This window comes from Actinoallomurus sp. CA-150999 (assembly GCF_050942425.1).
In the GTDB taxonomy this organism is placed as follows: domain Bacteria; phylum Actinomycetota; class Actinomycetes; order Streptosporangiales; family Streptosporangiaceae; genus Actinoallomurus.
On sequence record NZ_CP192063.1, the window covers coordinates 8,102,277 to 8,159,314 of the forward strand.

Genomic DNA, 57,038 nt, shown 5'->3' on the forward strand with positions numbered 1-57,038 from the left:
CCTGCCGCTGCGCCGAGGCCGGGTCACAGGTAGTGGCCCAGGCGTTCGTCGCGGTCGGTGGGGGCGTCGGTCTCCGGGAGGTCCTCCGGGCGGAGGAGCCGGATCTCGTCGCGGTCCGTGACCCCCTGGCCGGTGATGCGCTGCGCCTGCAGGGCGATCGCCCGGTCGAGGAGGTTGCGCATGAGCCGGGCGTTGCCGAACGACTCGCCGCGGGCCGCCGTGCGCAGCCGGCGGCGTACGGCGTCGAGCACGCCCTCGGCCACCTGGAAGCCCGCGTCGGCCGCCATCACCTCGAAGATCGCGACGAGCTCGTCGTCGGTGTAGTCCGGGAACCGCAGGACGGTCGGGAACCGTGAGGCCAGGCCCGGGTTGAACTCCAGGAACCGCAGCATCGGCCCTTCGTACCCGGCGACGATGACGACGATGTCGGCGCGGTGCTCCTCCATCAGCTTGAGCAGCTCGGCGATCGCCTCGTGGCCGTAGTCGCGGCCCGAGTCGGCGGGGGTCAGGGCGTATGCCTCGTCGATGAACAGCACGCCGCCCATGGCCCGCTCCATCGCCGCGCGGACCTTCGGCGCGGTCTGCCCGACGTACTCGCCGACGAGGTCGGGGCGGGACACCTCGACCAGGTGCCCGGACGACAGGAGTCCCAGCTTGGCGTACACGGCGGCCAGGAGGCGGGCCATCGTGGTCTTGGCCGTTCCCGGGTTGCCGGTGAAGACCATGTGCCGGGTGGGCGAGGCGATCGGGATGCCGGCGTCGCGGCGGAGCTGCTCGGCCTTGGCCTCCGCGACGAGCAGGCGCACCTCCTGCTTGACGGCGTCCAGGCCGATGAGCCGCTCGATCTCGGCGAGCGGGTCGCCCGGCAGGTCGATGTGCCCACCGGCGGCCAGCGTGCCGGGGATGTCCTCGGCGAAGATCTCGTCGAGGGACTCGTCGTCGGTGAGCACCCCGTCGTCGAGGACGCGCCGGGACTGCATGGCGACGGCGCGGTCCAGCAGGTTGATCATCAGGCGGGCGTTCCCGGCGGCCCGGTCGCGGGCCCCGGCGTGGACGAGGTCGCGGACCTTGTCGAGCACGCCCTCGCGCAGCGCGAAGCCCGCGTCGGCGGCCTTCGCCTGGAAGATCTCGATGAGCTCGTCCTCGGTGAGGTCGGGGAACCGCAGCTGCTTGGGGAAGAACGCCGCCAGCTCCGAGTCGGCCTTGAGCAGGCCGTTCATCGGGCCCTCGGGGCCGCACAGGACGACGATGAGGTCCTCCGGGTGGGACTGCACGGCGGCCAGCAGGACGTCGATCGCCTCCCGGTTGCGCGGCGACTCGCCCGGCATGAGGTTGTGCGCGTCGTTGATGGCCAGGACGCCGCCGTGCGCCCGCTCGACCGCGCGGCGGACGCGGGGGCCGCTCTCGCTGACGTACTCGCCGACGAGGTCGGAGCGGTCGACCTCGACCAGGTGTCCCGAGGACAGCACGCCGAGGTCGGCGTAGATCCGGCCGAGGATCCGCGCGACCTTGGACTTGCCGGTGCCGGAGCTGCCGGCGAAGACCAGGTGCCGCGGCCGGCCGGCGACCGGCATGCCCGCCTCGCGGCGCATCCGGGCCGCCTCCGCCTCGGCGACGAGGAGGCGAACCTCGTTCTTCACCGACTTCAGGCCCACGCACGAGTCCAGCTCGGCCATCGGGTCGGCGTCGGCCGCGCCGCCGGGGATCACCCGCTGCGGCAGGTCCGCGACGGCGACCTCCGTCTCCCCGCGCGCGGTGACCGCGGCCACGCACTGCTCGGCGAGGTACTCCACGAGGCGCGCGCCGCGCAGGTTCAGCAGCGGCGGGGTGCGGGAGAGCAGGAGCCCGGCGGTGGCGGCGGTCTCCCGCGCGGCGGTCAGGCCGCGCCGGGCGACGGCGCGCCGGAACAGCTCGATGTAGTCGTCCTCGCCGAACTCACGCGTGCGGGCGACCCGGAAGTGCTGGTGCAGCGCCGGGTTCGCGTCGAAGATCCGCCCGTCGCCGCCGGTCCGGCACGCCGCGACGACGTGGAGCTTCTGGTGGCGTTCGAGGACGCGGCGCAGCTCCTCGGCGAACGCGGTGCCGCAGTGCTCCAGGGCGAGGATGCGGTCCAGCCCCTCGATGACGAGCAGCCGTCCCTCGAGGCACTCGCGGACGCGGGCGAGGAGGTAGAGGATCGTGTCGCTGACGTGGAGGTTGGCGAACACCTGGTCGGAGACCCAGATGGCCTCGCGGACGTCCCCGCGCTCGGTGAGTCGCTGCTCGATCAGGCGGACGGCCGTGCCCTTCCCCGTCGCCTCCGGCCCGCTGAACAGGACGCGAACCGGTCGCGGGGACGTGCCGGTGCGCAGGACGTCGGACAGCGCGGTGGCCAGTTCGGGCTGGCCGACGAGGTCGGCGCCGATCTCCTCCGTCACCTGGGTGGCGCGCGCCTCCTCCGCGGGCGCCGTGCCGGCGAACGCGGCGGTGAGCGGGTTGACGACCGTACGGGCGCGGAACAGGCGGCGCAGGTCCGTCTGGAACCCGCGGACCGGCAGCCGGCTCTTGGGGCTGACCGCGCTGTCGGGCAGCCCCTGCGCGCACCCGGTGATCCGCAGGGCCATGTCCAGCCAGGCCCGGCAGGCGTCCGCCTCTCCCGCGACCAGGCCGCGGGCCAGCCAGGAGCGCACCTCCGCCTGCCACGACTCGGCACGGAAGCCCTCGCGCAGGTGCTGGAAGCGCTCCTGCACGCTCTCGTAGCGCTCGACCCCGACGGCGAAGGCGAGGTCGGCGGGCGCGGCGGCCGCGTCGGCCTGCAGCAGCAGCCGGGCCAGCGCGGTGACGAGGGGATCCCCGCCGGGCGCCGCCGCGAGCAGGCGCTCGTGCGCGGCGATCCAGCCGGAGCACGCCCACGCGAGGTACGCCGTGGGGCCCGCCAGCTCGGGCAGCACGGACAGGGTGTCGTCCGACAGGTCGGACGCCCACGCCCGTTCCAGCTCGCCGTGCGGCGTCGTCAGGTCGCGCGCCCGCAGCTCGGGGTCCTCCGCGTGCCGGTCGAAGATCGCGATCAGGGCCCGGCGGCGCTCGTCCAGCGGCGTGATGCCGGCGAACACGTCGAGGGACTCGCGGGCGAGGGCGAACATCGTCTCCCGCAGCTCGACGTCGTCGCCGGCGTTCTCCACCAGCCACAGGCCGGGCGGGCGCAACCGCCCGCCCTGGCTGAACCAGGCGATCGGGTCGCGCACCGGCGACTCGGGCTTGGCCAGGAACTGCGCCAGCAGCTCGTAGTCGACGTCGCCGCGGGAACCCGCGCGGATCGCCGACGCGCCCAGCAGGAAGGTCAGCAGCGACCACAGCTCCGCGCCCGCCGCAGAGGTGTTCTGGGCGTAGAAGTCGCTGAGCCCGCCGGTGAGCGCCCTGGCGCGCTCGTCGGCGTCGAACGCGCGGGCGCGCTCGCGCACCTCGTCGTACAACCCGTCGGGCACACGCCAGGGGCCGTGCGCGTACACGTCGAGGACGGGCTCTTCCGTCAGCAGCGGTTCGAGGTGTTCCGGTAGGCGTGGGGGGCTCACGACGTAGACCTTACGACCCGCCGGAGGGAGGTCGCAGCCATCGGCAGGCCCTGTCGCGTCGGCGTTTCCTTCCCGGAGCGGCTCCTACCAGGCCGGTGTCACCGGTGGGCGGCCTCTACCGACGGCGGGTGGCCCCTGCCGGATCGGCGTTCTCCGACCAGGACGGCGGCCGGTCAGCGTTTCCAGCCGGGGCGGCCGGAGGGGCCGGGGTCGCGGTGCTCCGCCGCGATGCGCAGCGGACCGGCGGGGCGCCCCGGCTGCTCAGGTCCTGTCGGCTCCGCCTCGGCGGGCAGGGGCAGGGGCAGGGTGAAGCCGATCTCCGCGGGCCGACGCTCGAGCGCTTCGAGGTCCTCGACCGGGACCAGCGCCGCGAGCGGCCTGCCGTGCCGGGTCAGGACGATCCGCTCGCCGGTGTACCCGACACGGTTGACGAGCTCCGCGAGTTCGGCCCGGGCCTGCGTCACTGGGACCTCTCGTGTCATACGCCGATTCTATCATTCTGTACGTTCTTGCTATTCTGTACAGAACTCGCCGGGGCGTGGGCGGAAGCGCACCGGTGAACATGGCCACGCGTGGCGGGCACGCGTGGCAGCGAGGAGGCGCAGATGGACTTTCCGACATTCGAACCGCGCGCCCGGGTCACCGAGCTGCCCAAGGACGTTCATTCCGAGCAGCTCTTCCAGCGGCTGCTCGGGCAGCGCATCGTCTTCATCGGCTCGGAGATCGACGACGACCTGGCCAACCGCGTGTGCTCTCAGCTCCTGCTCCTCGCCGCCGAGGACGGAGAGCGCGACATCAAGGTCTTCATCAACTCGCCGGGCGGGTCGATGGACGCGATGTTCGCCATGTACGACGTGATGAAGTACCTGCCGAACGACGTCTCGACGGTCGCCCTCGGCATGGCCGCCTCGGCCGGGCAGTTCCTGCTCACCGCGGGTGCCCACGGCAAGCGCTACGCCCTGCGGAACACGCGGATCATGATGCACCAGCCGTCCGGCGGCATCCGGGGCACGGCCTCCGACATCCGCATCCAGGCGGAACAGAGCGTGCACATGAAACACCGGTTCCTGCAGCTGATCGCCGAGCACACCGGGCGGCCGTACGAGCAGATCGAGCACGACGCCGACCGCGACCGCTACTTCAGCGCCGAGGAGGCCCGCGACTACGGCCTCATCGACCACGTCGTCACCAGCGCGCTCGAGGCCGGAGGTGTCGCCCCGTGACCGCTCCCCTGTTCGATGCCGTGACCGGTCCGGTGGCCGGCTCCCTGTTCGCACCCGTGACCGGGCGGTACGTCCTGCCGTCCTACGTCGAGCGCACCTCGTACGGGATGAAGGAGAGCAACCCGTACAACAAGCTGTTCGAGGAGCGGATCGTCTTCCTCGGCGCGCCCGTCGACGACACCCTCGCCAACGACGTCATCGCGCAGCTGATCGCCCTGGAGGGCATGGACCCGGACCGGGTCATCAGCCTCTACATCAACTCGCCCGGCGGCTCCCTCACGGCCATGACGGCGATCTACGACACGATGCAGTTCATCAAGCCGGAGGTCGAGACGACCTGCATCGGGCAGGCCGCCTCGGCCGCCGCCGTGCTGCTCGCCGCCGGAGCCACCGGCAAGCGCGCCGCACTGCCGCACTCGCGCATCCTCATCCACCAGCCGAGCACCGAGGGCGGGTACGGCCAGACCAGCGACATGGAGATCCAGGCCAGGGAGATCATCCGGCTGCGCGAGCAGATGGAGACCATCCTGGCCCGGCACTCCGGCCGCCCGATCGAGCAGGTCCGCGCCGACATCGAGCGGGACCGCTACCTCACCGCGCAGGAGGCCCGGGAGTACGGCCTGATCGACGAGATCATCACCAGCCGCAAGCCCGGTTGACGCGCCCCGGCGACGGACTCCCGCCCTCCCCGATCCGGCGGGGAGGGCGAGGAGGCCGCGCAGGCGTCCGGCTCGCCCGAGGAGCCGCGCTGGCGTCCCGGGAACGCGCTGACCTGCGGGTTGGGAAGCAGACCCGTACAGTGCTCGCCGATCTTGTTCGGTTTCGAGGGGGTCGGCCTCCGACAGAGCGGTAGGCTCCGGGGCCGTGTCAGACCGACCGGACGACCCCGCAGGTGACCGGGACATCGAGGTTCAGCGGCTCCGGCGGCTGTTCCGGTTCTTCGCGGCCACGCAGTGCCGTGGCCGTTCCCCGGTGTACGAGGCGCTGAGCGAGGGCATCGCCGGCGACGACGGGCTGCTGGACCTGCTCATGTCCACGCCCGGCGAGCAACGGCGGCCCAGCCTGCTGTTCGCTGCGGTGAACCTGCTCCTGGCCTCGGATCCCGGTTCGGCGCCGGCCGAGTACTACCCGGTCCACGGCGGCCGACGACCGATCGACGACGGGCTCGTGCCGGCCTTCGCCGCGTTCTGCGCCGGGCACCGTGACGAGCTCGGCCGGCTGCTGCGCAACAGGTCCACGCAGACCAACGAGATCCGCCGCTGCGTGGCTCTTCGCCTGGGCCTCGATCACGTGTCCCGGCGCCGGCCGGGACCGCTCGCCCTGGTCGAGGTCGGTGCCAGTGCGGGCCTGAACCTGCTCCTGGACCGCTACCGCTATCGCGTCGGCGGCCAGGAGACACCCTCGGTCGCGGCCTCGCCGGTGACGATCGCCTGTGAGGTACGCGGCGGCAGCACCTCCGCAGGCCAGATCTTCGGGCCGGTCCCGGAGATCACCTCCCGGCTGGGCATCGACCGGCATCCGGTCGACCTGGCCGATCCCGATGCCCGCGCCTGGCTGGAGGCGTTCATCTGGCCCGAGCACACCGACGACCTCGCGGTCCTGCGCGGTGCCATCGACCTCGCCGTCTCGACCGCGGACGTGACCGTCGTCCCGGGCGACGCGATCACCGACACGGCGCGGCTGATCGGCGAGTTGCCGGGGCGTGAACCCGTCGTGGTCTTCACCGCCACGCTGCTCAGCTACCTCAGCGCCGACGCCAGGGCGGCCTTCGCCGCTCAGCTCCGGCAAGCCGCCGCGCACCGGCCGGTGGCGTGGATCTTCGCGGAGGCCCCCGGCCTCGTCGCGACCGCCGACCCCGGCCTGGCCGCGCTGGCGGGCCCGGTGGCCCGGCACAACGCGCTGTTCCTCGTCGGGGCCGGCCTGCTCGGCCCCGGGCACCGCGACGACGCCCTGCTCGCCATGGCCGACCCGTACCTGCGCTGGATCGCCCCGGCCCGGGACGAGGCCGACGACTTCCAGTGGCTGTTGGCGAACGCGGACGCCGACTGACGGTGTCGCGACGAACATGACGTGGTGATCACGGCGCCCGGCACTACCTACGTACCCCCGGACAGGTACGTATGCGGGTAGATCGGTCCTAACTGGGGGCCTGCTCGCGGAGGCACGATCCAATCATCGGTGTGAATCAGATCGATGGTGGTGTTCGAAGTGATCTCCAGCAGGACGCAGACGGCCCTCGCGGGCGTCACCGGCTCCAGCCGGCCGGCGGGGGCCCTGGCGGGCGCCCTGCGCATCGGCTTCCGGCCGATCGCCGACCGCCTGCCGGAGCGTTACGCCCTGTCCCTGCTGCGCGCCGCGCTCGACACCGGCGCCCGCCTGCTGCGTCCCGACCCGACCGTGACCATCGTCGAGCTGGACGACCTGGCGGACGAGTCGAACGGTCTGCTCCCCGGAGAATGGGTCCTCCCGGCCGAGCCCGGGGACGGCGCCATCCTGTACCTGCACGGCGGAGGGTTCGCCTCCGGCTCGCCGAGCACCCACCGCGCGATCACCGGCCGGCTCGCGGCCGACACCGGACTGCCCGTCCTGGTGCCCGACTACCGCCTCGCCCCCGAGCACCCGTTCCCCGCCGCCTTCGAGGACGGCCTCGACGCCTACCGGTGGCTGCTCGACCAGGGCATCCCGGCCTCCAAGATCGTCGTCGTGGGCGACTCCTCCGGTGGTCACCTGGCCGCGGCCGTCGTCGGCGAGGCATCCCGCCTCGGCCTGCCGTCCCCGGCCGGCGTCGTGCTGTTCTCGCCCTGGGTGGACCTCACCTGTGAGCTGTCGGCGCTGGGCGACCGGGAATGCCGTGACCCCTTCATCAGCCCCGAACTGGCCCAGCACTTCAGCCGGCTCTACGTCGGCGACGAGGACTGGTCGGACCCGCGCCTGTCCCTGCTCGATCTCGCCGGTCTCGACCTGCCGCCGTTCCTCGTGCAGGTCGGCGGCATCGAGGCGCTGCGCGCCGAGGCGGAGCATCTGGTCGAGGCCCTCACCGACGCCGGCGCCTCCTGCGAGCTTCAGGTCTGGCCGGGCCAGATGCACGTCTTCCAGTTCTTCAACCGCCTGTTCCCCGAGGCCGGGGCGGCGATGACCGAGGCGGCCGCGTTCGTGCGCTCCCACGTCGAGGCCGCCGAGGACGAGGCTCTGGACGAGCTCGCCGAGGCCGTCGACGAGATCTTCGAAGAGGTCCTGGACGAGGCAGCCTGACGGCACGGGCGGCTGACCGGTTACGACCGCTGTACGGCCGGCTTCAGCACCTCCTCGCACCACTGCCGGAAGCCCGTGGGGGTGCTGTTCTCCGGGGTACGCGGCTCGGCGTTGTAGGCGCCCCGATCGATCGCGGCGGCCATGTCGGCCATTCCCCGGGCCCATGCCTCGCTCGCCCCATTCCGCAGGAGTGTGGCCTGGTACGCCCCGGCGGGGACCTGCTGGAAGCGAATCGGCCGGTCCAGCACCTCCGACATGATCTTCGCCATGTCGTCAGGGGACAGATCCTCCGGCCCGAGTACCGGCACGCCGTCCTGCCCGGTCCAGGAGTCGTCGAGCAGCAGTTCGGCCGCGACGTCCGCGATGTCGCGGGTCGCGCACGTCGGGATCCGGCGATCTCCGGAGATCGCGAGGAAGAAGACGCCCTGGCTCTTGATCGGCTCGACCTGGTGAAGCATGTTCTCCATGAAGCCCGGCATCCGCAGGGCCCGGTAGCTCACGCCCGTCGCCTCGATCAGGTCGTCCATGGCCAGTGCCGCCGACAGGTGCCCGGCGTTCTTCACCACACCGCGGCCCAGGGTCGAGACGCCGACGACTCGCCGGATGCCACGGCTCGTCACGGCCTCGCACAACGGCCGGGTGAAACTCAGGGTGTGTCGTTCGACGCTGTCGGCGCGCGGGTCGGGGGGCACGACCCAGAACACGCTGTCAGCCCCGGCGAACGCCTCGGTGAGGACGCCGAGGTCGTTGTGCGACCCCGGCACCACCTCGACGCGTTCACGCACCCGCGGAGAGAGGCGGGAGGGATCGCGGGCGATCACACGGATCGTCTCTTCCGTGTCCAGGATGTTGTCGAGGACCTGCCGGCCGATCTGGCCGGTGGGCGTGGTGACGACGATCATCAGACCTCCAGGAGAAGTGGGCATTCGCATCCGGGTCCGGCGCGCTGGGCGACGAGGGCCGGCGAACGGCACTGAGCAGTCAATCCGGCCGGGGCACGAACCTGAAGGACCGATCCGATCACCATTGATACCCTGCGAGTATGAATGACCTGGAGGCGCGGGAGCTCCGGTACTTCGTCGCGGTCGCGGAAGAGCTCCACTTCGGACGCGCGGCCCAGCGGCTGGGCATGACACAGCCCCCGCTGTCCCGCGCGATCCGGGAGCTGGAACGCCGGCTGGACGTGCGGCTGCTCGAGCGCACCACTCGTCAGGTGACGCTGACGGCGGCCGGGGAGGTCCTCCTGCGGGACGCCCGGACCGCGCTCGACGCGATCACCGCGGCCGGCCGGCGGGCCCGGAACGCCGGCCGGCCCGCCCCGCTGCTGCGACTCGCGCTCAAGGCCGACAACGACGCCGGGCTGCTGCCGCGGATCCTCTCCACCTATCAGCGCGAGGAAGCGGCGCCGGCGGTGGAACTGGTGCTCGGCGGACGGGGCGAACAGGCACAGGCGCTGCGCGACGGACGAGCCGACGTCGCGCTGCTGGTCAGCCCCTTCGACGACCGCGGGCTGGACGTCGAGCCGCTACTGACCCAACCCCGCCTGGCCGTCCTCGCGGCGACCGACCCGCTCGCCGCCCGGTCGTCTCTGCGGCTGGCCGACCTGGCCGGCCGAAGGCTCCCCGACGGAACACCCGTCGGCGAGGACGGGCCCGCACGCCCGTACGACGCCGTCGACCGTACGCGGCCCCAGACGGCACGGCCCCAGGCGGCACGGCCCGAGCTCGTGGCCGGGACCCAGCAACCGGTCTCGGACCTGACCCAGATCTTCAGGCTGATTGAACTGGGCGGCGTCGTCTGCTTTCTCCCCACCTGGGTGACGCGTCGTTATCCGCTGCCCGGCATCGTCTACCGGCCGGTCAGCGATCTCCAGCCCGCCACACTGGCCGTCGCCTGGCCCCAGGACGCGCGCTCACCGGCGATCGCCGCCTTCGTCCGCGCGGCCGCGTCGGTGGTGGCCACCGACGCGGAACGAAGCACCGCAGGAGCCGGGCGATAAGCAGATGAAGCACGACCGTGGCGGCGTTTACGGTTGGACGATGCGTACGCTGACCACCGAGCGGCTCACCCTGCCGCCTTGGGACCCTCGCTTCGAGCAGGACCTCTGCCGGCTCAGTGCCGATCCGCGGATCACCCGTTATCTGGGGGACGGCCGGCCGTGGGACCGCGAGCGCGCCATCACCCGGCATGGCGCGATCCTGGAACACTGGCGGGAACACGGCTTCGGCTGGCGCGGCATCGTCCTCAACGACGCCGACGACGAGTCGGTCATCGGCGTCGCCGCCCTCAACCGTCTCCCCCAGCCCCTACCCGGTGTGGACGAGCCCGCGATCGAGATCGGCTGGTGGGTCGACCCACGCCACTGGGGCCGGGGCATCGCCACCGAAGCGGCGACCGCCATCCGCGACGAGGCGTTCACCGACCACGGCGCCGCGCGACTGGCCGCGCGCTACCAGCCCGCCAACCACGGCTCCGGCAACATCATGCGCAAGATCGGCATGCGCCACCACGACGACATCATCGGCCCGTATGACGAAGACGTACGCGTCTATGTCCTCGAACGCGCGGACTGGACTCCGGGCCCGCCTACTCGCTTTTGACCGCTTACGGCCGGGCCGGGCGATCGGTTTTGATCGCCTATTGACGAATGTGATCATCCCGCTCATAGTCCAGGCGTGAGCCTCCTCCGCCGCATGCGCCTCGCCCGAAACCCTGTTCCCCGCCCGGGTCGGCGGGCCGGACCGCGATCCAAGCCGGTCAGAACCGGCGTCGCGCTGGCCTCACTGGCCGGCCTCGTCGTGGCCGGTTCGCCGCCCGCGACCGCCGCTGCGGCCGGAGGGCGGGCCGACCGGCAGGCGGTGCGGTCGGGCGACGCCCGCTTCGAAGTGCTCTCCCCGACGTTGATCCGGATGGAGTACGCGGGCGACGGTGTGTTCACCGACGCCGCGACGTTCAACGCGGTCGGGCGGGACGGCTTCGGCCGGACGCCGTACCGCAAGAAGGTCGCGGGCGGCTGGTTGACCATCGACACCGGCAAGCTGACCCTGCGGTACAAGGTCGGCTCCGGGCCCTTCACCGCGGACAACGTGTCCGTGCGCCTGCGGACCGGGGCGCAGACGGTGACCGCGCATCCGACCTTCCGCGGGCCGGTCGACTGCGCCGCCGCGACGCTCTGCGAGGCGGAACAGGGCCTGCTCGAGGGCGGGGTGTCCGTCGCCTCGGACCACACCGGGTACACCGGCACGGGGTTCGCCGCCGGGTTCCAGGACGCCGGCGGCTCGCTCACCTACCCCCTCGACATGCCGGCCGCCGGCACCTATGACCTGCGGCTGCGGTACGCCAACAGCGTGGGCGGGGACGGGAAGAACACGACCCGTACGCTCAGCGCCGCGATCGACGGCGGCGCGGCGACGACGCTCACGATGCCGACCACCGCGGACTGGAACACCTGGGGATTCGTCTCCGTCCCGGCCGTGAAGCTCTCCGCCGGACGGCACACGCTCGTCGTCTCGCGGGGCGCGAACGACTCGGGCAACGTGAACATCGACAGCCTGGCGCTCACGGCGCCCGGCGCGACGTACCCGTCGCCGGCATCGGTTCCGTGCGACTACGGGATCGTGTGCGAGGCCGAGGCGGGCACGCTCGGCGGTGGCGCGACGCGTGCCGCCGACCACAACGGCCACTCCGGTGACGCCTTCGTCGCCGGACTGGAGCGGGCCGGCGCGTCCGACACGATCGCGATGCGGAACGTCCCCGCCGACGGGCCGTACGCGCTGCAGATCCGGTACGCCAACGGCTCCGGAACGCCGCGAACGGTCTCGACGGCGGTGAACGGCGGCACGGCCGCGACGACGTCCCTGCCGCCGACGGCCGATTGGGACACCTGGTCGACGGCCACCGTCCCGGTGACCCTGACCAAGGGCTCCGACACGATCGCGATCGGCTGCCCGACGGCGGACAGCTGTCACGTCAACCTCGACACCGTCGCCGTCACCTCGGCCGGGTCGCCGGTGCTGCCGGTGCACAGCCCGCTCGGCGGGTACCGGCGCAGCCTCGACGGCGTGGACGGTGGCGCACTGACCACACCCGGCCTGCTGTACCGCGACGGGTGGTACCTGCTCGACGACACCTCATCCGCGATGTTCGACACGGCGACCCGGACGGTGCACGCGCGGCCCGGCCACGGCGGCAAGCCGTACCAGGACGGCTACCTCTTCGGGTACGGCCAGGACTACAAGCGTGGGCTCGCCGACCTCAAGACGCTGACCGGGCCGTCGATGCTGCTCCCCCGGTGGGCGTACGGCGTGTGGTTCTCGGAGTACTACGACTTCACCGCCGCCGACTACCAGAACACCATCCTGCCGAAGTTCCGCTCCGACGGCGTCCCGCTCGACGTCCTCGTCACCGACACGGACTTCAAGTGGCCCAGCACCTGGAACGGCTGGCAGATCGACAAGCGCAAGTTCCCCGACGCGGCGGCGTTCTTCGCCTGGGAGCACGCGCAGGGACTGCACGGCACGCTGAACATCCACCCGAGCATCATGAGCGGCGACCCGAGTTTCGCGCAGGCGCAGGCCACGGCCAAGGGGAAGCTGGCGGCCACCGGCTGCAACGCGCCTACGGGACAGACCTGCCACACGTTCGACTGGGGCGACCCCGACCAGCTCGCGGCCTACTTCGAGCTGCACCAGCGCATGGAGCGGGAGGGCGTGGACTTCTGGTGGCTGGACTGGTGCTGTGAGGGCTCCCGGGTCTCGACGCCCGGCGTGACGCCCGACGCGTGGATCAACCTGCAGTACGCCGCCGACACCGCGAAGAACGTCGGGCGCGGGTTCGCCTTCTCCCGGGCGTACGGGTCCCTGCAGGCCGGCGGCTACAGCGGCCAGGCGGCGGTGCCGACCGGGCCCTGGGCGGACAAGCGCACCACGCTGCACTTCACCGGCGACACCACCTCGGACTGGCAGACGCTGCGGTTCGAGGCCGGGTACACGCAGGGCGAGTCGGCCGCCACCGGCCTGTCGGCGATCAGCCATGACATCGGCGGGCACAACGGCGGGCCCAAGCTCGCCGACGACCTCTACGTACGGTGGGTGCAGTTGGCGGCGTTCCAGCCGATCCTGCGGCTGCACAGCAACCACGGCGACCGGCTGCCGTGGCAGTACGGCGAGCAGGCTCGCGTCGCGGCGGAGCGGTTCCTCAACCTCCGCGAGAACCTGGTCCCGTACACCTACACGCTGGCCAAGGAGGCGGCGGACACCGGTGTGCCGGCCGCCCGGGCCACGTACCTGGAGTACCCCGGCGAGCAGGGCGCCTACGACGCGGCGGGCCGGGAGTACCTCTACGGCCCGGACGTGCTGGTGGCCCCGGCGGCCTCGCCCGGCGCGACCGCGACGACGTCGGTGTGGTTCCCGCCCGGCCAGTGGACCGACTACTTCACCGGGAAGACCTACAGCGGCCCCGCCACCCGGGACGTCACGACCGACTGGAACTCGATGCCGGTCTTCGTCAAGGCGGGCGGGATCCTCCCGACGCGTACCGACGATGTGACCAACGACGTGCAGAACCCGCTGAGCAAGGTCACGGTGAACGTCGCCGGAGGCGCCGACGGCTCGTTCGCGCTGTACGAGGACGACGGACGGTCGGCCGGCTCCCATCCCTCGGCCACGACGACGCTCCGGTACACCGAGAACGGCGGCGGGCACGTCCTGCGCATCGGCCCGGCGCGCGGCCGGTTCCCCGGGCAGGTGGCGCAGCGGCAGTGGACGGTCGTCTTCTCCGCCGCGGACCGGCCGGCGGCCGTACGGATCGACGGAGTACAGGCACCGGAGGGGAGCTGGTCGTACGACGACGCCCGCCGCAGGCTGACGGTCGCCGTCCCCGCCCGGCCGGTCGGGGCCGCGACGACGGTCGACTTCCGCTGACCCGGTGCCGCGGCCGAGGACCCTGTCTCGCCCCTGTCAACCCAACGGCCGGATCCGGCAATACATCGGATGTATCAGCCGGTAGGCGGGCCAAACAGGAGAGGCAAAGGTTTTCAGCGATTGACCCATTGGATCTCTGCTGTTTGTGTGGCATCAGCGTGAAGGAGATGACATGGGTAGATCATTCAGCCGCCGCGGCATCGTCACCGCGGGCGCGGCGGGCCTGGCCGGTGCCGCACTCCCCCTGATGGCCGAGGGAACCGCCGCCGCGAGTCCCGCCGTGCCGCCGATCGACCCCTTCGGGCCGAGCCGGGTCTTCGACGTCCGGCGATTCGGCGCCAAGGGCGACGGTGTCACGATCGACAGCCCCGCGATCAACCGGGCGATCGACGCGGCGGCCAAGGCCGACCACAGGGACGGCGGACCGGGGGGCACCGTCTACCTGCCCCCCGGCACCTATGCCAGCTACTCGATCCGATTGAAGAGCAACGTCGCGCTGTACATCGCGCACGGGGCGACGCTGCTCGCCGCGGCCCCGACGGCCACCCAGGGCTACGACCCGGCCGAGCCCGGCGCGGGCAACCCCTACCAGGACTACGGCCACAGCCACTGGCACAACAGCCTGATCTGGGGCGAAGGCCTGACGAACGTCACGATCTTCGGCCCCGGCGTGATCGACGGGAAGGGGCTGGTGAGCGGAGGCAGCAAGGAGTCCCAGCCGCTGCAGGGCAACAAGGCGATCGCCCTGAGGCTGTGCCGGAACGTCCTCATCCAGGACGTCACCATGCTGAACGGCGGCCATTTCTGCATCCTGCCGACCGGCGTGGACAACTTCCGGATCGACGGCCTGGTCATCGACACCAACCGCGACGGCATCGACATCGACTGCTGCAAGAACGTCCGGATCTCGAACACCATGGTCAACTCACCCAACGACGACGCGATCGTGCTCAAGAGCTCCTACGCGCTCAACCAGGTCCGGGACACCGAGAACGTCACCATCGACAACTGCCTCGTGAGCGGCTTCGACCTCGGCACGCTGTACGACGGGACGTACAAGAGGGGAAAGTTCGGGCGCACCGGCCGCATCAAGTGCGGCACGGAGGCGAACGGCGGTTTCAAGAACATCGCCATCTCCAACGTGGTGTTCGACAACTGCCGCGGGCTGGCGCTGGAGACCGTCGACGGCGGGCACCTCGAGGACATCACGGTCAGCAACATCACGATGCGCGACGTGCAGATGCCGTTCTTCCTCCGGCTGGGCTCCCGCATGCGCGGGCCGTCCGATCTCCAGATCGGCACGCTACGGCGGGTCAGCATCAGCAATGTCACCGTCACCGGCGCCGACCCCCACTATCCGTCCACGATCGCCGGCATCCCCGGACATCCCATCGAGGACGTGCGGATCAGCGACGTCCGCCACCTGATGGTCGGCGGCCTCACCCCCGGGGACGCGGTCCAGAACCCGCCCGAGTTGGAGAACGCCTACCCCGAGCCCTCCATGTTCGGCACGCTGCCGGCGTTCGGCTTCTTCATCCGGCACGCCGATCAGGTGAGCATCGAGAACGTCGACGTCAGGTATCAGCAGCAGGACACCCGGCCGGCGATCGTGCTGCGGGACGTCAAGCGCGCCGACTTCCACCACGACAAGATCGACAAGGCGCCGGACACGCCGACCTTCGTGCTCGACTCCGTCGACGACTTCACCGTGACGACCAGCCGCCCGGTGGCCGATGTCCACCTCGACCACGTCGACCACAAGGAACTGTGACCTCGCGTCATACGGCCGGGCGGGCCGCCGTCGACCCGCCCGGCCTACGCGCTCAGGCGACGGCGCGGAGCCGGGCGTCGAGCGCGTCGAGGTCGGGGACGAACCAGATGTGGTCGGCCTGGTTCGACTCGTGGACCAGCGCGCGCAGGGCCGAACTCCCCGCCAGATGCCGGGAGATGTCGCCGACGACGGCCAGGCGCAGCCGGTAGGTCACGAACTTCTGCATGACCTCGCCGGCGAAGCGGCTGCCCAGCGAGAAGAAGTGCTCGTCCAGCCGGCTCGCGGGCACGGCCACCATCTCGGCGCCCAGAAACGCCGCGCCGATGAGGTCCAGCGCATCCTCCGTGGTGGCGATGGACGGCCCTGCCGGGTCGCACAGAAGCACCTGCACTCCGGCCCGCTCCTGGATCACGTCAGCCACCGTCGGCCTCCCTCGCGAACAGGCCGCTCTCGGCGTCGAGCACGGAATCGAGCAACTGAAGCACGTCGGCGGTGACGGCCGCGCCTCCCAGTATCACGATCTTCATGCGGTTCCGCTCCTCGTCGTGGACGGCCTGGACACGCAAGGGGTGCGCGGGGTCAGGGGCGGTGTTCGTGCCGGCCAGGACGAGCGTGCTCAGCCGGTCGGCCGTGGCCCGGTCGACGCCGTCGATCTGCACGATGCTCGACACCTCCACGTGGGGGACGCCGGCGGGCCGGTCCGCCGCCGCCTGCGGCCGCCCGACCAGCGCGTCGAGGTCCGCACGGGCGATGCGGTACTGCTTACCGATGCGCACGGCCTTGAGCCGTCCGGTGCGGATGTAGCCGCGCACGGTGCGCACATGCAGCCCAAGCCGGTCGGCCACCTGCTCAACCGAGTACATTTCTTCCGTCATCGTTCCCTATCTTAGAGGAAAATAGGGAACGATGCGGCCCATCGGCCCGCTCGGCAGTGGACGCCGCCGTGCCCCGGTGCCAGGGCTCGTGTCACTCCTCCCGGGGGAGGCCGGTGGCTCGTACGGGGGAGGTGCCGGGGACGGGGCGGGCGGGATCGTGGATCGCATGGCCCGACCCCGTGACGCAGGAGTGCGCGATGTCCCGACCGAACCGAAAATTGAAGATCAAGCTGGCGCTGGTCGCCGCGCTCACGGCCCTGATCGCGGGAGCGATGCTGGCCACCGGATCGGGCGAGCCCGGGCACGCCGCTACGGACCGGACCGTCGGGAGCGTGCGATGACCGCCGTCGAGGTGCCGGTCGACGCCGAGCCGCGGACCAGAGGCAGGGTGCCGCGGTGGGCCGACTGGGCCGCGCAGGCGACGATGTGGTGCGCGCTTCCGTCGGGGATCTGGCGGATCCTGTTCGGGCTCGGCCTTCCGGCGGGGTTCACCGGCTCCATGGACCCGCGGCACGGCCCTTGGTACATGCTGCCGTACGTCATCGCGTTGACCGCCGTGTCCGAGACGGTGGCGTTCCTCGGCATGGGCCTCGTCCGGCCGTGGGGCGAGATCTGGCCGCGGTGGGTGCCGTTCCTGCGGGGCAGGCGGGTCCACCCGCTGGCGGCGATCATCCCGGCGTCGCTCGGGTCGCTCGCGTTGATGCTGATCTGGACGCGGCTGATCTTCGGCTTCTCGTCGAGCGGCGATCCGGAGATGCCGCACGGCGCCAAGGCCGTGATCCTGGCCGCGTGCTACCTGCCGCTCGTCGCCTGGGGGCCGCTGCTGGCGGCCGTCACGGTGGCGTACGCCGTCCGCCGGCGACGGTACGGCTGACCGTTTGGAAGCCGTCTCCGCACGGCTCCGCCGGAAGAGCCGTACGGACGCCGTCCCGCCGCCGCTCGCCAGAGGAATCGCCTGGATCGCTCCGCCGAAGAAGTTCGCCGGTGAGCGACGAATCCGCCGCGTCTCGGCGGTCAGTATCGGTGACAGTGCCTACCCCGTCACCGACCAGGAGAAATCATGGATCACACAGCGACCGCGCCCGCCGTCGGGACTCTCGAGGCGCCCGGCGCACGGCTGTACTACGAGGTCCGGGGCGAGGGCCCACTCGTGGTGCTCGTCGGCGCCCCGATGGACGCCAGGCCCTTCGCGCCACTCGCCGACCTGCTGGCCGCCGACCACACCGTGCTCACCACCGACCCGCGCGGCGTCGAGCGCAGCCCGGTCGACGACCCGGACCGGGACTCCACCCCCGAGCTACGCGCCGACGACCTCGCCCGGCTCATCGCGCACCTGGACGCGGGACCGGCGGCGGCGCTGGGCTCCAGCGGCGGCGCCGTCAGCGTCCTGGCACTCGCCCAGGCCCATCCGGAGCTGGTCCACACCGTCATCGCCCATGAGCCGCCGCTCATCGAGCTGCTCGACGACCGCGACGGACGGCACGCCCGGACGGAGGACATGATCGCCACCTTCCTGTCCGGGGATCGGCTCGGGGCCCACCGGAAGTTCCTGGCCTCGGCCGGCATCACGCTGCCCGACGAGGTCTTCGAGCAGATGTACGGAGGTGAGCGCGACGCGCGGGAGCTCGCGCAGGAACACCGCTTCTTCACGCACGAACTGCGCCCGACCACCCGCTGGCGGCCCGACATCACCGCCCTTCGCGCCGGAACGCCCCGCATCGTGATCGGCATCGGCGAGGCGTCGAGCGGCCAGCTCTGCGATCTCACCTCGACCGCCCTCGCCGCGGCGCTGGGCATCGAGCCGACGATGTTCCCCGGCGGCCACGTCGGCTTCGCCGAAGATCCCGGAGCGTTCGTGACATCGCTGCGCGCCGTCCTCGCGGGCGCTTAGGCGGCGTAGCCCCGGAAACGCGCGGTCGAAGAGCCCGGCGGGCGGCCGGTGTTCGGATGGCCCGGCAGCCGGATGGCCGGGCCGGACGTTTCGAATTTTTCTGAAGCGGTGGCCGGATCCGGACACGTCGGCACCGGGTGTGGAAGGCCGGGCGTCAAGATATCGCCCGACGACACAGCGGCCACACGGGGGTCTTATGCTGCGGATTCACTTCACTCTCGAAGATATCGGCCGGACCCGGCTCGCCACCGGGTCCGACCCGACATGGGACGTGCTTCTGAGCCTGCACAAGCTCGCTGACCAGGACGGATCCGTCGTGTTCGACCCGTGGCGGCAGCTGGCCCGCGCGCGGTTCCCGACGTCCGCGCACTGGCTCCTGGAGCTGGCACCGCCCCGCGGCTACTCCCCCGATTTCCTGACTCCAGGCGGCAACGGGCTGGATGACGGAATGGAGCGGATTCTGGCAACCCCGGCGCCGCGGATCCGGGCCGACATCGCCAAGCTGGCCCCCGCGCGTCGCCTCTCGAGCCCCGTCCAGGCGTTGGCCGATGGATCACGGCGGGCCGTGCGGCGGCTCACCGAGGCGATCCGCGAGTACCACCGGGCCGCCGTGGCGCCGTTCGCCCGGCGGATCGACCGGCAGGTGCACGCGGATCTCGCCGCTCGCGGCCGGACGCTGCGACACACGGGAGTCACCCGGCTGCTGACCGGACTGCATCCGCAGGCTCGCTGGCGACAGCCGGTCCTCGAACTGCCCTATCCGGTCGATCGCGACGTGCACCTAGAACGGCGCGGGCTGCTCCTCGTGCCGTCCTACTTCTGCTGGAAAGACCCGATCATGCTGACGGACCCGGGGCCACAGCCGACCCTGGTGTTCCCGATCGCCCGGGAGCTCGCCCGGTCCGCGCTCGAGTCGGAGCGCGTGGCGACCGGCTCCCTGGCAGCCCTGATCGGCCGTACCCGGGCCGTCATCCTGTCGACGCTCGCCGTCGAGGCGTGCACCACCACGCAGCTGGCGGCACGCGTCGGCGTGTCGAACGCCTCGGCGAGCCAGCACGCCACCGTGCTCCGCGAGGCCGGTCTCATCACGACGCAGCGGATGGGCTCGTTCGCGATGCACAGCCCCACACCGGCCGCCGTCGCCCTGCTCGACTCCGCAAGCTAGGGCGTGTCTGGCGAATCCGCTGTCCGGCCGCGCGGCGCCCAGACGACGCTCGCTACGAACGGGATTTGTCAGACACGCCCTTGGCCTCGCCGCGCCGCCCGGTCCGTCCGGGGTGCGCCGGACGGACCGCAGCGGTCCGGAGGGTTTCAGCAGCTCTGCTTGTAGAGGTACTTGGCGATGTCGGGCTGGTCGACGTTGTCCTTGGTGACCGCCACGAGCTGGGTCTTGATCTGCTTGGTGACCGGCTTGCCGTCGAGGGCGGCGACGGCCTGGTCGATCCCCTGGCGGCCGATGTCCAGCGGCTCCTGGCTGATCAGCGCCTGGATCGTGCCGGCTTTCAGGTCCTCGACCTGCTTCGGGCTGGCGTCGAACTCGACCAGCTTCACGGCACCGGTCTTCTTGGCCTGCTTGAGCGCGGCCCCCGCGCCCTCCCCGGTCACGAGGTTCGCCGCGAAGATGCCCGACAGGTCGGGGTTCTTGGACAGCTCGCCGTTGACGATCTCGGTGGCCTTGCCCGCCTCGTCGCCGGGGTACTGCTCCGAGACGAGCTTGATGTTCGGGTGCTTGGCGATCTCCTCCTTGAAGCCGGTGACCCGGTCGTCGGTGGTCGCGATGCCCTTCTTGGGAGCCAGGACGACGACCTTGCCCTTGTCACCGATCTGCTTGGCCAGCGTCTGGGCGGCCAGCTGCCCGCCGAGCTTGTTGTCCGAGGAGATCCGGGACAAGCCGAGGGACTGGTCGGACAGGTCGGTGTCCACGAAGATCACCTTGCTGCCGTTGCCGCCCAGCTGCCGGACCGGTCCGGCCATGGCGTCCTTGTCGACCGGCGCGATCAGCACCGCCTTGGGCCGGGAGGCCGCGACCGAGGTGACCACCTGGGTCTGCTGGGCGACGTCCCACTGCGCGGGGGCCTGAACGCTGAGCTGGACGCCCTGCTTGGCCGCCTCCTCCTTCGCCCCGCAGTACATGGAGATGTAGAACGGTTCGTTCGCGATGCCCTGGATCAGGGTGATCTTCTTGGCACCGCCCGACGTACCGCCGGACGAGGAGTCCGAGCCGCAGGCTCCGGTCACGGCCAGCGCGAGCACCGATGCGACGACGACATACCTGTTCACCGACGTACCTCCCTCTATTCGTGTTCTCGCGCCCGACGGCGCAACTGGTCGAAGAAGACGGCGACGACCAGTACGGCTCCGACCGCCACGTCGAGCCAGAACCGCTGTGCCCCGAGGATGATGAGACCGTTGCGCAGGACACCGGGGATCAGGACGCCGATCACCGTCCCGCCGATCCCGCCGACGCCGCCGAACAGGCTCGCCCCGCCGATGACGACCGCGGCGATCGCGCCGAGGTTGTCGGAGGTGTGGCTGGCGATCGTCGTCGTGCTGTAGTGCGCCAAGGACAGGACCCCCGCCACTCCGGACAGGAGCCCCGACAGCGCGTACACCTTGATCAGGTGCCGGTCGACCTTGATGCCGACGCGCCGTGCCGCCTCGGCGTTGGAGCCGATCGCGTACGTGTGCCGCCCGAACCGGGAGAAGGTGAGCAGCAGGCCGAACAGGACCGCGATCAGGCCCGCGATGATGACCAGCCACGGCACGCCGGCGACGAGGCCGAAGCCGATCACGTTGGAGAGCTTGGACGGGATCCGGTTGACGTCGCTGCCGTTGGTGATGACCTGAGCGAGCCCCAGCGCGACGCCGAGCGTGCCGAGCGTCGCGATCAGAGAGGGGATCTTCGCCTTGGCCACGAGGAGGCCGTTGACGATCCCCCAGCCGAGGCCGCAGCCGATCCCCGCCAGCGCACCGAGGAGGATCCCGCCCCAGCCCGCCGTCGTACCGCCCAGCGCGACCATCGTCTTGGCCGCCACGACACCCGAGAACACCAGCACCGAGCCGACGGACAGGTCGATCCCCGCCGTCACGATGACGAACGTCATCCCGACCGCCAGCACCAGCAGGATCGCCGACTCGGTGAGGACGTTGCGGATGTTGAAGGTCGTGGCGAACTCCGCCGGCTTGAGCACGGCGAAGAACACGAACAGTGCGACCAGGACGGCGAGCGTCCACAGCGTGTTGCTGCGCAGGATCGCCGGCCCCCGCCGACGAGTCTCCTCGGCCGTGTCGTACGTCTCGGTCATGGAAGTCACGCCGCCTCCCCTTGATCCAGGCCGCCTGTCATCGCGGAGACGAGCTCCTCGACGGAGGTGTCGGCGGCGGTGAGGCGGGCGACGCGGCGGCCGAGCCGCAGCACCTCCACGCGGTCGGCCACCGCGAGCACCTCCGGCATGTTGTGGCTGATCAGCACCACGGTGACGCCCCGGTCGCGGACGCGGCGGATCAGATCGAGCACCTGTTTGCGCTGGACGACGCCGAGGGCCGCCGTCGGCTCGTCCATGAAGACCACCTTCGACGCCCAGGCCACGGCCCGTGCCACCGCGACGCACTGGCGCTGCCCGCCGGACAGCTGCCGTACGGGCGCGGACATGTCGGGCAGCCGGATGCCGAGCTCGTCGAACGCCTCCGCCGCCCGCCGGCGCATCGCGCCCCGGTCGAGGATGTTCAGCAGCGGGAAGCGGGTCACCTCCCGCCCGAGGAACAGGTTCGCGGCGGCGTCGAGGTCGTGGGCGAGCGCGAGATCCTGGTAGACCGTCTCGATGCCCCGCCGTTGCGCGTCGACCGGGCTCGCGAACTCCACGGGCCGGCCGTCGAGGAGGAGCTGCCCGGCGTCCGGCCGCAGCGCGCCGGACAGCGTCTTGACCAGGGTGCTCTTTCCGGCACCGTTGTCGCCGATCAGGGCGACGACCTCACCCGGATGGGCGGTGAAGGCGGCCCCGCGCAGGGCCTGGACGTGGCCGAAGCGCTTGGTGACGCCTCGTGCCTCCAGCAGTGGTTCGGTCAACGGTGCACCTTCCTGTGGGTCAGAGCGGCGGCGACTCCCCCGAGCCACGGACGATCAGGCGGGTCGGCAGCAGCACGCGCTGAGGCGGCAGGTCCTCCCCGTCCATGCGCCGGCACAGCAGCTCGGCGGCGCGGCGGCCCATCTCGGCCGGGTAGTGCGCCACCACGGTCACGGGTGTGGCCAGCATGTCGGCGAGCTCGAAGTCGTCGAACCCGACGAGAGCCGTCCTCGAACCGGCCGCCTGGATGGCGCGCAGGGCCCCGATGGTCAGCCGGTTGTTGCCGGTGAACACGGCGGTCGGCGGGTCTCCGAGGGCCAGCAGCTCGGCGATCGCGGCCTCCGCCCCGGCCACGTCGTGCGGGCCGAGGCGGACCAGTGACTCGTCGACCGGGATGCCGTGGGCCTGGAGTGCCTCGTCGTAGCCGCGGCGGCGTTCGCGGGCGGTGAAGATACCGGGCAGGTCGGCGAGGCAGGCGATGCGGCGGTGCCCGTGCGCGATCAGGTGTTCGACGCCGGCCCGCGCTCCCCCGACGTTGTCGATGAGGACGACGTCGGCCTGGATGGCCTCCTCGGGCGGACGGTCCATGAACACCGCCGCGGTGCCCATCTTCAGCTCCGGGATCAGGTAGCGGTGGTCGGCGGCGGACGGGACCACGAGCAGCCCGTCGACGCGGCGCTCGCACAGCGAGCGGATGAGGTGCCGCTCGCGGGCGGGGTCCTCGTCGGAGCACCCAGAGATCACGAACAGGTCGTGGGCGCGGGCGACCTCCTCGACGCCCCGCGCGATCTGCGAGTAGAAGGGGTTGCCGACGTCCTTGATGACCAGCCCGAGACTGCGCGTGCGCTTCCCGCCGCGCAGAGCCCGCGCGATGTCGTTACGGCGGAACCCCAGCGCGGCGATGGCGTCGTTCACCTTCTCCGCGGTGTCCGGCCGGACGCCCACCTCGCCGTTCACGACGCGGGACACCGTCTTGAGACTGACCCCCGCCCGCCGGGCGACGTCCCTCATGGTCGGCCGCATGCGTCCCCTTCGGTCCAATAAGACGACAACGTTGTCATCTCATCATCGGACGCATGCGTCAAGACCGCCAGACCTTAAAAGATCACCACGATCGCGGCGATCCGTACAGCCGCTCGGAGCGGGCGGCCCGGCTCAGAGCAGTTCCGGGGCCCAGGCCGTACGGCCGCGGCTCAGAGTGGGAGCAGGTCCGGGCGCTTGGCGACGACCTCGTCGCCCGACGAGCGGCCCTGCAGGCGCCGCTGGATCCACGGCAGGAGGTACGCGCGGGCCCACTGCAGGTCGTTCCGACGGGAGGTGAGCCAGTCGACCGGCGGCGCCGACGGCCAGGGATCGCGCCAGTCTCCCGTCACGGGTACGTCCAGCGCCTCGCAGGCGGCGAGGGCGACCCGGCGGTGCCCCTCTGGGGACAGGTGGATGCGGTCCTGCGCCCAGGCACGCGGGTCGAGCAGCAGCCGCATCGACCACAGGTCGACCAGGTGGCAGTCGCGGCGGTCCGCGATGGCGCGCAGGTGCAGGTTGAACATGGCCGCCTTGCCGCGGATGCGGCGCAGGACCGGCACGTCCCGGGGGTCGAAGCCGGTGAAGATCACCACCTCGGCGCCGGTCTCACGCAGCCGCCGGACGGCGGCGTCGAACATCGCCGCGAGCGCGTCCGGGTCGGCGCCGGGCCGGAGCAGGTCGTTGCCTCCGCCGGCGAACGTGATCAGGTCGGGCCGCAGTTCCACCGCACGGGGCACCTGCTCGTCGACGATCTGCCGCAGCAGCCGACCGCGGACGGCGAGGTTGGCGTAGCGGAGTCCGGGACCTTCGGCGGCGAGGTGCTCGGCGAGCCGATCGGCCCAGCCGCGGTAGCCCGCGGCCGGGGCCGGGTCCTCCAGGCCCTCCGTGAAGCTGTCGCCGATGGCGACATAGGAGGTGTACGTCGAAGCTTCAGTCACGTCGGACAATGATGCAACATCAGGTATTAGGCGGCGAACCGGGTTCAGTGGTTGATCGGTACGCCCCTCGCCCGCATGGTCAAGGCGTGCTCGACGAGCGTGATGAGCGTGACCTTGGTCGACTCGCGGTTCCGGGCGTCGCAGGTGACGATCGGGACGTGCGCCCCGATGGTCAGCGCCTCCCGTACGTCCTCGATGCCGTGGTTGTAGACGCCGTCGAAGCCATTGACGCCGACGACGAACGGCAGGCCCGACTCCTCGAAGTAGTCGACCGCCGGGAAGGCGTCGGCCAGCCGGCGGGTGTCGACGAGGACGACCGCGCCGATCGCGCCCTTCACCAGGTCGTCCCACATGAACCAGAACCGGTGCTGACCGGGCGTACCGAACAGGTACAGGATGAGCTCTTGGTCGAGGCTCACCCGGCCGAAGTCCATGGCCACCGTGGTGGTCGTCTTGTCCGGCGTCGCGGAAAGGTCGTCGACCCCGGTGCTGGCCGACGTCATCACGGCCTCGGTCGTCAGCGGCATGATCTCCGAGACCGAGCCGACGAAGGTCGTCTTCCCGACACCGAAGCCGCCTCCGACGATGATCTTTACGGAGGTCATGCCGGGCGAGACGGCGCCGCCCGGACTAGAGCTTGCGAAGTCCAACGAGAACCCTTTCCAGCAGCTGGAGGTCGGGCTGTCCCTCGGTGAAGGGGGACTGGTGCACCCGCACCAGACCTTCGTGTGCCATGTCAGCGATGAGCACACGCGCGACGCCGAGCGGCAACCTCAGCAGCGCTGACACCTCCGCCACCGAACGCCAGTTCCGGCATAGATCGATGATGGCTTTGAATTCAGGAGTGAGAGTGGTGATGTCCCGGCGGGGGTACGGCGCCGCCGAGATCAACGCCTCGATGGGCAGGTCGTACCGTGGCTTGGTACGCCCGCCGGTGACGGCGTACGGCCGTACCAGCGAGCTCGATTCTCCCGTCTCCGAGGGCTGCGGGGGCGGCCCCGGCGGCGGGTTGTGGTGCGGTCCGGAGCCCGACCCGTGATACGCGCCGAAGTCCCGGTTTCCGTACCGGCCGCCGTCCACCCTTAACCGATCCCTGGTTCCGCGCGCAGCGCCGGGGTCAGCACCCGACCGACGCGCTCGACGAGCAGTGCCATTTCGTAGGCCACCAATCCCATGTCGCAGTCGGGCGCGGCGAGGACGCCGAGCACCGAGCCATCGCTGATAGCCATCACGAAGAGGAGACCGCGTTCCATCTCCACAAGGGTCTGGGTGACCGCCCCGCCCTCGAAGATCCGCGCCGCACCCTGCGTGAGGCTGGTCAACCCAGAGGCGATCGCGGCGAGCTGGTCGACGCGGTCGGCCGGGAAGCCTTCGGAGTACGCCATCGGCAGGCCGTCGGAGGACACCACGACCGCGTGCGCGACACGCGGGACGCGCTCGACGAATGTGGTCACCAGCCAACTGAGATCCTGGCGGCTGTTCACTGGTTCTCCCGTTCATCATCTTCGGGCCGGATCGCGGCGCGACCCCTGCGTACGCCCTGCTGGAAGCTGGAGAATCGGTTCCGTACCGTTTCGGCTTCCGGCGGCTGGAAGGCCGGCCGGGCCGACTGGACCGGTTGTTGGACCGATTGCTGAGGCTGTGGTGGCGCCGGCCTCGCCGAGCCTACCGATCCGGGGATCCGGTTGTTTCCGGGGACCCGTTTCGGCAGGCCGGCCGCGGTCTTCCCACCCACCGCGGGGGCGCGCACCGTCTCCGCCGCACGGAATCCCTCGTCTGCTGGCGAGGACCATTCCTGCGGAGGGGGCGACTCAGACTTGGCCATTGATCCTGTCTTGCGGCGTTGGAACCATTCCGACTGCATTGCCTCGAAGATAGGGGAACGTCCTCCGTTCTCGTCGCCCAAACGACTCGCGTCGGGCGTCGATCCCGTCACCGATGGCCGAGCCGGCTGCCGCGCCGGGGGGAACGGCGGGTTCTGCGGTCGCGCCGGACGCGCCGCGGGCGGAGCGCCCGCCGGGGGACCCGAGCGGCCCGGCGCCGATGGCGCGGCGCTCCGTCCGGGCGGCGAAGTGCTCGCCGGCTTGCGCTTGGGCAGCGGCGATCCCTGCGGCGGCTCGGCCTGGTCGTGTGCCGGCTCCGCCGGCGGCCGTGCGGCCTCCCGGGGGTTCCAGACCGGTTCCGACGGGTTCCGGGGCGGCTCGGCCGGGTTCCGCGGCGCCTCCCTGGGGGCGCGCGGCGCCTGCCTCTCGAACGGCGCGGTGTCGGGTTCCGGCTCGGTGAAGTTCCGCGCGGGCTCCCACGGCGTGTCCGGCACCGGTGCGGCGGCGACCGGCTCCGGGCCCCGGGACAGCTGCCCGCGCGCGGCGGGCGCCTCGGCCGCGAGCGGCCGGCGGACCGCCGCCTCCATCGGCGAGTCGAGGCGCCGGGGGCTCGGCTGATTCGCGTCCTGGCCGTGGATGGCGTTCGCGGGGAGGATCACGAACGCGGTGAGGCCGCCCGACAGGGCAGCGCGCAGCTCCACCCGGATGCCGTGGCGCTGTGCCAGCCGGCCGACGACGAACAGGCCCATCCGCCGGGAGATCGAGACGTCGATGGTCGGCGGATTGGCCAGCTTCCAGTTGGCCTCCTCCAGCTCCTCCGGCGACATGCCGACGCCGTTGTCGGAGATCTGGAGCATCGCGCCGCCGCCGCTGAGCAGGTGGCCCGACACCGCGACCTTCGTGTGCTCCGGGGAGAAGGTCGTGGAGTTCTCCACCAGCTCGGCCACCAGGTGCACGAGGTCGTTGACGACCCGGCCGATGACCGAGACGTCGTCCTGGATCCGCAGGGTGACCCGTTCGTACTGCTCCACCTCGGACAGCGAGGCCCGGACGATGTCGACCAGCGCGACCTGCTTGTTCCAGCGGCGCGTCTGCTCCTGGCCGCCGAGAACGAGGAGGTTCTCACCGTTGCGCCGCATACGGGTCGCGAGGTGGTCCAGCTTGAACAGGGCCTCCAGCCGGGCGGAGTCCTGCTCGCTCTGCTCCAGGTCCTCGATCAGCCGCAGCTGGCGCTCGATCAGCGACTGGCTACGGCGGGAGAGGTTGACGAACATCGCGTTGACGTTGCCTCGCAGCAGCGCCTCGTTGGACGCCAGGCGTACGGCCTCGCGGCTGACCTCGTCGAAGGAGCGCGCGACCTCACCGATCTCGTCGGTGCTCTGGACGGCGATCGGCTCGACCGTGATCGGTTCGTTGCCGGCCTCCGGGTCGCGCAGCCGGCGCACCAGCTCCGGCAGGCGGTGGCTCGCGACGTCCAGCGCGCCGGAGCGAAGCCGGCGGAGCGGGCTGACGAGGGACTGCGCCATCACCAGGGTGACGATCAGGACCAGGATGAGGACGATGACGATCGCGGCGACGTTGAGGATCGCCGACTGCAGGGCGCCGTCCCGGCGGTCCTTGCTGCCCGCGATGACCTGATCGGCGAGCTTCTTCTCGACCTGGCGCATCAGGTCGATCTTCGCGGTCGACGCCTTGAGCCACTCTCCGGCGTCATCGGTCGTCTGGGGATCGAGGTCCAGGCGCTTGGCGGCCTTGCCGCCGAGGCCCAGGGAGATCGCCCGCTGCCGGAGCACGGCCGAGTTGTCGACCTGCGGGCCGATGACGGTGTCGTCGAACAGCTGGGCCTGATCGAACGTCGCGGCCTCGCGGAAGGAGGCGATCTCGCTGTCCTCCCGGGCCACGGCCGCGGAGAGGGACGTCATGTCGCTGACGCCGATGGAGCCGCCCAGCGCGGCCGAGTACAGGACCGCGCGCTGCTCGGAGGCCTGCTCCTTGGCGCGCGAGAGGGCCACGAGGGCTCGCACGGAGTTGGAGAGCTTCTCGTCCGCGACGCCCTGGGAGATGACGTCGTTGAAGGCCAGCAGGTCCTGGATCGACTCGGAGTAGACGAGGATCACGGACGACGCCGGCATCTTGGTCTTGGCGGCGTTCTGGCGCAGGTTGCTGATGGCCTCCAGCCGGTTCCGCATGCGGGTGGTGTTCGCGACGACCTGCGCGCCGTACGACGCGTTGATGCCGTCGGCGAGCTTCCGCACTTGCACAGCGGCAGCGTCGGCCTTCGGGTACGACTGCTCCACCTGCGAGAGCAACGCGGGATCACGGTTGGCCGAGATGTAGGCGGCCGTCAGGTCTCGTTCGCTGCTGAGAGCGTGAACGAGAGTCGTGATCTGGCTGCCCAGCTCCGCCAGCCGCTCGACCCGGCTGTATGACTGCTCCTGGCTGACAGAGGTGGCGATTCGCAGCCCACCGAAGGCGAGCGCGACGACCGTCGGGATCAGGATCAGGGCGATCAACCGCTGTCGCACGCGCCAGTTACGCAGCCGGAACCTGCTGCCGGGCCCCGCAGACCCGGAAGGCGAGGTGCCGCCATCCTCCACCGCCATCGGCAGCGGAGTGCGGTCACCAGGTTCGTCGTTTGGTTGCATCCGCACTTGGCGTTTACACCCTCTCACGGTAAGGATCCGTGCTGGTTAGAAAAGGAGGCGCTGACTAGGGGGTCCATCGCGTCTTCCGTCCAGCGTCCGACATTGCAGCACACAGCGGGGACCACTCGCAAAGAGATCCAAATACTGCAAGCCGGTTTGATGTAGGAGTAACCTCATCGCCGCTCAGTGTAACCGAAACTCGCTCAACCACCACTAACGGAACGTAATTCGCCATTCATTCTGCGTGATATTAGACGGCATGTTGACGGCAGTCATCGCACTCAGCAATGGACGACGGCGATTTCACGGTTCGCAAGGGACCGGCGACGGGCGGCCACGGATGCCTGGACACGGCCCCCGGCCCGGCGGCCGAAGGGGCCGCCGGGCCCGGTCGCGACCGTCCCAGATCGGCACACATGGGACCCCAGACGGACACAGAGCGCGCTTCGAGGGTCGCAACACCGTGAGATCGGTACACATGGGGCATACCGGGACAAATCTCTCTTGACGGAAGGTAAACAAGTGCGGTTCTGTCCACTGCGCATCTGGGGACTGGTGCTGTAACCTCCCCCCTGTTCGCGCCAAAAAGCGGTTTGTCGAGTTGACAGACGCTTGACCGCGCGCGCGACCCCCGTTACCCCGCTTGCTCCCTCTTCCCCTCTTCTCCTACAAAGGAGCGCCATGAGACGGTTTGGGTCTCGCCCCGCCCTCCTCACGAGTCTTCTTCTCACCGCCGCCCTTGCCGTGGGCTGCGGGGGCGGCTCAAAGTCCTCCTCTTCAGGAAGTGGCCTCGAGAAGAAGACCGTCACAGTCGCGGCCCTGCCCGTGGTCGACTCCGCGGGTCTGCATGTCGCCGTGCAGCAGAAGCTCTTCCAAGCCGAAGGGCTCAACGTAAAGCTGGTGCCGGTAGCGAAGAGCACCGACGCTGTGCCGGCGCTGAAGAACGGACAGGTCGACGTCATCGCCGGCGGTAACTATGTCTCGTTCATTCAGATGTATGCCCAAGGTGCGCTGAAGATCCGCATCGTCTCCGACGCCGCGGATTCCGCCCCCCGGTTCATGGCGGCGATGGTGGCGAAGGACTCGCCCATCAAGCAGCCGAAGGACCTCGAGGGCAAGAAGATCGCGGTCCACATTCCCAACAACATCCAGAGCCTGACCTTCAACGAGGTCCTCAAGGCGAACAACGTCGACCCCTCGAAGGTCCACTACGTCCAGGTCCTGTTCCCGCAGATGGGCGCCGCGCTGCAGAAGCACCAGATCGACGTCGCGCTGACCGCCGAGCCCTTCGGCACGGACATGCAGCGCAAGCTCGGCGCGCGGATGGTCCTCGACGTCGGCGGCGCCCCGGTCACCGACCTGCCGGTCAGCGGCTACTTCTCGACCGAGAGCTGGGTGACGAAGTACCCGAAGACCGCGGCGGCGTTCCAGCGGGCGCTCGAGAAGGGGCAGCAGATCGCGTCGAGCGACCGCAAGCAGGTCGAGTCGGTGCTCCCCGGGTATGCGCACGTCGACGCGCAGACGGCGTCCGTCCTGAGCCTGCCCGGCTACGCGTCGGACATCAACCCGGCGCGCATCCAGCGGCTGCTCGACCTCATGCAGACGAACGGCCTGCTCAAGAGCAAGATCGACGCCAAGAGCCTCATCTTCAGTCCCTCAGGCAAGTGATCACAGAGGTATGACCGAGCACAACCCGCGAACCCGGCGGCTCTCGCGCAGCGGAAGGTGGCTGCGCGGGGCCGTCGGGCTCGCGATTCTTGTGGCCGCGAGCGAGATCCTCGGCCGGGCGGGGATCGTCGACCGTTCCTATCTCCCGCCCGCCTCCGACATCCTGGCGCGGGCGGTCGGCCTGGCCGCCGACCCGGACTTCCAGACGAACCTCCTCAGCACCATCAAGGCGTGGGCCCTCGGGCTGGCGATCGCCGTAGCAGGCGGAGTGCCGCTCGGCCTCCTGATCGGCGGCGTTCCCGCCGTCGGCGTCGCGCTCCGGCCGATCCTCGAATTCCTGCGGCCCATCCCCTCCGTCGCGCTCATCCCCCTCGTCGGCCTCATCCTCGGCGCGGGGATCAGGACCGAGAGCACGCTCATCGTGTACGCCTCGCTCTGGCCGGTGCTGTACAACACCATCTACGGCCTGCAGGACGTCGACCCGGTGGCCAAGGAGACCCTGCGCACGTTCGGCTTCGGCCGGCTGGCGGTCATGTGGCGGGTCTCGCTCCCGGCCGCGGCCCCGTTCATCGCGACGGGCATCCGGCTGGCCGCGGCGGTCGCCCTCATCCTCGCGGTCGGCACCGAGATCCTGTCGGGCTTCGGCCAGGGCATCGGGATCTTCATCGCGCAGGCGGAGAACGGTACGGACAGCGCGAAGGACGTGCTGGCCGGCACCGTCTGGGCGGGCGCCCTCGGCCTGATCATCAACGCCCTGCTCGTCCAGGCCGAGCAGCGGCTGTTCCGCTGGCACGCCGCGCAGTCGGGAGGTCGGTCATGAGCAGTACCACCGCTGCCACCACCGGCGCCGACACCAGGCCGGCCCGCTACAGCCTGGGCGTGCTCGCCGGGGTCCTGCACCGCTGGCTCGCCCTGATCGTCGTGGTCGTCCTCTGGGAGATCGGCACGCGCGCGGCGAAGAGCGTGTTCTTCCCGCCGCCCTCGAAGATCGTCAAGCAGATGTACCATCTGTGGTTCTCCGGGCCGGTGTCGCACCTGTTCCTGACCTCCACGGCGACGGACAACATCCTGCCCAGTCTCGCCCGGATGGCCGTCGGGCTCGCCGCCGCGACCGTCGTCGGCGTGGCGCTGGGGCTGCTGCTCGGCCGCTCCGACCGGATGTTCGCCTACCTGGACCCGCTGTTCCAGTTCTTCCGCGTCATCCCGCCTCCGACGCTCGCCCCGGTCTTCGTCGTGCTGTTCACGTTCGGCACGCCGATGCAGCTCGCCTCGATCATCTTCAGCGCGATCTGGCCGATCCTGCTCAACACGGCGGACGGCGCGCGCTCGGTCGACCAGCTGCAGCTGGCCACCGCCCGGGTGTTCAGGCTGTCGGCGGCCACCCGGCTCTTCAAGATCATCCTGCCGTCCACGATGCCCAAGGTCTTCGCCGGGCTGCGGCTCAGCCTGTCGCTCGCGCTGATCCTGATGGTGTTCTCCGAGCTGCTGCCCGGGACCACCAACGGCATCGGGTACATGATGAACGACGCCCAGAGCCGGTCGGACCTGCCGACGGTGTGGGCGAGCATCGTCCTGCTCGGAATCCTCGGCTACGTGCTCAACATGATGCTCCTGGCGGTGGAACGCCGCTCGCTGGCATGGCATCGATCGGCCCGCAGAACGGAGAGCACATGAGCACGGCCCGGCATGGGACGGAATTCACGGTCCGCGACGCCGTCTTCGACTTCTTCCGGCAGACCGGCCTGACGACACTGTTCGGCAACCCCGGCTCCACCGAGCTCCGCATGTTCCAGGACTGGCCCGAGGACTTCACCTACGTCCTCGGGCTGCAGGAGTCCGTGGCGGTCGCGGCCGCGGCCGGGCACTCCTTGGGCACCGGCCGCGCCTCCGTCGTCAGCCTGCACTCGGCGGGCGGCGTGGGGCACTCGCTCGGCGCGGTCTTCAACGCCTACCGCGACCGGGTGCCGCTCCTCGTCATCGCGGGGCAGCAGTCGCGCGCGATGCTCCCGACCCGCCCCTTCCTGTCCGCGGACGAACCGGCGCTGTTCCCCCGCCCGTACGTCAAGTGGAGCCGTCAGCCCGAACGCGCCGAGGACGTCCCGGCGGCGTTCGCCGAGGCGTACCACGTGGCGATGACGCCGCCGCGCGGCCCGGTGTTCATCTCGGTCCCCGAGGATGACTGGGATCGTCCCGCGCACCCGGTCGAACCGCGCGAGGTCCACGCCGGCTTCGTCGGCGACCCTCGGGCGCTGCGGGAGCTCGCGGACGCGCTGAACTCCGCCCGGAATCCGACGATCATCGTGGGGGCCGGCGTCGACGACGACGGCGCGTCGCCCGCCGTCATCGGGCTGGCCGAGCGCACCGGCGCGGCGGTGTGGATCAGCCCGCTGTCCAGCCGGTCGGGCTTCCCCGAGGACCATCGTCTCTTCCGCGGCTTCCTGCCTCCGGTGCGCGACCAGCTCGCCCGCGCCCTCGAGCCGTACGACGTGATCGTCTCGATCGGCGCGCCGATCTTCACGTACCACGTGCACACCGAGGGCCCGTACCTGCCGGAGGGCGCGCGGCTGTTCCACCTCGACTGCGATCCCGCGCAGACGGCCTGGGCGCCGGTGGGGACGAGCGTGCTCACGACGATCCGCGCCGGCGTCACCGCCCTGCTCGAACTCGTCGACAAGGCCGACCGGCCGGCACCGCCTCCCCGGCCCCGGCTCGCCGCTCCCCCGGTGACCGATCCGATCGAGCCGGCGCTGGTCGTCGAGACCCTGCGCGGGCTCATGCCCGACGACGCGGTCCTGGTGGAAGAGGTACCCAGCCACCGGGACGTGCTCCACGACCGGCTGCCCATCACCCGGCCCGGCGGATTCCTCACCACGGGCAGTGGGGCGCTCGGCTGGGGGCTCCCGGTCGCGGTCGGCCGGGCCCTGGCCGGGACGGGCGAGCGGGTCGTCTGCGTGGTCGGCGACGGCTCCAGCATGTACTCGATCCAGGCGCTGTGGACGGCGGCGCGGCACGGGGCGCCGGTCACCTTCATCGTGCTGAACAACCAGGCGTACGAGGCCGTGAAGGCGCTCGGCCGCCGCATCGACATCCCCGACGTGCCGGGAACCGACCTGCACGGCATCGATTTCGTGTCCATCGCCGCGGGGCTGGGCTGCCCGGGACGCCGGGTCGACCGGGCCGCGGACCTCGCCGAGGCGCTGTCGCACGCGTTCGGGCAGGACGGCCCGTTCATCCTGGACGTGTCCGTGGCCGCCGGCACGTCCTCCGCCTACTCCTCCCCCAACGACTCCGGGACCAGGTGAACCTCTTGCTCGAGATCGAGAAGGTCGGTCACTACTACGCCGACCACACGGCCCTGGAAGATGTGAACCTCGAGATCGCCCAGGGCGAGCTGGTGAGCATCGTCGGGCCGTCCGGCTGCGGCAAGTCCACGCTGCTGCGCTGCATCGCCGGGCTGATCAAGCCCTCGCAGGGCCGGATCGCGCTGAACGGCGTGCAGATCAACGACGTGCCCGACAATCTGGCCGTCGTCTTCCAGGACTACAGCCGCTCCCTGCTGCCCTGGCTGACCGTGCGCGACAACGTCGCGCTGCCCCTGCGCCGGCGCGGCCGGTCCAAGGCCGAGCGACAGGCGACCGCGCTCCGGGTGCTCGAGGCGGTGGGCCTCGGGGGCGCGGCGCAGAAGTACCCCTGGCAGCTGTCCGGCGGGATGCAGCAGCGCGTGTCGATCGCCCGTGCCCTCGCGTACCGGCCCGCGCTGCTGCTGATGGACGAGCCGTTCGGCTCGGTCGACGCGCAGACCCGCGAGGACCTGGAGGACCTCGTCCTGCAGGTACGTAACGAGGGCATGACGATCCTGCTGGTCACGCACGACATCGACGAAAGCGTCTACGTCGGGGACCGGGTCGTCGTGCTCAGCCGGGCTCCGGGACGGATCGTCGCCGACCTGGCGGTCGGACTGCCGTCGAAACGCGACCAGATCACCACCCGGGAGCTGCCGGAGTTCGTGCACATGCGCGCCGAGGTCGGCCGGCTCGTCCGCGCCTAGCCCTGATCCCGTTCGCGCAGCCCCACATCCCCCAGCGGAGAGACCACGTGAGCGACGAATTCCGACCCACCACCACGGCCGAGCACCTGCTGTGGCTCCTCCACCAGCACGGCGTCGACCATCTGTTCCTGAATCCGGGCACCGACTCGGCCCCTCTGCAGGAGGCGGCGATCACCCTCGCCGAGGCGGGCGTCGGGATGCCGCGGATCATTCCCTGCACGTTCGAGTCGGTGGCCCTCGCCGCCGCGCACGGATACTGGCAGGTGACCCGGCGTCCCCAGGCCGTCTTCGTCCACGTCGACGTCGGCACGCAGAACCTCGGCGCCATGATGCACAACGCGCTGCGCGACCGGGCGGGCGTCATCGTCATCGCCGGCAAGACCCCGTACGGGGAGGAGGCGGACTCCCCCGGAGGGCGCGCGCACACGATCCACTGGCAGCAGGACGTGCCCGACCAGGCGGGTATCGTCCGCGGCTACGCCAAGTGGACGCTGGAGATCACCCGACCGGACGTCCTGCCCCGGGCGATCGGCCGCGCCGTACAGGTGGCCCGCGGGGGACGGCCGGGCCCCGCCTACCTCATGGTCTCCCGCGACGTCCTGATGGACCCGCCGGCCGCGGAGGCGGGGCGGTCGACCGGCTACGCCGTCCCGGGACCGCCCGCCGCCGACGCCGAGACCGTACGGCGGATCGCGGACCTGCTGACCGAGGCGGAGCGGCCGCTGCTCATCACGGCGCGGACCGGCCGGCGCCACGACGGGTTCGCCGTGGTCACGCGGCTGGCCGAGCGCACCGGAGCCCGCGTCGTCGACATGCCCGAGAGCGGCTGCGTCAACATCGACACCGCGCATCCCCTGCGGGTCCGCTCGATGGCGACCGCCCGGCGACTCGTCGCCGAGGCCGACCTGATCGTCGTCGCCGACTGCGACGTGCCGTGGATCCCCAAGTTCGTCCGCCCGGCCGCGGACGCGACGATCGTCCAGATCGCCGCCGATCCGCTGCGGGAGGACATGCCGCTCTGGTCCTTCCCCGCGGACCTGGCGGTCGCCGCGGAGGGCGCGACCGTGCTCGACCAGGTCGCGGAGGCAGTGCGGGACGTCGACCCGGCGGCGAAGTGGAGCGGCGCGGATCTGAACGCCGACGCCACGACCGGCGCGGCCGTCGCGGACGGCCCCATCCAGGCGCCGGAGGTCTTCGCGGCGCTGAACGCGGTCCTCCAGGCCGACGACATCGTCGTCGAAGAGGCGGTCACCAACGCGACGGCGCTCCGCGAGATCCTGGAGCGCAGCGTGCCCGGCACCCTCGCCGGAACGGGCAGCCCGGGACTGGGCTGGGGGCTCGCCGGCGCCGTCGGCGTCAAGCTCGCCTCACCCGAGCGGCGCGTCGTGGCCGTCGTCGGAGACGGCAGCTTCATGTTCGGGGTGCCGACGGCGGCGCTGTGCCTGGCCGCGGAGGCGGACGCGCCCACCCTCACCGTCGTGCTCAACAACGACGGCTACCGGGCGAGCCGCCTCCCGGTGTACGAGCTGTTCCCCGAGGGGCGCTCCGCAGCGCGCGGCGACGCGGTCGGCACGCGGTTCCAGAGCCCGCCCGACTTCGCGGCGGTGGCCCGCGCCTGCCACGCGCACGGCGAGAGCGTCGACGACCGCGCGGAGCTGGTCCCCGCCCTGCGGCGGGCGCTGAAGGCCCTCGAGGCCGGACGCGCCGCGGTGGTGGACGTCCGCATCGTGCGCGACTGACCCCTGCCCCCGGGGCCGGTCCGGCCGGCCCCGGTCGGGCGGGGCCTACGCGACCGCCCGCTCCTTCATGAGAACGCGCATCACGGGAGGAACTGTCGTGGACGTGCTGATCGTGGGCGCGGGCATCGCGGGCCTGACGACCGCACTCGCGCTGGACAAGGCCGGCGTCGGCGTACGCGTCGTCGAGGCGGCGCCGCGGCTGGGGCCGCTCGGCGTGGGCATCAACCTGCAGCCGCACGCCGTACGGGAGCTGACCGAGCTCGGGCTCGCCGAGGCCCTCGACGCCACCGGGATCCGGACCCGCGAGATGATCACGATGGACCGGTTCGGCAACCGGATCGCGGTCCATCCGCGCGGCCGCCACGCCGGATACACCTGGCCGCAGTACTCCATCCACCGCGGCGAGCTGCAGATGCTGCTCCTCGACGCGGTACGCGAACGGCTCGGCCACGACGCCGTACGGACCGGGCTCTCCTTCGAGACGTACGAAGAGGACCCCGAGGGGGTCGACGCGCAGCTGCGGGATCGCGCCAACGGGGACGTCGTCACGCTTCGCGCGGACGTGCTGGTCGGTGCGGACGGCATCTTCTCCACCGTCCGGCGGCTGCTGCACCCGGACGAGGGCGCACCGCTGTGGAACGGCGTCCGCATGTGGCGCGGCGTCGCCGAGGTCGACGAGTTCCTCACCGGTGACACCATGCTGGTCGTCGGCACCCACAGCACCGGCCGCATGGTCCTGTACCCGATCTCCAAGGCGGCGGCCGAGCGTGGCCGCGCCCTCGTGAACTGGGTGGCCGAGGTCCGCGTCTCCTCGAGCCCGGAGACCGGGAGCGCCATGGCGAACTGGACGACCGAGGGCCGGCTGGAGGACGTGCTCCCGTACTACGCCGGCTGGCGCGTCGACGGCTTCGACGTGCCCGGCCTGCTGTCGAGGTCGGAGTGGATCCTCGACTACCCGATGGTCGACCGCGACCCGCTGCCGTTCTGGAGCCGGGGCCGGGTGACGCTGGCCGGCGACGCCGCCCACCCGATGTACCCGGTCGGTTCCAACGGCGGCTCGCAGGCGATCCTGGACGCCCGGATCCTCGCCCGCGAGCTGGCCTCCTTCGCCACCGACCCGGTCGCCGGGCTGTGCTCGTACGAGGCCGTACGGCGGCCCGAGGCCAACGCGGTCGTGCTGGCCTGCCGGGACATGCCGCTGGACCGGATGCTCGAACTGATCGCCGAGCGCGCGCCCGAGGGGTTCACCCGGATCGAGGACGTTCTCGACGCCGAGGAGCTCGTCAGCGTGCGCGAGGCCTGGCAGAAGACGACCGACGTGGACGCCGAGGCCCTCAACCGCCGGGAGTCGTGGGACCCGGTCGTCACGAGGTGAGGTCGCGCAGGAACCCGGCGACCGCGGCGGTGAGCTCGGCGGGAGCGTCCTCCTGGATCAGATGTCCGGCTCCGGAGACGAGCTGGAGCCGGGCTCCGGGGATCCGCGCGACCAGTTCACGGGCCTTGTCGACCGGGATCCACGCGTCGTCGGTGCCCCAGCAGACCAGCACCGGGACGTCGATGGTGCCGTACCGGTCCTGCACCTCCGCGGTGTGACTCTGGTCGGCCTGCGCGATCTGGCGGTAGAACGCGGGCCGGCCCTCGTCGTCGAGCCACGGCTCGACGAGGCGTTCCAGAACGTCCGGATGCAGGCCGCGTGCGCTCGCCGAGCCGACGTACTCCCGTACGAGCGCGCCGTGCAGCGCGGGCGGAAGCTGCTCGAACACCTTGTGGTGCTCCCCCATGAGCCGGAAGGACGGTGACCCCCACGGCGTGAGGGTGACCGTGTCGGCGAGCGCGAGCCCGCGGTAGCGCGCGCCGTGCAGAAGGTGCGCGCGCATCGCGACCGTGCCTCCGAAGTCGTGCGCGACCACCAGCGGCTCGTCGAGGCCCCAGTGCGCCAGCAGCTCGGCGAACACCGCGCCCTGCGCGGCCAGCGAGACGTCCTGTCCCTCGAACTTCTCCGAGGCGCCGTAGCCGGGCATGTCCCAGACGAAGACCTCGTAGCGCTGGGCCAGCGCCCGCGCGATCCCGCGCCAGACGTACGAGGAGAAGGGCGTGCCGTGCAGCAGCACGACGGGCGGCCCTCCTCGATCGCCGAGCCGGTCCCAGCGGACCTCCCCCGAGCCCGCCTGGTACGTCCTGGTCAGCCGCCAATCACCCAATGACCGTTGATTCATCTGCCTACCACTATCACTTCGCGTCCGCGTAGCACTCGACCGCGACGGCCTCCATCGGAAAGCGGACCGGTGTGTCGCCGAACACCAGGCGACGCGCCTCCGCCGCCGAGTCCCGGACCGCGGCGATCACCGCCTCGGTCAGCTCCTGGGGGGCGTGCACGATCACCTCGTCATGCTGGAAGAAGACCAGCCGCGGCACGTGGGAGGCGTCGCCGGCGCCGAGGACGGTCAGCCTACGGCGCAGCGCCGCCAGCAGCACGAGCGCCCAGTCCGCGGCGCTCGCCTGGACCACGAAGTTGCGGGTGAACCGGCCGCGGCTGCGCACCGCCGAGCCGCCGCCGTCCTGGACGGCGAGGTCGCGCCACTCCTGCGACGGCGGCGGGCTGGTGCGCCCGAGCCGGGACCGCACCACCCGGCCCGCCTCGCCGGCGCGGGCCGCCGCCTCGACATAGTCGTACGCGGCGGGGAACCGGCGGCGCATCACCGCCAGCAGCTGCGGCGCCTCCCCGCTCGTGCCGCCGTACATCGCGGACAGCATCGCGATCTTGGCCTTGTCGCGGGCGCCGCCGAAGGCGCCCGCCAGCGCGGAGTACAGGTCGTTCTCGCCCGCGGCGGCGGCGAGCGACTGGTCCCCGGCGAGCGCGGCGAGCACGCGCGGCTCCAACTGGGCGGCGTCGGCGACCACGAGACTCCAGCCCGGATCGGCGACGACCGCGCGCCGCAGCACCTTCGGGATCTGCAGCGCTCCTCCGCCGTTGGTGGCCCAGCGGCCGGAGACGACGCCGCCGACGACGTACTCCGGGCGGAACCGGCCGTCGCGCACCCAGGTATCGGCCCACGCCCAGCTGTGCGCGACGTAGAGACGTGCCAGCTCCTTGTACTCCAGCAGCAGCCGGGCGGCGGGATGCTCGACCTCCCGGAGCACGTGCGACCGCGTCGAGGGGATCCGCACGCCCACCTGCGCGAAGGCCTTGACGATCTGCGACGGCGAGTCGGGGTTGATCCGCCGGCCGAACGCGTCGCCGATGCCATCGGCGAGGTGCTGGAGGCCGCGCGGGCGCAGGCCCGGCGCCGGCCGGGGCCCCATCAGCTCGGTCAGCAGCGTGTCGTGGACGTCGGCGCGCCAGGGCAGACCGTCGTGGCCCATCTCCGCCGCGACGAGCGCGCCCGCCGACTCGGCCGCGACGAGCATCCGCAGCCCCGCCTCAGCCACCCGCCGCTGCTGCTCGGCGTGGACGGCGACGATCGCGTCGATGTCATCGGAGGGGCCCTCGTCGAAGAGGGTCGGCAGGTCGTCGCCGGCGACCGGATCGTCCGGGACCGGCAGGCCGCGCAGGCGGGCCAGGGCCGCCGCGACCGAGCGCGGCTCTCCGAACCGGCCGGCGTGCCCCAGCAGGAGCGTCTCGGTGAGTTCAAGGTCGTGGCAGCGCGCGACGCGAACTCCCGCCTTCAGCAGGCGCGGGTAGAGACCGGCGGACGGGGACCACACCCAGCGGACGCCCCCGGACGGTGCGGCGTCGCCCCGTGCCCCGCCGGAGGGCGCCGTCGTGTCGCCCGGCGCTCCACCGGGCGATCCCGCCGCGTCGCCTCGCGCTCCGCCGGACCGGGACGCGGCGGCCTCGTGCCGTGCGATCGCGGCGATGAGGTCGGTGACCTGCTCGGCCGGACCGGCCGGGGCGCCGTCCTCCGTGACGGGTTGGAGGACACCGCCCTCCCCCACCGCGCCCACTGCGATCCGCATGGGTCGATTCTGCCCGGACCCACTGACGATTTCGGATCAGTGGCGGCGCGCACGACGACGGCGGAAGCGATCCGGGGCCGGGTCCGGCCGGCCCCGGGACGTCTCGGTCAGGCGGCGAGCGGAACCTGCGCGCCGGTGGGCGCACCGTTGTACCGGTCGACGACCTTGTTCAGCTGGATCTGGTAGTACAGCGTGCCGAAGCCGAAGATGCCCAGCAGGAAGCCCATGCCACCACTGCAGGTCGGCTGCAGGCCGGCGGCCCGCTGAGCCTCGCGGATGTGCCCGCCGAGGCTGATCCACGTGATGAGCGGCCAGATGCCCAGCGTGATCGACCCGAACAGCAACGAGCAGATCGCCATCCCGGCGCTGATCTGACGGCGGCGGTCGAAGTTCGCCAGCTCGGCGTGGACCGAGTAGTACCAGACCAGGTTGTAGATGCCCAGGGTGATCAGCGGCAGGCCCAGCCAGACGCCGACCGGGTTGCGGCGCTTCATCTGGATGCCCATGAGGGCCGGCTGCCCGTGCTGCGCGGGCGCGACGCCGCCCTGCTGGGCGGGGACCATCTGCCCCTGGTACTGCTGCTGCGGCTGCTGGCCTTGGTACTGGGGCTGGCCCTGGTACTGCGGCTGCTGCCCCTGGTACTGCGGCTGGCCCTGATGCTGCGGTCCCCCTCCGGGGTACTGCTGGGGCTGGGGGTAGGGATTGCTCATTAAAGGGTTCTCCTGGGATAGGGGATCACGACCGTTCTCGGGGCGGTCGTAAGGGACATCTTTGATCGACGCGCTCGAAGGTGCCGAGGTTCCCGGTGATTCGTTATCGCGAGAAGTGAATCGTTATCTCGTCCTCGACGGGCGGGTCAAGTTCGTGCTCACGGCACCCGGTGGCGGCGAAACAGCGGATGCGCAGCCGTTCCGGCGTCACGTCGAGACGCAGGAAGCTCTTGAACAGCGGTGGGTGGTTCGAATCGGACATCGGTGAGAGGAATCGCTGGTAGATGCGCCGTACCGGAAGCCGCAGCCGGGACCGGCGGTGCGGGCGCGGCGGCACGCCGAGCAGCGACGCGACGATCCTGGTGCGCCAGGTCACCGCCGCCTCGGTCGCGCGGCGCGGCGACATCTCGAGCCGCTGGGCGATCACGGCCGCGGCCTGGTCCTCGGACACTTCGAAGAACCGCCGCAGCCGCAGCCGCCTGCCGTACAGCCGGCTGTAGAAGGCGAGGCAGTCGCCGCGCAGCGGATAGCAGCGGAACTCATCCTCGGTGACGCCGCCGACCCGCACCCGCGGGATGGTGTGGGTGGCGTGCATGAACGCGCCTCCGCCGCCCGAGACGATGTACTCGATGACGCGGTCGCCGACCCGCACCGGATAGTGCTGGTAGTTGTGGATGTCGCCGCCGATCGCGGCGACATAGTTGTTCGCCGGGTCACGGACGATGTCGTCCACGGTGCCGCCGCCCGCGATCGGGCAGGGGTGGTGGGCGTCGTCCACGTACAGCGGCTTGCCGGTGACGAGGATCTTCGGCCTGGGTCCCTGCGACACCCTGCGCAGCCAGGCGCCCTGGTCGGCGTCGATCCCGCCGAGGATGCCGGTGTCGATGCCGACGATGCGCAGCGGCCCGGCGTCCATCGCCCAGTACGGGCCCGGCTGCACCTCCTGCTGTTCCGGCGCCGACCGCATGGCCTGCCCCGCGGCGAGGAGCTTCTCGTCGGCGACGTCCGGCTCCTTCCAGAACAGCCGCCGCCACCAGGCGGCCGACAGCGCCTTCGGCCGTCCGTCCGGCGACAGCGGCGGCGCGCCGCAGAAGACGCGCATGAAGCCGCCCAGGCCGTCGTACCAGTCGTGGTTGCCCGGCACGGCGTAGATCGGCGCGTCGTAGCCCTGGTAGGGCCGGAAGAACTTCGCGGGGTACTCGTTCACGCTCCCCGTCGGATAGATCACGTCGCTGGCGATGATCGCGAAGCGCGTGCCCGCGCCGATCTTCTCGAAGCCGGGCACCACCGCGTACTGCGAGCCGTCGCCCTCACCGGTGTCGCCCAGGATCATGAACGAGAAGGAGTCGGGGTCGTCGCGCGGGATCGTGAACTCCGGGTCGGCGCCGCGTGCGACCTGCTCACCGACCCAGCGCACCCGCTCGTCGTCGGTGGGGTCGCCGAACCAGCGCGCCAGCACGTCGTTGCGCGCCCGCCAGAGCGTCCCCGGCCGCGTCCAGGACAGGCTCCGGGTGCCCGGCGGCAGCAGTGAGGTGTACGTTCCCGGCTCCCGGCACGTCCACCCGGCATCGGCTGCGGAGTCGCGGGAAGAGGGAGACACCGTGGCACCGTAACAGCGGTCGTCACTGTATGACCGGTGTTCGACACATTCCGGCCAGCTCGTCCGACCTTGTAGTAAAGGCTCGCGGGTCAGGGAATCGTCGGCGGCCCGTGCGAACCGGCGGGCGGCTGGCCGTACCCGTCCACCGACTCCGGTCCGCGACGGTCCGCGGGCTCCGGTTCGTACCGGCCCGCCGGCCGTGGTTCGTACGGCGCGTACTGGACACCGGGCCCGGGCTCGTAGCGGCCCTCGGGCTGCGGTTCGTACCGTTCGGCGGGCGGCGGCTCGTACTGGCCGCCGGGCGCGGGCTCGTGCCGTTCGGCGGGCGGCGGTTCGTACTGCGGGTACGGGCCGCCGGGGCCGGGCTCGTGCTGCTCCGCGGGCGGCTCGTACTGCCCGGTCTGCGGGAACCGCGGCCTGGCCTCGGGCGCCACGCTGAGCAGCGTCTCCGCGAACGCGGCGATCTGGTCGACCGGCATCCGGAAGGTGCCCTGACACACGCCGCCGTTCCAGAGGCTCAGCACGACGACGCCGGCGTCGGGGTGGCGGCTCAGCCGCAGCGCGCGGTCCGCTCCCCGGGAGTCGAAGAACACGTCGCCCTGCTTGGGCAACGGCGTGGCTGACATGGGGCCAAGTGTGTCCCTGTGGCCGACCGCCTGTCCAGACCGCCAATGGAGAGGATGATCTTTATCACCCGGCGGAGACGGCCCCGGTGAGCGCCGGCCGATCCGGAGGCGCGTCAGCCCACCGTGAAGGCCCGTGGGTCGTCGGTGGAGACGATCTCACGTCCCAGCGGCAGCAGCGACACCGGGATCAGCTTGAAGTTCGCCAGCCCGAGCGGGATTCCGATGATGGTGATGCACAGGGCGATCCCGGTGAGGACGTGGCCGATGGCCAGCCAGAGCCCGGCGACGAAGAACCAGATCACGTTGCCGATCGCGGACATCACCCCCGCGTCGCCGCGCCGCACCACCGTCTTGCCGAACGGCCACAGCGCGTACACCCCGATCCGGAAGGCGGCGATCCCGAACGGAATGGTGATGATGAGGATGCAGCAGATGATCCCGGCCAGGAAGTAGCCGAGCGCCAGCCACAACCCGGCGAAGATCAGCCAGATGACGTTCAGGATCGTCCGCATGTCCCCTGCTCTCCTCCTGACCAGTGTCGGTCATCCGGTGAGACGCACGATCACCGCCCCCGGTTCCCCGACCGCCGCTCGCCGCCTCAGTGGGTTCGCACGACGGTGGACACCTGCGCCGCGTCGTCGTCGGGGTCGCGGTCCGAGCCACCGCCGACCGCGGCGATCCGGCCCCGCGCGACGAGTTCACCGCGGGTCTCCGGCAGCACCCTGACGTCGAACCGCGCGGCCAGCGACCGGCCGGGTTCGAGCCGGCGCACGACGAGAGCGGCCTCCCGCGCGCCGGTGTACCCGTCGACGCCGGTGGGCAGCCAGGCGCCGGTCCGTACGGTGCCCGGCGGCAGGGCGCTGCGCACCGTGATCGGCCCGGGTGTGCCGGGGCCGTGGTTGGTCAGGCGGATCGAGTACGAGAACCGGCCGCCGGGCCGGACCGTCGGCGGCGCGGCGATGGACAACTCCAGGTCGACCGGGTGTTTCAGGCGTTCGCCCTGAGACGATCCGCTCGGCTCCGGCGTCCGGACGAGCCCCTCCACGGGCGTCCGGTCGGCGTCGCGCGGAGCGGCCTGGCTCGGGCCGCGGTCGTCGGTCGGGGCGCGGTACGTGCTCGGGCCGGACCGGCGGTACGGAGTCGGACCGCGGAGCGTCGTCCGGGCCGAGGGCGCCGGCATCGCCCGCGCGGGCCCGTACCGGGTGGGTGTGCGGGCGGGCGGGTGTTCCGGCGCGCGCCGGTCCGGGAACGCCGTCGGGACGCGGTGCCCGACGCGGGCCCACGGGACGTACCGGGCCGGCAGCCCTCCGGCGGGCTGCCCGTCCTGCCTGGACGCCAGGGCCGCCAGGACCGGCAGACCCACCGCGATGCCCGCCAGCGCGGCCAGCGCGTGCTTCGCAGTGATCGCCCCCGAATCACGGATCACATCGGGGAACGTACCGCCGTCCCCGTCTCGGACCGGTAAACCCCGCGTCAAGTGTCAGGCCGGATCGGCGATGACGTTGAGGGCGCCGGGCAGCACCCGGGCCGTCGCCGGGAGCGTGCCGAGCAGCTCACCGTCCGCTCCGTACGGAATCTCCCGATCTGCTTCGATCACCACCTCGCGGCCCCGCAGGACCTCGATCTCCGGGCGGCGCACGTGCGTGCCCTGCGGCAGCTCCCGCATGACGGCGAAGAACAGCCGTTTAGGCGCGTGCCGGATGATCACGACGTCGAGCAGCCCGTCGTCGACCGCCGCGTCGGGCGCGATGTGCAGGCCGTAGCCGTAGTAGCCGGAGTTCGCGACGACGACCGTGTAGCCGCGTTCCTCATGGAGCTCGCCGTCCACGGTGATCCGGTACGAGACCGGGCGCCAGGTGGCGATCGCGCGCAGCGGGCCGAGGTAGTACGCGAGCGGGCCGGGCAGCCGGGTCAGCCGGTTGATGTGGGCGTTGGCGACGGAGTCGACCCCGCCGTACACGCTGCCCGCGACGACGCGCTTCGCACCGTCCGGCGACGTCACCTCGATGGCGTCGATCCGCCGGGGCTCGGCCTCCAGCAGCAGTGCGGCGAGCCGGTCCGGTTCGTCGGGCAGGCCGAGCTGGCGCGCGAAGTCGTTGCCGCGGCCCGCGGGCAGGATGCCGAGGAGGCCGTCGGTGCCCGACAGCGCCCCGGCCAGCCCGCCGACCATGCCGTCACCGCCCGCGGCGATGACCGTGTGGCCCTTGTCCGCCGCCGTGCGCGCGAGCTCGGCCGCGTGCTCGAGGCTGCGGCTGTACTCCACCGTCATCTCCGCGCCGGCCTCGCGCAGCAGCCGCGCGACGGGGATGAGCCGGGCGGCCGCGTCCCCGCCCGCCGCAGGGTTCACCACGGCGGTGAACGATCGCATCCTCAGCACCCTTCTCCCGATACCCGCAGGCCCGGCAGCGTGCGGGCCCTCCGCCGGATCGTACGGGTCACGGGCGTTGTGTGGGGGCGGGAGGGACCAGTACGCCGGGGTTGAGGATGCCCGCCGGGTCGATCCGGTCCTTGACCGCCCGGAGCATCTCGACGCCGAGCGGCCCGATCTCGTCGACGAGCCGGTCGCGGTGGTCGGTGCCGACGCCGTGGTGATGGCTGATCGTGCCGCCCGCCTCGACGATCGCGTCGTTGACGGCGGCCTTGGCGCGCCCCCACCGGGCGAGCGGCTCGTCGCCCTGGGCGGTGACCACGGTGAAGTACAGCGAGGCGCCGTCGCGGTAGACGTGCGAGATGTGGCACATCACCAGGGAGGACGGGAGCTCGCGGGCGAGCGTCAGCTTCACCGTCTCCTGGAGCCGGGGCAGGTTCGACCAGAACCCGGCGGTCTCCAGGGTCTCGGCGAGGGCGCCCACGTCGAGCAGGGCGTCGCGGAGGTACGGCGCGGAGAACCGCCCGGCGGCCCAGCTCTCCCCCGGGCCGTCGCCCAGCGGCTCCCCGCCGTGCGCGCGCAGGACGGCGTGCGCGCCGGCGCGGCGCGCGGCCACTTCCTCCGCCGCGCCCTCGTACCCGCAGACGGCCAGGCAGCCGTCGCCGCTCGCCTCGCCGATCTCGTCGGGCCGGGCCAGGCCGATCGTCGTCTCGGTCTCGTCGGACAGGCGGAGCACGGTCGGCAGCGGCCCGTCCTGGGCGAGGGCCCGTACGGCGGCGGTGCCCTCCGCGAACGACGCGAACCGCCAGCCTTCGTACCGGCGGGCCTCCGGCAGCGGACGGACCCGCGCGGTCACGTCCGTGATGACGCCGAAGGCGCCCTCGGAGCCGAGCACGAGCTGGCGCAGGTCGGGGCCTGCCGCGGACTTGGGCGCCCGGCCGAGGGCCAGGGTGCCGCGCGGGGTCGCGACGGTGAGCCCGGCGACCATCTCGTCGAACCGGCCGTACCCGGCCGACGCCTGGCCGGACGACCGCGTCGCGGCGAACCCGCCGATGGTCGCCCACTCGTAGGACTGGGGGTAGTGGCCGAGCGTGTAGCCCCGCTCGGCGAGCAGCGCCTCGGCGCGCGGGGCGCGCAGACCGGCCTGCAGCGTCGCCGTGCGCGACTCGGTGTCGAGGGCGGTGAGCCGGTCGAGGCGGCGCAGGTCGAGCGCGATGACCCCGGCGAACGACTCTCCCTCCGCCGTGAGCCCACCGACGACCGACGTGCCGCCGCCGAAGGGAACGACCGCGATCCGCTCGCGCGAGCACCGTTCCAGGACCGCGAGGATCTCCTCGTGGTCGCCGGGGAGCACGACGGCGTCCGGGGCGTCGCGCGCGTCGCCCGCGCGGATGCGCAGTAGGTCCGGGGTGGACTTGCCGCGGGTGTGCCGGATCCGCGCCTCGTCGTCGGTCCGCACGTGGTCGGGGCCGACGATCTCTTCCAAAGCCCGTGCGCCGGCGCGCGGCGCGGGCGGCGCGATGTCCTTCAGGGGCACCGGCGGGACCGGGTCCGGCCGGACGCCGAGCAGCTCGCGCAGCAGCCCGACGACGGAGTCGGGCAGTCGCGTGGCCCGTTCCGGATCGCCCCAGCCGTTCCACAGCATCGCCGGCACGGCCTTCCCCTTCCTTCCGGACGTTCCCTGGATTTACACTGTGACAGATGACGTCCATTCGTCACAAGAAGGACGCGATGCTCGACGCCGCCCGCGACTGCGTCCTCGCGGTGGGGGTAACGCGCACGACGCTCACCGACGTGGCCCGCCGCGCCGGCGTGTCCCGCATGACGATCTACCGGCGCTGGCCGGACGTGCGCACGCTGGTCGCCGACCTCATGACCCGCGAATGGGCCGGGGTGGTCACCCCCGTCGCCCCGCCCACCGACGGCGGCCCGGTCCGCACCCGCGCGGTGGACGCCCTCGTCGCCGGGGTCGCGGCGCTCCGCGAGCACCCGCTGTTCCTCAAGATCCTCGAGGTGGACCCCGAGATCCTGCTGCCCTACCTCCTCCAGCGGCGCGGCACCAGCCAGGACGCCATGCTGCGCGCCTTCGAGAAGACCCTGCGCGCCGGTCACCGTGACGGGACCATCCGCGCCGACGACCCCACGCGACAGGCCCGCGCCGTCCTGCTCATCGTGCAGTCCTTCGCCATGTCCGGGCACATCGTCACCGACGGCGGCCCGGACCTGTCGCCGGAGGCGTTCGACGAGGAACTGCGCCAGATCCTCGAGAGGTACCTCGCCCCATGACACCCCCCGCCACGTCCTCCCTCAACGCCTCCCGCCGCGCCTCCGACCTCGCGACGCTCGCCGCCGGCGAGGTCGTCGACGTCCTGGTCGTCGGACTCGGCGCGACCGGTGCCGGAGCCGCTCTCGACGCCGCGTCGCGCGGCCTGTCCGTGGCCGCGATCGACGCGCACGACCTGGCCTTCGGCACGTCGCGCTGGAGTTCGAAGCTCGTGCACGGCGGCCTCCGCTACCTGGCCTCCGGGCAGGTCGGCGTGGCGCACGAGAGCGCCGTCGAACGCGGCGTGCTGATGGCGCACACCGCGCCGCACCTCGTACGGGCGCTGCCGTTCGTGCTGCCGCTCACGCCCCTGGTCTCCGGCTCCTCTGCCGCGGCGGCGATGGCCGGGATCCGGGCCGGCGACCTGCTCCGGCTGTCCGCGCGCACGCCCCGGGCGGTCCTCCCCCGGCCGCGCCGCCTGTCCGCGGTCGAGACGCTGCGTCTCGCGCCGGCGCTGCGCTCGTACGGGCTGCGCGGCGGGATCCTGTCCTGGGACGGCCAGCTCACCGACGACGCCCGCCTCGTCACCGCGATCGCGCGGACTGCCGCCGCGCACGGCGCGCGGATCATCACCCGCTGCCGGGCCCTGGCCCTGACCGGCGAGGGCGCGCACGTCCGGGACGAGCAGACCGGGGAGGAGCTGGTCATCCGGGCCCGCGCGGTGATCAACGCGACCGGGGTGTGGGCAGGCGGACTCGCCGAGGGCGTACGGCTGCGGCCCTCCCGCGGCACCCACCTCGTACTGCGGGCCGAGGCGCTCGGCGCGCCGCTGTCCGGACTCCACCTGCCGGTGCCCGGGGCGTCCGGGCGGTTCGCGCTCGTCCTGCCACAGGAGGACGGCCGGGTCTACGTCGGCCTCACCGACGAGCCCGCGGACGGCCCGATCCCGGACGTGCCGCAGCCGACCGAGGCCGAGATCGGGTTCCTGCTCGACCTCGTCGACTCGGCGCTGGAGGTGCCGGTGCGCCGCTCCGACGTCGCGGGCGCGTACGCCGGGCTGCGCCCGCTGCTCGACGGCCCCGGCGGCCGGACCGCCGACCTGTCGCGGCGGCACGCCGTGCTGAGGGGCGCGGACGGCGTCGTCACGATCGTCGGCGGCAAGCTCACCACGTACCGCCGGATGGCCGAGGACGCGCTGGACGCGGTGATCGAGGAGCGCGGCCTCACGGCCGGGCCCTGCCGTACGGCCCGCCTGCCGCTGATCGGCGCCGCGTCCGGTCCGGAGCTCGGCCGGCTGACCGCGCCGGCGCACCTGGTGCGGCGCTACGGCGCGGAGGCTCCCGACGTCGCCGCGCTCGCGGCGGCGGACCCCTCGCTGCTGGACCCCGTCGCGCCGGGCTCGGCCACCATCGGCGCCGAACTGGTGTGGGCGGTCCTGCACGAAGGCGCCCTTGATGAGTCGGACCTCCTCGACCGCCGCACCCGCATCGGCCTCATCGCCGAGGACCGGGAGGCCGCCCTCCCCGCCGCCCGGCGCGCCCTCGCGCATGCCCCGGCCGGCACCGGCTCTCGCTGAGCCCCGCACGGCGGCCCTTCAGGGGCCTGTCTCAAAGCCCCCGTCCGTAACGAGCGGTGTCCAGGTGGTGCCTCGCAAGGCGGAGGAGGGAGTCAGCCCGGTGTTGGCTGGCGACCGACGACAACGCGGCGAGGCGCCGCCTGGGCGCCGCTCGCTCACTGCGCCGGAGCGAGGTATTCGAGGTGGATGTGCGACCGTGACACCGGTGCCGCGACGGCCTCGCTGGAGACGGTGACGCGCGGCTCGTAGGCGGTGCCGAGACGGGCGCCGACGTCGCCCAGGTCCGCGCCCGGAACGTCGATGTGCACGGTGAGCCGGCCGGGTGGGCAGGGGTCGGAGGCCATCTCCACCCGCGTGCTCGCCAGCCGGTCGGCGGGGATCAGGGCGAAGATCTCCTGGAGGAGCGCGCCGACCTGGTGTGCGATCCCGCCGTCCGGGAGGTCCGTCCCGCCGCTCAAGGTGATCATGGGATAGGCGGTGCCCGGACCGTTGGCGCGTTCGACGGCTCGTACGATGCTCGAGCGGATGCCGCCGGGAGCGATCCGGACCGGTGGCCAGAGGTCGAGGACCGCGCTCCGGAAGTCCCTGATCGCCTCGTCCAGGCCGGCGATCGCCTGGTGGATCATGCGGACGGCCCCCTCCTCGTCCACGTGCTCCCGGATGTGACCCAGTGCGCCGTTCAGGTCGAGGCCGACCGCGAACAGACGGCGGATGAGCACGTCGACCCGCTCGTGCGACGGCTCGACGGGATCGTCGCCGGAGGCTCCGAGCGTCCGGCCCGTGAGCATGGGATCGACGAACGAAAGCCTGGGCTGATCGGATGCCGGGACGTTGCCGTACGGTCCCTCGGCGCGGCTCACACGCCTCCCCCCTTCGCGCGATCCGCTCCGGGGGCAGCGCCGCGCGGATCTGTCCAATAAATGGGGGATTGTGCTTTAAGTACTCGTACCCGGCGGACGGCCGGATGCACCTCTCCACCGCGGGGTAGGGCTTCAAGGAGAAAGGCCGCTGACGAGCGCGGGGTGGTTCATCGTGGGTTGGAGCCGTCAGGGAGTACGGCTGCCCTTCACCGACCGGGCGGAGGCCGGACGGTTGCTCGCCGAGCAGATCATGCCTCTACGGCTGGCCGATCCGCTCGTCCTCGCGCTGCCGCGCGGCGGCGTTCCTGTGGCCCGCGAGATCGCGCGCCGCCTGGACGCGCCGCTCGAGGTCCTGGTGACACGCAAGATCGGCTGTCCGAGCCAGCCGGAGCTGGGCGTCGGCGCTATCGCCGAGGGCGGGGATCCGGTCTTCGACGCCGACCTCATGCGCCGCGTCGGCCTGACCGAGCGGGACCTGGAGGAGACAGTACGGCGCGAGCGGGCCGAGCTGCTGCGCCGGATCGCGGCGTACCGGGGAGACCGGGCGCCGCCGCCCGTCAAGGGACGGGACGTCGTGGTCGTCGACGACGGGCTGGCCACCGGCGGGACGGCGCGTGCCGCGCTCGCGGCGGTCCGGGCGGGAGATCCGGCACGGCTCGTGCTCGCCGTCCCGGTCGGAGCGGCCCAGACGGTCAAGGCGCTGACCGGCGACGCGGACGAGATCGTCGTGCTGGCCGCCCCCTGGACCTTCCGCGCGGTGGGCCAGTGGTACGTCCATTTCGACCAGCTGTCCGACGAAGACGTGCAGAGGCTGCTTTGAAGATCCCGGCGGCGGGCGTGTCGCTCGAGGCGGACCTGACCGACGGCGAACGCGGTCTGGTGGTCTTCGCACATGGCAGCGGCAGCAGCCGCCGCAGCCCGCGCAACCGGCAGGTCGCCACCACGCTGAACACGGCGGGGTTCGGCACTCTGCTGTTCGATCTGCTCACGCCGGACGAGGAACTCGAAGACACCCGGACGGCCCGCCTGCGCTTCGACATTCCGCTGCTCGCACGACGACTTTCCGCCGTCGTGGGCTGGGCCGCGACCCGGCCGATGGGGCTGTTCGGGGCGAGTACGGGAGCGGCTGCGGCCCTGGTCACAGCGGCCGAGCGCCCGGACGACGTCGCGGCCGTGGTGTCCCGGGGCGGCCGCCCGGACCTCGCCGGCGAGGCGCTTGCGGTCGTACGTGCGCCTACACTATTGATCGTGGGCGGACGCGACCTGGAAGTGCTCTCGCTGAACGAGCGGGCGGCCTCGCGGATGCCGGCCGAAAAGGCGATCGTCGTGGTACCCGGTGCGGGCCACCTGTTCGCCGAGCCGGGCGCTCTCGAGGAGGTCGCCCGGCTCGCGGAAAACTGGTTCGCCCGCCATATGAGGGGGTGAAAATTCTGGATTGCCCGGCACGGTGGCCGGTCGGCCCACGTTCGGGGCCTGGTCGCGAAACCGCAGGTAGCGGGGGGACGCTACGCGGCGTTGGCGCGACGCATGCGACGGCGGCGCTCGGAAGCGCGCTCGTCTTCGTTAAGACCGCCCCAAGTGCCGTACTTCTCGGGCCGGGAGACGGCGTAGTCAAGGCAATCGGTGCGCACGGGGCAGCGCATGCACACGGCCTTGGCCTTACGCTCGCGGATCTCACGCTCCGGCTGACGCTCGCCGTCAGGGCCGAAGAACAGGATGAGGTCCTCCCCCCGGCACTCGGCAGCGTCCTGCCAGCCCCAGCTGGGACGGGGGAGGTTTGCCTGCCGACGTACCTGAGCCATAGAACTACCACCTCGTAGCTTGCTGGGTGAGCAAATTTCGGTCACGGGCGCCATATCAGTAAGAACGCGCGCAAAACCTTGCAACGTCTTGAAGGGCCGTGATGTTCCCTGAGAGCCGCCGTGTCCGCGTGGGAACGACGAATAGGGCCTCAGCGAGGCTACACGAGGGCTGCCCCGTTGAGAAGGGCCACCTCCCTTTTAACATACGTGGCGAGGTTCTCCGAACATCCCGAGCCGCACGCGCCGGGGTCCACGCGCTCGACCCGGACGCGGTATCGCTCCAGGCCGGCGCGCACGACGGCGGTGTCGGCGATCATGGACTCCACTGACACGTCCGCCACCGCGACGATCCCGGTGTGCGCGCGAACGAAGTGCTCGGCGGCCTGCACGGGCTCGGGCAGGCCCGCCCGGCCGCGGTAGCGGTCGAGCGTCACCTCGCCGCGATGGTACGCCCGCGCGGCGTCCACGGCGCGCCGTTCGTCCAGGTCCCCGTAGTACAGGCCGTGCGGGAGACAGACGAGGTTGGCGGCGTAGCGGTCACCTCCGACGTGTGTCGTTTCCCACACCTGATCGCCGAAGCGCTCGCCGAGGGCGCGGGCCAGCGGCGCGCCGGTGCGGGCACAGCAGGCGTTCCGCCGCCCGTGGGCGCAGACCAGCAGCAGCGGATCGGCGACCGGTGAGCCGAACCCCGGCGCACGCCCCGCGGCCACGGACGCCAGGTCCAGGCCCGCCAGCTCCGCCGGATCGGCCAGCTCCCGCCCCTCCAGCCACGGCGTCACGGGCCGGCCGTCCGGGGCGGTGTCGCCGGAGAACCCGGTGTACACCCACAGCGGAGGCGTCGCCCGACGCCGACCGGGAACCCGGATGAACTGGGCGCGCACCCCATGCCGCTCGGCCCGCGCCAGCGCCTCGGCGATCGGATCGGGCAGGTCGGTGTCCTCGATCCGTTCGGCCCAGGGGCCCGGGTGCTCGACGAGCAGCCACGAGCGCGCCTTCGTCGTGGCGCTGGCCAGGCACGGGCGCTCCCCGGCGTGGCTTCCGGGGCAATGGGTGCAGCGGCGATCCGCCAAGGAGTCCCCCGTCGATCGGATGGCGTCGGGGATCGGCCGGCGCCGATCCGATTAGGTAACCCTAACCTAACCCTTCCTCGCCGGATCTAACGTCCCCGCAAGACAATGAGCCCTGGTGACGCGACGGTGACGGTGCGGTGAACCGACGACGCGAACCCGGCCGAGCCCGGGGATACCCGCGAGAACGCGGCCCCGGGCGTCGTACAGTGGCCTCCCGTGCGCCGCCACCGGACACGCCCTGGGTCGCCGGATCGACGCGGGCGGAGCACGATCCCGCGTGGTAGGCCCCCCTGTTGAGGACGATGGTGACGAAAGTCTCGATGCACGCTCCCGCACTCGTCGCGGGAGCGGCGCTGCTGCTCGTCGCGGCCGGTGACCTGGCGCGTCCTGCGGCGCAGGCGCGGTCCACGCCCGCGATCGAGGCGGGGATGACGGGCTGCGGTACGGGCCGCCCCGCGCTGCGGGAGGGCCCGCAGGCGCTGCCGTTGCGCAACGACGACGCCACCACGGCCGGCGTCACCCTCATCGACCCCACGACGGGCGCCGTCTACGCCGAGGTCGAGGGCCTGGGGCCGAGGACCACCCGCACGCTACGGATCACACTCGGCCCGGGCGCGTACGCCTTCCGCTGCGCCGAGGACGGCCCCGCCGCCCCCGTCACCGGCCCCGTGACCCGGATCACCGGCTCCGGACGCGGCACCCCCGGGATCGTCCCCGTCTCCGACAACGACCTCTACGCGCCCACGCGCTCGTACCAGGCGTACGTCACCGCGGGCCTCGACCGCCTGGTGGAGCGCACCGACGCTCTCCGCTCGGCCGTCGACGACGGCGACCTCGACGCGGCGCGCGCCGCCTGGACCCCCGCGCACCTGGCCTACGAACGCCTCGGGGCGGCGTACGGCACCTTCGGCGACTTCGACGGCCAGATCAACGGCCGCCCCGAGGGACTGCCCGGAGGAGTACACGATCCCGGCTTCACCGGATTCCACCGCGTGGAGTACGGCCTGTGGCACGGCGAGTCCGCCTCTTCGCTGGCCCGTGTCACCGACCGTCTTGCCCGGGACGTCCGCGCCCTGCGGTCCGACTTCCCGAACCAGCGCATCGACCCGGGCGACCTGCCCCTGCGAGCGCACGAGATCCTGGAGAACACCCTGCAGTTCCAGCTCACCGGCGAGGCCGACCAGGGCAGCGGCACCACGCTGCGCACGGCCGAGGCCAACCTCGAAGGCACCCGGGAGCTGGTGAACGTGCTCCGCCCGCTGCTGCGCCCGCGTTACCCGGGCCTGGCCGAGGTCGATGCCTGGATGGACCGGATGGCCGCCCTGCTGAAGGGACGGTCGTCCGTCGACCGGCTCTCGCAGGCCGACCGCGAGCGCCTGAACGGCACGGCGAGTGAACTCCTCGAACGGCTCGCCTCGGTCGCCACGATCGGCGCCCCGCGGCGGAGCTCCCAGGGAAGCGGGGGATGATGACCGACCGTCGATCCTTCCTGCGCGGCGCGCTGGCCGCCGGTGTGGCCGGGGCCGTGGCCGGTCCGTCCGCCGCCGGCGCAGCGCTGCCCGATGGAGCCGCCGAGACGGCGACGCGGTCCTTCTATGGGGCGCACCAGGCGGGCATCGTCGAACGGCCGCGGCGGCGGACCATCGTCGTGTCCTTCGACGCCATCGCTTCCGGCCGGAGTGAGCTGACCGAGCTGTTCCGGACGCTGACCGACCGCGCCCGCGCGCTGACCGGCGGAGGAGCGCCGGGCGACACCGGCATCTCCGCGCCACCCGCCGACTCCGGCGTGCTCGGGCCCGACGTGCCCGGGGCCGGGCTGCTGCTGACGGTCGGCGTCGGCGCGTCGCTGTTCGACGACCGGTACGGCCTGGCGGGCCGCAGGCCGCCCGGCCTGACGGCGATGCCCACGTTCCCCAATGACGCGCTCGAGTCGGCGTGGTGCCACGGCGACCTCAGCCTGCAGCTGTCCGCCGACGACGAGGACACGATCGTGCACGCGCTGCGCGACGTCGCCCGGCACACGCGCGGCGCCATGCAGGTGCGGTGGCGGATGAACGGCTTCGCCAGCCCGCCCCGACCCAGCGGCACCCCGCGCAACCTCATGGGCTTCAAGGACGGCATCGCCAATCCCGACCCCGCGGACGCGCGGGAGATGAGCAGCCTGGTCTGGGCGGCCCCGGGCACCACCGGGAAGGGCCGGAGCGCGCCGGAGCCCGCCTGGACCGCCGGCGGCTCGTACCTCGTGATCCGGCTCATCCGGATGCTCGTGGAGTTCTGGGATCGCGTCGGGCTCGCCGAGCAGGAGCAGATGTTCGGCCGCAGCCGCGACACCGGAGCGCCCCTCGACGGGAACCATGAGCTGGACGAGCCGCACTACACCGACGACCCGATCGGCAAGGTCATCCCGCTGACGAGCCACATCCGGCTGGCGAACCCCCGGACGCTGCAGAGCGCCGAGAGCCGGATCCTGCGCCGCGGCTTCAACTACGACCGGGGCGTGGACGCGGTCGGCGACCTCGACATGGGGCTGATCTTCACCTGCTACCAGCAGGACATCGCCCGGCAGTTCGCGGTGGTCCAGGAGAGGCTCAAGGACGAGCCGCTCACCGACTACATCCGGCCGTTCGGCGGCGGCTACTTCTTCGCGCTGCCCGGCGTCCGGGACTCCACGGACTTCTTCGCCCGCGCCCTCCTGGGCTGACCTCGTGCGGGGCATGAAGCCTGAAGAGGGCGAATCACTCTGTTCCAGGGACAAAGGCCCCCGGGATCGGATAAAGATCAGTTAAAGATTTTTGACGAAGCCATGGTGACCTGTTCACATCCTCGTCACCAAACGTCAGCGTGATCGTCGACGCGACTCGATGGGATCCCGGCTGGACCGGGACTCCGCTGGAGGACCGGCGTTTCACAACTTCAGGAGGCAACACGATGGGTCCCGGAAAGTGGAAGGGCCGCCGGACGGCGTTGATCGCCGGCTCGGTGGCCGCGGCCGGAGCGCTCGCGCTCGCCACGGCGCCGAGCTGGGCGAGCGGCGACAAGCATCAGGGCGTCTCGCTGACCGCGGCCGAGGCGTCCACCGTCCGCACGGCCACGCCGATCAAGCACGTCGTCGTGCTGTTCGACGAGAACATCTCGTTCGACCACTACTTCGGCACTTACCCGAAGGCCGCCAACACCGACGGCACGAAGTTCACCGCCGCGCGGCACACGCCCCGGGTCGACGGGCTGACGAAGAAGCTGCTCACGCAGAACCCGAACCAGTACAACCCGAAGCGCCTCACCCCGAAGCAGGCGATGACCTGTGACCAGGACCACGGGTACGCGTCGGAGCAGAAGGCCGTCAACGGCGGCGCGATGGACAAGTTCGTCCAGAACACCGAGAAGGACAAGTGCACCGGCCAGCCGGTGCTGTTCGGTGAGCCGGGCCTGGTCATGGACTACTACGACGGCAACACCGTCACCGGGCTGTGGAACTACGCGCAGCACTACGCGATGAGCGACAACTCCTGGGACACCGTCTTCGGACCGTCCACCCCGGGTGCGCTCAACCTCATCTCCGGCCAGACCCACGGCGGCTACGCCGTCGACCCGGTGAACCACAACAAGGTCAGCGACTCCTACGTCGTGCAGTCCCCCGACAAGAACGGCGTCGGCACGGTCATCAACGACCCGGACCCGGCGTACGACGACTGCTCCGGCAACAACCACACGTCCAAGAACAACCTGGCCGTGATGACCGGGCAGAACGTCGGCGACCTGCTCAACAAGAAGAAG

General features: G+C 71.7%; 52 protein-coding genes (1 of these 52 only partly in view). 26 read left to right on the forward strand and 26 right to left on the reverse strand.

All coding sequences use genetic code 11. The features are described from left to right. Positions 1-23: 23 nt before the first annotated feature. Together ACQP2O_RS37470 and ACQP2O_RS37475 are read right to left on the reverse strand one after the other, a co-directional pair. The gene (locus ACQP2O_RS37470) at positions 24-3,551 is read right to left on the reverse strand and encodes an AAA family ATPase (protein ID WP_433173594.1); all 3,528 of its coding nucleotides are present in this window, start codon (positions 3,549-3,551) and stop codon (positions 24-26) included. Between the two features lie 173 nt (positions 3,552-3,724). Beyond that, complete coding sequence (locus ACQP2O_RS37475) at positions 3,725-4,033, reverse strand: type II toxin-antitoxin system Phd/YefM family antitoxin (protein WP_433173596.1); 309 nt, start codon at positions 4,031-4,033, stop codon at positions 3,725-3,727. Positions 4,034-4,156: 123 nt separating this feature from the next. On the opposite strand from ACQP2O_RS37475, the gene ACQP2O_RS37480 reads away from it, so the two are divergent. The 4 genes from ACQP2O_RS37480 to ACQP2O_RS37495 all read left to right on the forward strand — a co-directional run bounded on the left by ACQP2O_RS37480 (position 4,157) and on the right by ACQP2O_RS37495 (position 8,026). After that, positions 4,157-4,774: a ClpP family protease gene (locus ACQP2O_RS37480; protein ID WP_433173598.1), complete on the forward strand. Its 618-nt coding sequence runs from the start codon at positions 4,157-4,159 to the stop codon at positions 4,772-4,774. An 8-nt stretch (positions 4,775-4,782) separates the two neighbouring features. Beyond that, the gene (locus tag ACQP2O_RS37485; RefSeq protein WP_433191273.1) at positions 4,783-5,433 is read left to right on the forward strand and encodes an ATP-dependent Clp protease proteolytic subunit; all 651 of its coding nucleotides are present in this window, start codon (positions 4,783-4,785) and stop codon (positions 5,431-5,433) included. Between the two features lie 205 nt (positions 5,434-5,638). Continuing rightward, positions 5,639-6,823, forward strand: a complete 1,185-nt coding sequence (locus tag ACQP2O_RS37490; RefSeq protein ID WP_433173600.1) for a DUF2332 domain-containing protein — start codon at positions 5,639-5,641, stop codon at positions 6,821-6,823. Between the two features lie 144 nt (positions 6,824-6,967). Continuing rightward, positions 6,968-8,026 (forward strand): alpha/beta hydrolase, encoded by a 1,059-nt coding sequence (locus tag ACQP2O_RS37495; RefSeq protein ID WP_433173602.1) that lies wholly within the window; start codon positions 6,968-6,970, stop codon positions 8,024-8,026. Between the two features lie 20 nt (positions 8,027-8,046). Here ACQP2O_RS37495 and ACQP2O_RS37500 read toward each other — a convergent pair whose 3' ends face one another. Then, a complete protein-coding gene (locus tag ACQP2O_RS37500) occupies positions 8,047-8,928 on the reverse strand; it encodes an NAD(P)H-binding protein (protein ID WP_433173604.1) in 882 nt (293 codons plus the stop codon). Positions 8,929-9,068: 140 nt separating this feature from the next. Here ACQP2O_RS37500 and ACQP2O_RS37505 point away from each other — a divergent pair, with 140 nt between their 5' ends. From ACQP2O_RS37505 to ACQP2O_RS37520, 4 genes are all read left to right on the forward strand, one after another. Further along, positions 9,069-10,025 (forward strand): LysR family transcriptional regulator, encoded by a 957-nt coding sequence (locus ACQP2O_RS37505; RefSeq protein ID WP_433173606.1) that lies wholly within the window; start codon positions 9,069-9,071, stop codon positions 10,023-10,025. 40 nt (positions 10,026-10,065) lie between these two features. Further along, positions 10,066-10,626, forward strand: a complete 561-nt coding sequence (locus tag ACQP2O_RS37510) for a GNAT family N-acetyltransferase (protein ID WP_433173608.1) — start codon at positions 10,066-10,068, stop codon at positions 10,624-10,626. A 75-nt stretch (positions 10,627-10,701) separates the two neighbouring features. Continuing rightward, a complete protein-coding gene (locus ACQP2O_RS37515; RefSeq protein WP_433173611.1) occupies positions 10,702-13,947 on the forward strand; it encodes a TIM-barrel domain-containing protein in 3,246 nt (1,081 codons plus the stop codon). Positions 13,948-14,119: 172 nt separating this feature from the next. Continuing rightward, positions 14,120-15,718 (forward strand): rhamnogalacturonidase, encoded by a 1,599-nt coding sequence (locus tag ACQP2O_RS37520; protein WP_433173613.1) that lies wholly within the window; start codon positions 14,120-14,122, stop codon positions 15,716-15,718. Between the two features lie 52 nt (positions 15,719-15,770). Here the strand turns inward: ACQP2O_RS37520 and ACQP2O_RS37525 are convergent, their stop codons facing one another. Both ACQP2O_RS37525 and ACQP2O_RS37530 read right to left on the reverse strand, forming a co-directional pair. Further along, a complete protein-coding gene (locus ACQP2O_RS37525; protein ID WP_433173615.1) occupies positions 15,771-16,139 on the reverse strand; it encodes a DUF4180 domain-containing protein in 369 nt (122 codons plus the stop codon). Continuing rightward, a complete protein-coding gene (locus ACQP2O_RS37530; protein ID WP_433173617.1) occupies positions 16,132-16,593 on the reverse strand; it encodes a helix-turn-helix domain-containing protein in 462 nt (153 codons plus the stop codon). The genes ACQP2O_RS37525 and ACQP2O_RS37530 overlap by 8 nt, the downstream gene beginning before the upstream one ends. Before the next feature lie 197 nt (positions 16,594-16,790). Here ACQP2O_RS37530 and ACQP2O_RS37535 point away from each other — a divergent pair, with 197 nt between their 5' ends. The 4 genes from ACQP2O_RS37535 to ACQP2O_RS37550 all read left to right on the forward strand — a co-directional run bounded on the left by ACQP2O_RS37535 (position 16,791) and on the right by ACQP2O_RS37550 (position 19,649). Beyond that, positions 16,791-16,934, forward strand: coding sequence for a hypothetical protein (locus ACQP2O_RS37535; RefSeq protein ID WP_360895198.1), 144 nt, complete (start codon positions 16,791-16,793; stop codon positions 16,932-16,934). Further along, complete coding sequence (locus ACQP2O_RS37540; RefSeq protein WP_433173619.1) at positions 16,931-17,467, forward strand: hypothetical protein; 537 nt, start codon at positions 16,931-16,933, stop codon at positions 17,465-17,467. Before ACQP2O_RS37535 ends, ACQP2O_RS37540 begins: the two co-directional genes overlap by 4 nt. A gap of 186 nt (positions 17,468-17,653) precedes the next feature. After that, complete coding sequence (locus tag ACQP2O_RS37545; RefSeq protein WP_433173622.1) at positions 17,654-18,484, forward strand: alpha/beta fold hydrolase; 831 nt, start codon at positions 17,654-17,656, stop codon at positions 18,482-18,484. A 196-nt stretch (positions 18,485-18,680) separates the two neighbouring features. Continuing rightward, positions 18,681-19,649 (forward strand): helix-turn-helix domain-containing protein, encoded by a 969-nt coding sequence (locus tag ACQP2O_RS37550; RefSeq protein ID WP_433173624.1) that lies wholly within the window; start codon positions 18,681-18,683, stop codon positions 19,647-19,649. A 146-nt stretch (positions 19,650-19,795) separates the two neighbouring features. On the opposite strand, the gene ACQP2O_RS37555 is transcribed toward ACQP2O_RS37550, so the two are convergent. The 9 genes from ACQP2O_RS37555 to ACQP2O_RS37595 form a co-directional block, all read right to left on the reverse strand. After that, a complete protein-coding gene (locus ACQP2O_RS37555; RefSeq protein WP_433173626.1) occupies positions 19,796-20,764 on the reverse strand; it encodes an ABC transporter substrate-binding protein in 969 nt (322 codons plus the stop codon). Between the two features lie 14 nt (positions 20,765-20,778). Further along, positions 20,779-21,789, reverse strand: a complete 1,011-nt coding sequence (locus tag ACQP2O_RS37560; protein WP_433191275.1) for an ABC transporter permease — start codon at positions 21,787-21,789, stop codon at positions 20,779-20,781. A 5-nt stretch (positions 21,790-21,794) separates the two neighbouring features. Beyond that, a complete protein-coding gene (locus tag ACQP2O_RS37565; protein ID WP_433173628.1) occupies positions 21,795-22,550 on the reverse strand; it encodes an ATP-binding cassette domain-containing protein in 756 nt (251 codons plus the stop codon). A 19-nt stretch (positions 22,551-22,569) separates the two neighbouring features. Next, positions 22,570-23,571, reverse strand: a complete 1,002-nt coding sequence (locus ACQP2O_RS37570; protein WP_433173630.1) for a LacI family DNA-binding transcriptional regulator — start codon at positions 23,569-23,571, stop codon at positions 22,570-22,572. 170 nt (positions 23,572-23,741) lie between these two features. Next, positions 23,742-24,518: an SGNH/GDSL hydrolase family protein gene (locus ACQP2O_RS37575; RefSeq protein ID WP_433173632.1), complete on the reverse strand. Its 777-nt coding sequence runs from the start codon at positions 24,516-24,518 to the stop codon at positions 23,742-23,744. 35 nt (positions 24,519-24,553) lie between these two features. Beyond that, positions 24,554-25,114, reverse strand: a complete 561-nt coding sequence (locus tag ACQP2O_RS37580; RefSeq protein ID WP_433173634.1) for a GTP-binding protein — start codon at positions 25,112-25,114, stop codon at positions 24,554-24,556. A gap of 25 nt (positions 25,115-25,139) precedes the next feature. Then, positions 25,140-25,589: a DUF742 domain-containing protein gene (locus ACQP2O_RS37585; protein WP_433173636.1), complete on the reverse strand. Its 450-nt coding sequence runs from the start codon at positions 25,587-25,589 to the stop codon at positions 25,140-25,142. A gap of 2 nt (positions 25,590-25,591) precedes the next feature. Next, positions 25,592-25,993 (reverse strand): roadblock/LC7 domain-containing protein, encoded by a 402-nt coding sequence (locus tag ACQP2O_RS37590; protein WP_141959232.1) that lies wholly within the window; start codon positions 25,991-25,993, stop codon positions 25,592-25,594. Beyond that, positions 25,990-28,977: a nitrate- and nitrite sensing domain-containing protein gene (locus ACQP2O_RS37595; RefSeq protein WP_433191277.1), complete on the reverse strand. Its 2,988-nt coding sequence runs from the start codon at positions 28,975-28,977 to the stop codon at positions 25,990-25,992. The genes ACQP2O_RS37590 and ACQP2O_RS37595 overlap by 4 nt, the downstream gene beginning before the upstream one ends. A gap of 681 nt (positions 28,978-29,658) precedes the next feature. On the opposite strand from ACQP2O_RS37595, the gene ACQP2O_RS37600 reads away from it, so the two are divergent. From ACQP2O_RS37600 to ACQP2O_RS37630, 7 genes are all read left to right on the forward strand, one after another. Next, positions 29,659-30,645 (forward strand): ABC transporter substrate-binding protein, encoded by a 987-nt coding sequence (locus tag ACQP2O_RS37600; protein ID WP_433173638.1) that lies wholly within the window; start codon positions 29,659-29,661, stop codon positions 30,643-30,645. Positions 30,646-30,655: 10 nt separating this feature from the next. After that, a complete protein-coding gene (locus ACQP2O_RS37605) occupies positions 30,656-31,465 on the forward strand; it encodes an ABC transporter permease (RefSeq protein WP_433173640.1) in 810 nt (269 codons plus the stop codon). Further along, positions 31,462-32,319, forward strand: a complete 858-nt coding sequence (locus ACQP2O_RS37610) for an ABC transporter permease (protein ID WP_433173642.1) — start codon at positions 31,462-31,464, stop codon at positions 32,317-32,319. The genes ACQP2O_RS37605 and ACQP2O_RS37610 overlap by 4 nt, the downstream gene beginning before the upstream one ends. Beyond that, the gene (mdlC, locus tag ACQP2O_RS37615; RefSeq protein ID WP_433173644.1) at positions 32,316-33,947 is read left to right on the forward strand and encodes a benzoylformate decarboxylase; all 1,632 of its coding nucleotides are present in this window, start codon (positions 32,316-32,318) and stop codon (positions 33,945-33,947) included. Before ACQP2O_RS37610 ends, mdlC begins: the two co-directional genes overlap by 4 nt. Beyond that, on the forward strand, positions 33,944-34,693 hold the full coding sequence (locus ACQP2O_RS37620) for an ABC transporter ATP-binding protein (protein ID WP_433173646.1): 750 nt from the start codon (positions 33,944-33,946) through the stop codon (positions 34,691-34,693). Before mdlC ends, ACQP2O_RS37620 begins: the two co-directional genes overlap by 4 nt. A gap of 47 nt (positions 34,694-34,740) precedes the next feature. After that, positions 34,741-36,432 (forward strand): thiamine pyrophosphate-requiring protein, encoded by a 1,692-nt coding sequence (locus ACQP2O_RS37625; protein ID WP_433173648.1) that lies wholly within the window; start codon positions 34,741-34,743, stop codon positions 36,430-36,432. Between the two features lie 97 nt (positions 36,433-36,529). Beyond that, positions 36,530-37,807 carry a flavin-dependent oxidoreductase gene (locus ACQP2O_RS37630; protein WP_433173650.1) on the forward strand — a complete coding sequence of 426 codons (1,278 nt, stop codon included), beginning with the start codon at positions 36,530-36,532 and terminating at the stop codon, positions 37,805-37,807. Here ACQP2O_RS37630 and ACQP2O_RS37635 read toward each other — a convergent pair. From ACQP2O_RS37635 to ACQP2O_RS37675, 9 genes are all read right to left on the reverse strand, one after another. Beyond that, positions 37,797-38,648, reverse strand: a complete 852-nt coding sequence (locus ACQP2O_RS37635) for an alpha/beta fold hydrolase (RefSeq protein WP_433173651.1) — start codon at positions 38,646-38,648, stop codon at positions 37,797-37,799. The genes ACQP2O_RS37630 and ACQP2O_RS37635 overlap by 11 nt on opposite strands. 13 nt (positions 38,649-38,661) lie before the next feature. Next, complete coding sequence (locus ACQP2O_RS37640; protein WP_433173653.1) at positions 38,662-40,389, reverse strand: bifunctional 3'-5' exonuclease/DNA polymerase; 1,728 nt, start codon at positions 40,387-40,389, stop codon at positions 38,662-38,664. A 107-nt stretch (positions 40,390-40,496) separates the two neighbouring features. Then, positions 40,497-41,099 (reverse strand): DUF4234 domain-containing protein, encoded by a 603-nt coding sequence (locus ACQP2O_RS37645; RefSeq protein WP_433173655.1) that lies wholly within the window; start codon positions 41,097-41,099, stop codon positions 40,497-40,499. A gap of 103 nt (positions 41,100-41,202) precedes the next feature. Further along, the gene (locus ACQP2O_RS37650; protein ID WP_433173657.1) at positions 41,203-42,699 is read right to left on the reverse strand and encodes a metallophosphoesterase family protein; all 1,497 of its coding nucleotides are present in this window, start codon (positions 42,697-42,699) and stop codon (positions 41,203-41,205) included. 89 nt (positions 42,700-42,788) lie between these two features. Beyond that, positions 42,789-43,325, reverse strand: coding sequence for a hypothetical protein (locus ACQP2O_RS37655; RefSeq protein ID WP_433173659.1), 537 nt, complete (start codon positions 43,323-43,325; stop codon positions 42,789-42,791). 113 nt (positions 43,326-43,438) lie between these two features. Then, positions 43,439-43,837, reverse strand: a complete 399-nt coding sequence (locus tag ACQP2O_RS37660; protein ID WP_433173661.1) for a YccF domain-containing protein — start codon at positions 43,835-43,837, stop codon at positions 43,439-43,441. 86 nt (positions 43,838-43,923) lie between these two features. Next, the gene (locus ACQP2O_RS37665; RefSeq protein ID WP_433173663.1) at positions 43,924-44,751 is read right to left on the reverse strand and encodes a hypothetical protein; all 828 of its coding nucleotides are present in this window, start codon (positions 44,749-44,751) and stop codon (positions 43,924-43,926) included. A 54-nt stretch (positions 44,752-44,805) separates the two neighbouring features. Next, on the reverse strand, positions 44,806-45,693 hold the full coding sequence (locus tag ACQP2O_RS37670; RefSeq protein WP_433173665.1) for a diacylglycerol/lipid kinase family protein: 888 nt from the start codon (positions 45,691-45,693) through the stop codon (positions 44,806-44,808). 67 nt (positions 45,694-45,760) lie between these two features. Further along, on the reverse strand, positions 45,761-47,338 hold the full coding sequence (locus tag ACQP2O_RS37675; protein WP_433191279.1) for an FAD-binding oxidoreductase: 1,578 nt from the start codon (positions 47,336-47,338) through the stop codon (positions 45,761-45,763). Positions 47,339-47,394: 56 nt separating this feature from the next. Here ACQP2O_RS37675 and ACQP2O_RS37680 point away from each other — a divergent pair, with 56 nt between their 5' ends. Further along, on the forward strand, positions 47,395-47,979 hold the full coding sequence (locus tag ACQP2O_RS37680) for a TetR/AcrR family transcriptional regulator (RefSeq protein ID WP_433173666.1): 585 nt from the start codon (positions 47,395-47,397) through the stop codon (positions 47,977-47,979). Continuing rightward, positions 47,976-49,532: a glycerol-3-phosphate dehydrogenase/oxidase gene (locus tag ACQP2O_RS37685; protein WP_433173668.1), complete on the forward strand. Its 1,557-nt coding sequence runs from the start codon at positions 47,976-47,978 to the stop codon at positions 49,530-49,532. The genes ACQP2O_RS37680 and ACQP2O_RS37685 overlap by 4 nt, the downstream gene beginning before the upstream one ends. Before the next feature lie 155 nt (positions 49,533-49,687). Here ACQP2O_RS37685 and ACQP2O_RS37690 read toward each other — a convergent pair whose 3' ends face one another. After that, positions 49,688-50,392 carry a hypothetical protein gene (locus ACQP2O_RS37690; RefSeq protein ID WP_433173670.1) on the reverse strand — a complete coding sequence of 235 codons (705 nt, stop codon included), beginning with the start codon at positions 50,390-50,392 and terminating at the stop codon, positions 49,688-49,690. Positions 50,393-50,564: 172 nt separating this feature from the next. Here ACQP2O_RS37690 and ACQP2O_RS37695 point away from each other — a divergent pair, with 172 nt between their 5' ends. Next, positions 50,565-51,212 (forward strand): phosphoribosyltransferase, encoded by a 648-nt coding sequence (locus tag ACQP2O_RS37695; RefSeq protein WP_433173672.1) that lies wholly within the window; start codon positions 50,565-50,567, stop codon positions 51,210-51,212. Continuing rightward, entirely contained in the window at positions 51,209-51,817 is a 609-nt protein-coding gene (locus ACQP2O_RS37700; protein WP_433173674.1) for a dienelactone hydrolase family protein, read from the forward strand. The genes ACQP2O_RS37695 and ACQP2O_RS37700 overlap by 4 nt, the downstream gene beginning before the upstream one ends. Before the next feature lie 80 nt (positions 51,818-51,897). Here ACQP2O_RS37700 and ACQP2O_RS37705 read toward each other — a convergent pair whose 3' ends face one another. Continuing rightward, positions 51,898-52,194 carry a WhiB family transcriptional regulator gene (locus tag ACQP2O_RS37705; RefSeq protein WP_345433207.1) on the reverse strand — a complete coding sequence of 99 codons (297 nt, stop codon included), beginning with the start codon at positions 52,192-52,194 and terminating at the stop codon, positions 51,898-51,900. 158 nt (positions 52,195-52,352) lie between these two features. Next, positions 52,353-53,264, reverse strand: a complete 912-nt coding sequence (locus tag ACQP2O_RS37710) for a sucrase ferredoxin (protein ID WP_433173676.1) — start codon at positions 53,262-53,264, stop codon at positions 52,353-52,355. A 302-nt stretch (positions 53,265-53,566) separates the two neighbouring features. On the opposite strand from ACQP2O_RS37710, the gene ACQP2O_RS37715 reads away from it, so the two are divergent. From ACQP2O_RS37715 to ACQP2O_RS37725, 3 genes are all read left to right on the forward strand, one after another. Next, on the forward strand, positions 53,567-54,733 hold the full coding sequence (locus ACQP2O_RS37715) for an EfeM/EfeO family lipoprotein (RefSeq protein ID WP_433173678.1): 1,167 nt from the start codon (positions 53,567-53,569) through the stop codon (positions 54,731-54,733). Then, positions 54,733-55,965 (forward strand): iron uptake transporter deferrochelatase/peroxidase subunit, encoded by a 1,233-nt coding sequence (efeB, locus tag ACQP2O_RS37720; RefSeq protein ID WP_433173680.1) that lies wholly within the window; start codon positions 54,733-54,735, stop codon positions 55,963-55,965. The genes ACQP2O_RS37715 and efeB overlap by 1 nt, the downstream gene beginning before the upstream one ends. Positions 55,966-56,192: 227 nt before the next feature. Next, positions 56,193-57,038, forward strand: the 5' portion of a protein-coding gene (locus tag ACQP2O_RS37725; protein ID WP_433173682.1) for a phospholipase C. Its footprint extends 783 nt past the window's final position; only the first 846 of its 1,629 coding nucleotides appear in the window; its start codon is at positions 56,193-56,195; its stop codon lies beyond the right edge, outside the window.

Excerpts from the sequence above, each read along its gene's own strand:
- ACQP2O_RS37475 (WP_433173596.1), bottom strand. The coding sequence starts at position 4,033 with ATGACACGAGAGGTCCCAGTGACGCAGGCCCGGGCCGAACTCGCGGAG.
- ACQP2O_RS37480 (WP_433173598.1), top strand. The coding sequence starts at position 4,157 with ATGGACTTTCCGACATTCGAACCGCGCGCCCGGGTCACCGAGCTGCCC.
- ACQP2O_RS37495 (WP_433173602.1), top strand. The coding sequence starts at position 6,968 with ATGGTGGTGTTCGAAGTGATCTCCAGCAGGACGCAGACGGCCCTCGCG.
- ACQP2O_RS37500 (WP_433173604.1), bottom strand. The coding sequence starts at position 8,928 with ATGATCGTCGTCACCACGCCCACCGGCCAGATCGGCCGGCAGGTCCTC.
- ACQP2O_RS37505 (WP_433173606.1), top strand. The coding sequence starts at position 9,069 with ATGAATGACCTGGAGGCGCGGGAGCTCCGGTACTTCGTCGCGGTCGCG.
- ACQP2O_RS37510 (WP_433173608.1), top strand. The coding sequence starts at position 10,066 with ATGCGTACGCTGACCACCGAGCGGCTCACCCTGCCGCCTTGGGACCCT.
- ACQP2O_RS37520 (WP_433173613.1), top strand. The coding sequence starts at position 14,120 with ATGGGTAGATCATTCAGCCGCCGCGGCATCGTCACCGCGGGCGCGGCG.
- ACQP2O_RS37530 (WP_433173617.1), bottom strand. The coding sequence starts at position 16,593 with ATGACGGAAGAAATGTACTCGGTTGAGCAGGTGGCCGACCGGCTTGGG.
- ACQP2O_RS37535 (WP_360895198.1), top strand. The coding sequence starts at position 16,791 with ATGTCCCGACCGAACCGAAAATTGAAGATCAAGCTGGCGCTGGTCGCC.
- ACQP2O_RS37540 (WP_433173619.1), top strand. The coding sequence starts at position 16,931 with ATGACCGCCGTCGAGGTGCCGGTCGACGCCGAGCCGCGGACCAGAGGC.
- ACQP2O_RS37545 (WP_433173622.1), top strand. The coding sequence starts at position 17,654 with ATGGATCACACAGCGACCGCGCCCGCCGTCGGGACTCTCGAGGCGCCC.
- ACQP2O_RS37550 (WP_433173624.1), top strand. The coding sequence starts at position 18,681 with ATGCTGCGGATTCACTTCACTCTCGAAGATATCGGCCGGACCCGGCTC.
- ACQP2O_RS37560 (WP_433191275.1), bottom strand. The coding sequence starts at position 21,789 with ATGACCGAGACGTACGACACGGCCGAGGAGACTCGTCGGCGGGGGCCG.
- ACQP2O_RS37570 (WP_433173630.1), bottom strand. The coding sequence starts at position 23,571 with ATGCGGCCGACCATGAGGGACGTCGCCCGGCGGGCGGGGGTCAGTCTC.
- ACQP2O_RS37580 (WP_433173634.1), bottom strand. The coding sequence starts at position 25,114 with ATGACCTCCGTAAAGATCATCGTCGGAGGCGGCTTCGGTGTCGGGAAG.
- ACQP2O_RS37595 (WP_433191277.1), bottom strand. The coding sequence starts at position 28,977 with ATGCAACCAAACGACGAACCTGGTGACCGCACTCCGCTGCCGATGGCG.
- ACQP2O_RS37600 (WP_433173638.1), top strand. The coding sequence starts at position 29,659 with ATGAGACGGTTTGGGTCTCGCCCCGCCCTCCTCACGAGTCTTCTTCTC.
- ACQP2O_RS37605 (WP_433173640.1), top strand. The coding sequence starts at position 30,656 with ATGACCGAGCACAACCCGCGAACCCGGCGGCTCTCGCGCAGCGGAAGG.
- ACQP2O_RS37610 (WP_433173642.1), top strand. The coding sequence starts at position 31,462 with ATGAGCAGTACCACCGCTGCCACCACCGGCGCCGACACCAGGCCGGCC.
- mdlC (WP_433173644.1), top strand. The coding sequence starts at position 32,316 with ATGAGCACGGCCCGGCATGGGACGGAATTCACGGTCCGCGACGCCGTC.
- ACQP2O_RS37635 (WP_433173651.1), bottom strand. The coding sequence starts at position 38,648 with ATGAATCAACGGTCATTGGGTGATTGGCGGCTGACCAGGACGTACCAG.
- ACQP2O_RS37640 (WP_433173653.1), bottom strand. The coding sequence starts at position 40,389 with ATGCGGATCGCAGTGGGCGCGGTGGGGGAGGGCGGTGTCCTCCAACCC.
- ACQP2O_RS37645 (WP_433173655.1), bottom strand. The coding sequence starts at position 41,099 with ATGAGCAATCCCTACCCCCAGCCCCAGCAGTACCCCGGAGGGGGACCG.
- ACQP2O_RS37655 (WP_433173659.1), bottom strand. The coding sequence starts at position 43,325 with ATGTCAGCCACGCCGTTGCCCAAGCAGGGCGACGTGTTCTTCGACTCC.
- ACQP2O_RS37660 (WP_433173661.1), bottom strand. The coding sequence starts at position 43,837 with ATGCGGACGATCCTGAACGTCATCTGGCTGATCTTCGCCGGGTTGTGG.
- ACQP2O_RS37670 (WP_433173665.1), bottom strand. The coding sequence starts at position 45,693 with ATGCGATCGTTCACCGCCGTGGTGAACCCTGCGGCGGGCGGGGACGCG.
- ACQP2O_RS37675 (WP_433191279.1), bottom strand. The coding sequence starts at position 47,338 with ATGCTGTGGAACGGCTGGGGCGATCCGGAACGGGCCACGCGACTGCCC.
- ACQP2O_RS37680 (WP_433173666.1), top strand. The coding sequence starts at position 47,395 with ATGACGTCCATTCGTCACAAGAAGGACGCGATGCTCGACGCCGCCCGC.
- ACQP2O_RS37685 (WP_433173668.1), top strand. The coding sequence starts at position 47,976 with ATGACACCCCCCGCCACGTCCTCCCTCAACGCCTCCCGCCGCGCCTCC.
- ACQP2O_RS37705 (WP_345433207.1), bottom strand. The coding sequence starts at position 52,194 with ATGGCTCAGGTACGTCGGCAGGCAAACCTCCCCCGTCCCAGCTGGGGC.
- ACQP2O_RS37715 (WP_433173678.1), top strand. The coding sequence starts at position 53,567 with ATGGTGACGAAAGTCTCGATGCACGCTCCCGCACTCGTCGCGGGAGCG.
- efeB (WP_433173680.1), top strand. The coding sequence starts at position 54,733 with ATGACCGACCGTCGATCCTTCCTGCGCGGCGCGCTGGCCGCCGGTGTG.